The sequence below is a fragment of the Pseudoxanthomonas mexicana genome (assembly GCF_014397415.1).
Taxonomy (GTDB): Bacteria; Pseudomonadota; Gammaproteobacteria; order Xanthomonadales; family Xanthomonadaceae; genus Pseudoxanthomonas_A; species Pseudoxanthomonas_A mexicana.
Map to the genome: position 1 here is coordinate 1,010,144 of NZ_CP060731.1, position 54,395 is coordinate 1,064,538.

General features: G+C 67.8%; 58 protein-coding genes (2 of these 58 running past the window's edge). 27 read left to right on the plus strand and 31 right to left on the minus strand.

What is annotated here, in order from left to right; translation table 11 throughout:
* Positions 1-254: the 3' end of a PepSY-associated TM helix domain-containing protein gene (locus tag IAE60_RS04565; RefSeq protein WP_244966704.1), read on the plus strand. The gene continues 1,414 nt to the left of window position 1, outside the view; 254 of the gene's 1,668 nt are visible here — the last part of the coding sequence; the start codon falls outside the window, past its left edge; the stop codon is at positions 252-254.
* Positions 247-588, plus strand: coding sequence for a DUF3325 domain-containing protein (locus IAE60_RS04570; RefSeq protein WP_187574032.1), 342 nt, complete (start codon positions 247-249; stop codon positions 586-588). Before IAE60_RS04565 ends, IAE60_RS04570 begins: the two co-directional genes overlap by 8 nt.
* A 51-nt stretch (positions 589-639) precedes the next feature.
* On the opposite strand, the gene IAE60_RS04575 is transcribed toward IAE60_RS04570, so the two are convergent.
* From IAE60_RS04575 to IAE60_RS04590, 4 genes are all read right to left on the minus strand, one after another.
* Positions 640-1,416, minus strand: coding sequence for an endonuclease/exonuclease/phosphatase family protein (locus IAE60_RS04575; protein ID WP_187574033.1), 777 nt, complete (start codon positions 1,414-1,416; stop codon positions 640-642).
* Between the two features lie 21 nt (positions 1,417-1,437).
* Complete coding sequence (locus tag IAE60_RS04580) at positions 1,438-2,259, minus strand: thiol:disulfide interchange protein DsbA/DsbL (RefSeq protein ID WP_187574034.1); 822 nt, start codon at positions 2,257-2,259, stop codon at positions 1,438-1,440.
* A 97-nt stretch (positions 2,260-2,356) separates the two neighbouring features.
* Positions 2,357-3,007, minus strand: a complete 651-nt coding sequence (locus IAE60_RS04585; RefSeq protein WP_187574035.1) for a thiol:disulfide interchange protein DsbA/DsbL — start codon at positions 3,005-3,007, stop codon at positions 2,357-2,359.
* A gap of 105 nt (positions 3,008-3,112) precedes the next feature.
* Positions 3,113-3,895 carry a c-type cytochrome gene (locus IAE60_RS04590; RefSeq protein ID WP_185894839.1) on the minus strand — a complete coding sequence of 261 codons (783 nt, stop codon included), beginning with the start codon at positions 3,893-3,895 and terminating at the stop codon, positions 3,113-3,115.
* 128 nt (positions 3,896-4,023) lie between these two features.
* Here IAE60_RS04590 and yihA point away from each other — a divergent pair, with 128 nt between their 5' ends.
* Entirely contained in the window at positions 4,024-4,623 is a 600-nt protein-coding gene (gene yihA, locus IAE60_RS04595; protein WP_162108641.1) for a ribosome biogenesis GTP-binding protein YihA/YsxC, read from the plus strand.
* 3 nt (positions 4,624-4,626) lie between these two features.
* Here the strand turns inward: yihA and IAE60_RS04600 are convergent, their stop codons facing one another.
* Positions 4,627-5,343: a VIT1/CCC1 transporter family protein gene (locus tag IAE60_RS04600; RefSeq protein WP_187574036.1), complete on the minus strand. Its 717-nt coding sequence runs from the start codon at positions 5,341-5,343 to the stop codon at positions 4,627-4,629.
* A gap of 176 nt (positions 5,344-5,519) precedes the next feature.
* Between IAE60_RS04600 and IAE60_RS04605 the strand changes: the two genes are divergently transcribed.
* Complete coding sequence (locus IAE60_RS04605; protein WP_187574037.1) at positions 5,520-6,884, plus strand: glutamate--cysteine ligase; 1,365 nt, start codon at positions 5,520-5,522, stop codon at positions 6,882-6,884.
* Between the two features lie 38 nt (positions 6,885-6,922).
* Here IAE60_RS04605 and arsN2 read toward each other — a convergent pair whose 3' ends face one another.
* The 6 genes from arsN2 to IAE60_RS04635 all read right to left on the minus strand — a co-directional run bounded on the left by arsN2 (position 6,923) and on the right by IAE60_RS04635 (position 11,636).
* A complete protein-coding gene (gene arsN2, locus IAE60_RS04610) occupies positions 6,923-7,354 on the minus strand; it encodes an arsenic resistance N-acetyltransferase ArsN2 (protein ID WP_187574038.1) in 432 nt (143 codons plus the stop codon).
* A gap of 77 nt (positions 7,355-7,431) precedes the next feature.
* On the minus strand, positions 7,432-8,652 hold the full coding sequence (arsJ, locus tag IAE60_RS04615) for an organoarsenical effux MFS transporter ArsJ (RefSeq protein ID WP_187574039.1): 1,221 nt from the start codon (positions 8,650-8,652) through the stop codon (positions 7,432-7,434).
* A 4-nt stretch (positions 8,653-8,656) separates the two neighbouring features.
* Positions 8,657-9,661, minus strand: coding sequence for an ArsJ-associated glyceraldehyde-3-phosphate dehydrogenase (locus IAE60_RS04620; RefSeq protein ID WP_187574040.1), 1,005 nt, complete (start codon positions 9,659-9,661; stop codon positions 8,657-8,659).
* Between the two features lie 44 nt (positions 9,662-9,705).
* Positions 9,706-10,200, minus strand: a complete 495-nt coding sequence (locus IAE60_RS04625; RefSeq protein WP_187574041.1) for an arsenate reductase ArsC — start codon at positions 10,198-10,200, stop codon at positions 9,706-9,708.
* A gap of 42 nt (positions 10,201-10,242) precedes the next feature.
* On the minus strand, positions 10,243-11,268 hold the full coding sequence (gene arsB, locus IAE60_RS04630; protein WP_187574669.1) for an ACR3 family arsenite efflux transporter: 1,026 nt from the start codon (positions 11,266-11,268) through the stop codon (positions 10,243-10,245).
* A 32-nt stretch (positions 11,269-11,300) separates the two neighbouring features.
* The gene (locus IAE60_RS04635) at positions 11,301-11,636 is read right to left on the minus strand and encodes an ArsR/SmtB family transcription factor (RefSeq protein WP_185894848.1); all 336 of its coding nucleotides are present in this window, start codon (positions 11,634-11,636) and stop codon (positions 11,301-11,303) included.
* Positions 11,637-11,677: 41 nt separating this feature from the next.
* On the opposite strand from IAE60_RS04635, the gene arsH reads away from it, so the two are divergent.
* The 5 genes from arsH (at position 11,678) to fghA (ending at position 15,165) form a co-directional block, all read left to right on the plus strand.
* Positions 11,678-12,496 carry an arsenical resistance protein ArsH gene (arsH, locus tag IAE60_RS04640; protein ID WP_187574042.1) on the plus strand — a complete coding sequence of 273 codons (819 nt, stop codon included), beginning with the start codon at positions 11,678-11,680 and terminating at the stop codon, positions 12,494-12,496.
* 79 nt (positions 12,497-12,575) lie between these two features.
* The gene (frmR, locus tag IAE60_RS04645; protein ID WP_185894850.1) at positions 12,576-12,851 is read left to right on the plus strand and encodes a formaldehyde-responsive transcriptional repressor FrmR; all 276 of its coding nucleotides are present in this window, start codon (positions 12,576-12,578) and stop codon (positions 12,849-12,851) included.
* A gap of 14 nt (positions 12,852-12,865) precedes the next feature.
* Complete coding sequence (locus tag IAE60_RS04650) at positions 12,866-13,975, plus strand: S-(hydroxymethyl)glutathione dehydrogenase/class III alcohol dehydrogenase (protein ID WP_162108651.1); 1,110 nt, start codon at positions 12,866-12,868, stop codon at positions 13,973-13,975.
* A 1-nt stretch (position 13,976) separates the two neighbouring features.
* Positions 13,977-14,327: a DUF3658 domain-containing protein gene (locus tag IAE60_RS04655; protein ID WP_222937206.1), complete on the plus strand. Its 351-nt coding sequence runs from the start codon at positions 13,977-13,979 to the stop codon at positions 14,325-14,327.
* 1 nt (position 14,328) lies between these two features.
* The gene (gene fghA / locus IAE60_RS04660) at positions 14,329-15,165 is read left to right on the plus strand and encodes an S-formylglutathione hydrolase (RefSeq protein WP_187574044.1); all 837 of its coding nucleotides are present in this window, start codon (positions 14,329-14,331) and stop codon (positions 15,163-15,165) included.
* 58 nt (positions 15,166-15,223) lie between these two features.
* Here the strand turns inward: fghA and IAE60_RS04665 are convergent, their stop codons facing one another.
* From IAE60_RS04665 to IAE60_RS04675, 3 genes are read right to left on the minus strand one after another with little or no spacing between them, the layout of a single operon-like run.
* Positions 15,224-15,910, minus strand: a complete 687-nt coding sequence (locus IAE60_RS04665; protein ID WP_187574045.1) for an adenine nucleotide alpha hydrolase — start codon at positions 15,908-15,910, stop codon at positions 15,224-15,226.
* Positions 15,907-16,251 (minus strand): hypothetical protein, encoded by a 345-nt coding sequence (locus IAE60_RS04670; protein WP_187574046.1) that lies wholly within the window; start codon positions 16,249-16,251, stop codon positions 15,907-15,909. Before IAE60_RS04670 ends, IAE60_RS04665 begins: the two co-directional genes overlap by 4 nt.
* 55 nt (positions 16,252-16,306) lie before the next feature.
* A complete protein-coding gene (locus IAE60_RS04675; RefSeq protein WP_187574047.1) occupies positions 16,307-17,254 on the minus strand; it encodes a DegV family protein in 948 nt (315 codons plus the stop codon).
* A 266-nt stretch (positions 17,255-17,520) separates the two neighbouring features.
* Here IAE60_RS04675 and IAE60_RS04680 point away from each other — a divergent pair, with 266 nt between their 5' ends.
* A complete protein-coding gene (locus IAE60_RS04680) occupies positions 17,521-19,203 on the plus strand; it encodes a sensor domain-containing diguanylate cyclase (RefSeq protein ID WP_187574048.1) in 1,683 nt (560 codons plus the stop codon).
* 11 nt (positions 19,204-19,214) lie between these two features.
* Here the strand turns inward: IAE60_RS04680 and IAE60_RS04685 are convergent, their stop codons facing one another.
* A complete protein-coding gene (locus tag IAE60_RS04685) occupies positions 19,215-20,474 on the minus strand; it encodes an amidohydrolase family protein (protein ID WP_187574049.1) in 1,260 nt (419 codons plus the stop codon).
* Positions 20,475-20,587: 113 nt separating this feature from the next.
* Positions 20,588-22,009 (minus strand): amidohydrolase, encoded by a 1,422-nt coding sequence (locus IAE60_RS04690; protein ID WP_187574050.1) that lies wholly within the window; start codon positions 22,007-22,009, stop codon positions 20,588-20,590.
* A gap of 114 nt (positions 22,010-22,123) precedes the next feature.
* Between IAE60_RS04690 and IAE60_RS04695 the strand changes: the two genes are divergently transcribed.
* The 3 genes from IAE60_RS04695 to IAE60_RS04705 are packed head-to-tail and all read left to right on the plus strand — an operon-like array spanning position 22,124 to position 23,942.
* Positions 22,124-22,900 carry an AMP nucleosidase gene (locus tag IAE60_RS04695; protein WP_187574051.1) on the plus strand — a complete coding sequence of 259 codons (777 nt, stop codon included), beginning with the start codon at positions 22,124-22,126 and terminating at the stop codon, positions 22,898-22,900.
* The gene (locus IAE60_RS04700) at positions 22,897-23,406 is read left to right on the plus strand and encodes a DUF695 domain-containing protein (protein ID WP_187574052.1); all 510 of its coding nucleotides are present in this window, start codon (positions 22,897-22,899) and stop codon (positions 23,404-23,406) included. The genes IAE60_RS04695 and IAE60_RS04700 overlap by 4 nt, the downstream gene beginning before the upstream one ends.
* Positions 23,403-23,942 carry a DUF924 family protein gene (locus IAE60_RS04705; RefSeq protein WP_187574053.1) on the plus strand — a complete coding sequence of 180 codons (540 nt, stop codon included), beginning with the start codon at positions 23,403-23,405 and terminating at the stop codon, positions 23,940-23,942. The genes IAE60_RS04700 and IAE60_RS04705 overlap by 4 nt, the downstream gene beginning before the upstream one ends.
* Before the next feature lie 138 nt (positions 23,943-24,080).
* Here the strand turns inward: IAE60_RS04705 and grxD are convergent, their stop codons facing one another.
* On the minus strand, positions 24,081-25,010 hold the full coding sequence (gene grxD, locus IAE60_RS04710) for a Grx4 family monothiol glutaredoxin (RefSeq protein WP_187574054.1): 930 nt from the start codon (positions 25,008-25,010) through the stop codon (positions 24,081-24,083).
* A 54-nt stretch (positions 25,011-25,064) separates the two neighbouring features.
* On the opposite strand from grxD, the gene IAE60_RS04715 reads away from it, so the two are divergent.
* Positions 25,065-25,877 carry a polysaccharide deacetylase family protein gene (locus IAE60_RS04715; protein ID WP_187574055.1) on the plus strand — a complete coding sequence of 271 codons (813 nt, stop codon included), beginning with the start codon at positions 25,065-25,067 and terminating at the stop codon, positions 25,875-25,877.
* Between the two features lie 123 nt (positions 25,878-26,000).
* Here the strand turns inward: IAE60_RS04715 and IAE60_RS04720 are convergent, their stop codons facing one another.
* Both IAE60_RS04720 and IAE60_RS04725 read right to left on the minus strand, forming a co-directional pair.
* Entirely contained in the window at positions 26,001-26,648 is a 648-nt protein-coding gene (locus tag IAE60_RS04720) for an SGNH/GDSL hydrolase family protein (RefSeq protein ID WP_187574056.1), read from the minus strand.
* Positions 26,649-26,748: 100 nt separating this feature from the next.
* Entirely contained in the window at positions 26,749-28,029 is a 1,281-nt protein-coding gene (locus IAE60_RS04725; RefSeq protein ID WP_187574057.1) for a pyridoxal phosphate-dependent aminotransferase, read from the minus strand.
* 101 nt (positions 28,030-28,130) lie between these two features.
* On the opposite strand from IAE60_RS04725, the gene rsgA reads away from it, so the two are divergent.
* On the plus strand, positions 28,131-29,255 hold the full coding sequence (gene rsgA / locus IAE60_RS04730; RefSeq protein ID WP_187574058.1) for a ribosome small subunit-dependent GTPase A: 1,125 nt from the start codon (positions 28,131-28,133) through the stop codon (positions 29,253-29,255).
* Between the two features lie 188 nt (positions 29,256-29,443).
* On the opposite strand, the gene gltS is transcribed toward rsgA, so the two are convergent.
* Positions 29,444-30,646 (minus strand): sodium/glutamate symporter, encoded by a 1,203-nt coding sequence (gene gltS / locus IAE60_RS04735; protein ID WP_187574059.1) that lies wholly within the window; start codon positions 30,644-30,646, stop codon positions 29,444-29,446.
* 102 nt (positions 30,647-30,748) lie between these two features.
* Between gltS and IAE60_RS04740 the strand changes: the two genes are divergently transcribed.
* The gene (locus tag IAE60_RS04740) at positions 30,749-31,987 is read left to right on the plus strand and encodes a flavohemoglobin expression-modulating QEGLA motif protein (RefSeq protein ID WP_187574060.1); all 1,239 of its coding nucleotides are present in this window, start codon (positions 30,749-30,751) and stop codon (positions 31,985-31,987) included.
* Between the two features lie 141 nt (positions 31,988-32,128).
* On the plus strand, positions 32,129-34,426 hold the full coding sequence (locus IAE60_RS04745; protein ID WP_187574061.1) for an NADP-dependent malic enzyme: 2,298 nt from the start codon (positions 32,129-32,131) through the stop codon (positions 34,424-34,426).
* A 157-nt stretch (positions 34,427-34,583) separates the two neighbouring features.
* Here IAE60_RS04745 and IAE60_RS04750 read toward each other — a convergent pair whose 3' ends face one another.
* The 4 genes from IAE60_RS04750 to IAE60_RS04765 form a co-directional block, all read right to left on the minus strand.
* On the minus strand, positions 34,584-34,970 hold the full coding sequence (locus IAE60_RS04750; RefSeq protein WP_187574670.1) for an STAS domain-containing protein: 387 nt from the start codon (positions 34,968-34,970) through the stop codon (positions 34,584-34,586).
* Positions 34,971-35,068: 98 nt separating this feature from the next.
* Positions 35,069-35,455: an STAS domain-containing protein gene (locus IAE60_RS04755; RefSeq protein ID WP_185894871.1), complete on the minus strand. Its 387-nt coding sequence runs from the start codon at positions 35,453-35,455 to the stop codon at positions 35,069-35,071.
* Positions 35,452-35,889, minus strand: coding sequence for an ATP-binding protein (locus IAE60_RS04760; protein WP_244966658.1), 438 nt, complete (start codon positions 35,887-35,889; stop codon positions 35,452-35,454). Before IAE60_RS04760 ends, IAE60_RS04755 begins: the two co-directional genes overlap by 4 nt.
* A complete protein-coding gene (locus IAE60_RS04765; RefSeq protein ID WP_187574062.1) occupies positions 35,861-37,891 on the minus strand; it encodes a SpoIIE family protein phosphatase in 2,031 nt (676 codons plus the stop codon). Before IAE60_RS04765 ends, IAE60_RS04760 begins: the two co-directional genes overlap by 29 nt.
* A gap of 232 nt (positions 37,892-38,123) precedes the next feature.
* Between IAE60_RS04765 and aceE the strand changes: the two genes are divergently transcribed.
* The 3 genes from aceE (at position 38,124) to IAE60_RS04780 (ending at position 43,063) form a co-directional block, all read left to right on the plus strand.
* Positions 38,124-40,817: a pyruvate dehydrogenase (acetyl-transferring), homodimeric type gene (gene aceE / locus IAE60_RS04770; protein WP_187574063.1), complete on the plus strand. Its 2,694-nt coding sequence runs from the start codon at positions 38,124-38,126 to the stop codon at positions 40,815-40,817.
* 99 nt (positions 40,818-40,916) lie between these two features.
* Positions 40,917-42,404 (plus strand): anti-phage dCTP deaminase, encoded by a 1,488-nt coding sequence (locus IAE60_RS04775; protein ID WP_187574064.1) that lies wholly within the window; start codon positions 40,917-40,919, stop codon positions 42,402-42,404.
* 341 nt (positions 42,405-42,745) lie between these two features.
* Complete coding sequence (locus tag IAE60_RS04780) at positions 42,746-43,063, plus strand: DUF3817 domain-containing protein (RefSeq protein WP_187574065.1); 318 nt, start codon at positions 42,746-42,748, stop codon at positions 43,061-43,063.
* Between the two features lie 50 nt (positions 43,064-43,113).
* Here the strand turns inward: IAE60_RS04780 and IAE60_RS04785 are convergent, their stop codons facing one another.
* Positions 43,114-43,785 (minus strand): Fe2+-dependent dioxygenase, encoded by a 672-nt coding sequence (locus tag IAE60_RS04785; protein WP_187574066.1) that lies wholly within the window; start codon positions 43,783-43,785, stop codon positions 43,114-43,116.
* A gap of 162 nt (positions 43,786-43,947) precedes the next feature.
* On the opposite strand from IAE60_RS04785, the gene IAE60_RS04790 reads away from it, so the two are divergent.
* Positions 43,948-44,901 (plus strand): HPP family protein, encoded by a 954-nt coding sequence (locus IAE60_RS04790; protein ID WP_187574067.1) that lies wholly within the window; start codon positions 43,948-43,950, stop codon positions 44,899-44,901.
* Between the two features lie 33 nt (positions 44,902-44,934).
* Complete coding sequence (locus IAE60_RS04795; protein ID WP_187574068.1) at positions 44,935-45,735, plus strand: hypothetical protein; 801 nt, start codon at positions 44,935-44,937, stop codon at positions 45,733-45,735.
* 45 nt (positions 45,736-45,780) lie between these two features.
* Here IAE60_RS04795 and IAE60_RS18905 read toward each other — a convergent pair whose 3' ends face one another.
* Positions 45,781-46,836, minus strand: a complete 1,056-nt coding sequence (locus IAE60_RS18905) for an alpha/beta fold hydrolase (protein WP_187574069.1) — start codon at positions 46,834-46,836, stop codon at positions 45,781-45,783.
* A gap of 190 nt (positions 46,837-47,026) precedes the next feature.
* Here IAE60_RS18905 and mddA point away from each other — a divergent pair, with 190 nt between their 5' ends.
* Entirely contained in the window at positions 47,027-47,803 is a 777-nt protein-coding gene (gene mddA, locus IAE60_RS04805) for a methanethiol S-methyltransferase (protein ID WP_187574070.1), read from the plus strand.
* A 69-nt stretch (positions 47,804-47,872) separates the two neighbouring features.
* Here mddA and IAE60_RS04810 read toward each other — a convergent pair whose 3' ends face one another.
* Positions 47,873-48,250: a hypothetical protein gene (locus IAE60_RS04810; protein WP_187574071.1), complete on the minus strand. Its 378-nt coding sequence runs from the start codon at positions 48,248-48,250 to the stop codon at positions 47,873-47,875.
* A gap of 17 nt (positions 48,251-48,267) precedes the next feature.
* Positions 48,268-49,293, minus strand: a complete 1,026-nt coding sequence (locus tag IAE60_RS04815; protein WP_187574072.1) for a DUF2272 domain-containing protein — start codon at positions 49,291-49,293, stop codon at positions 48,268-48,270.
* A gap of 167 nt (positions 49,294-49,460) precedes the next feature.
* Here IAE60_RS04815 and IAE60_RS04820 point away from each other — a divergent pair, with 167 nt between their 5' ends.
* From IAE60_RS04820 to IAE60_RS04830, 3 genes are all read left to right on the plus strand, one after another.
* The gene (locus IAE60_RS04820; RefSeq protein ID WP_187574073.1) at positions 49,461-50,300 is read left to right on the plus strand and encodes an arylamine N-acetyltransferase family protein; all 840 of its coding nucleotides are present in this window, start codon (positions 49,461-49,463) and stop codon (positions 50,298-50,300) included.
* Between the two features lie 74 nt (positions 50,301-50,374).
* Entirely contained in the window at positions 50,375-51,343 is a 969-nt protein-coding gene (locus tag IAE60_RS04825; RefSeq protein ID WP_187574074.1) for a polysaccharide deacetylase family protein, read from the plus strand.
* 101 nt (positions 51,344-51,444) lie between these two features.
* A complete protein-coding gene (locus IAE60_RS04830; protein WP_185894882.1) occupies positions 51,445-51,675 on the plus strand; it encodes a hypothetical protein in 231 nt (76 codons plus the stop codon).
* Here IAE60_RS04830 and IAE60_RS04835 read toward each other — a convergent pair.
* A complete protein-coding gene (locus IAE60_RS04835; RefSeq protein ID WP_187574075.1) occupies positions 51,672-52,451 on the minus strand; it encodes a LytR/AlgR family response regulator transcription factor in 780 nt (259 codons plus the stop codon). The two genes, IAE60_RS04830 and IAE60_RS04835, sit on opposite strands and share 4 nt — an antisense overlap.
* Complete coding sequence (locus IAE60_RS04840) at positions 52,448-53,554, minus strand: sensor histidine kinase (protein ID WP_187574076.1); 1,107 nt, start codon at positions 53,552-53,554, stop codon at positions 52,448-52,450. The genes IAE60_RS04835 and IAE60_RS04840 overlap by 4 nt, the downstream gene beginning before the upstream one ends.
* Positions 53,555-53,755: 201 nt before the next feature.
* On the opposite strand from IAE60_RS04840, the gene IAE60_RS04845 reads away from it, so the two are divergent.
* Positions 53,756-54,154 (plus strand): hypothetical protein, encoded by a 399-nt coding sequence (locus IAE60_RS04845; protein WP_187574077.1) that lies wholly within the window; start codon positions 53,756-53,758, stop codon positions 54,152-54,154.
* Between the two features lie 13 nt (positions 54,155-54,167).
* Here the strand turns inward: IAE60_RS04845 and IAE60_RS04850 are convergent, their stop codons facing one another.
* On the minus strand, positions 54,168-54,395 hold the 3' portion of the coding sequence (locus IAE60_RS04850) for a DUF779 domain-containing protein (RefSeq protein WP_244966659.1). It continues 171 nt past the right edge of the window; 228 of the gene's 399 nt are visible here — the last part of the coding sequence; the start codon falls outside the window, past its right edge; it ends in the stop codon at positions 54,168-54,170.

Consider the following 54,395-nt stretch of genomic DNA (forward strand, 5'->3'; position numbering starts at 1 on the left):
TGGCCAATCCGGCGTGGCGCGAGCAGTGCGTGGCGATCGCCGTGCTGGCCCCGTTGGCAGCCGTGCTGAACTGGATCACCACCGGCGACCATCTGTTGCGCACGGTCGGCGAAGGGTACTGGCCGGTGGCTGGCGTGGATCTGGCGCTGCTGGCGGTCGGCGTAGCGGCCGCATTGACGGTGCGCGCGCTGAACCGTCGGGCGGTCGCCCATCCGCTGTCGTCGATGGCGGCTGCGGAGACGCGACATGCCTGAGTCCGTCACGGCCGCCCTCCTGTTGCTGGCGGCGCTGTCGGCCAGCGTCGCCGGCATGGGATGGCTCGCGCTGTCCATGCCCGTGCACGCACAGCAGGCAGGGATGGCGCCACTCTCCAGGGCAGCCACGCGCGCGCTCAGGATCGCCGGCGCTGTGGCCCTGCTGGTCGCACTGGGTTGCTGCCTGGCCGTCGATCACGCCAGCATGGCCAGCCTGGTCTGGGTAATGGGCCTGACCGTCGCCGCCGCCGGCGTGGCGATGACGCTGGCCTGGCGGCCGCATTGGCTGCGCGTCCTGGCGCCTTGGGCAGGATCGCGGGCGGCGCGCGGCTGAAGTCGGACTTCGAAGGTGCAGCCAACCGGCTGCCAGTGACGATGCGCCTGCTCAGCGCAGCGCGTTGCCGGGGACGTCGATGTCCATCGCCAGTGCCAGGTGGTCGGAATTGGCGGCGGGCATGGCGCGTGCGTTGTCGGCGCGCAGGCCCTCGCTGACCAGGATGTGGTCGATCGCCCGCTGCGGGCGCCAGCTCGGAAACGTGGGCACGCAGAACGCCGGTGGGCGCAGGCGGGTGCGCTTGTAGAGCAGGTCCATCTCCGGCGTATCCGGTACGCAGTTGAAGTCGCCCATCAGCACGGCGTGGGGATGGTCCGACAGCAGTTCGCCGATGAAGGCCAACTGCGAACGCCGCGAATTCGCGCCCAGCGAGAGATGCGCCACGGCCACTGTCAGACCTTCCGCGCCCTCGCCGAAGCGGGCCATCAGCACGCCGCGGCCGCTGATGCGGCCGGGCAGGCTGTGGTCGGTGACCTCGACCGGCTCCAGCCGGCTGAGCAGGCCGTTGGCACTGCCGGCCACCCGCGCGACATTGCGGTTGGGCTGGTGCGTCCAGTAATCGAAGCCGGCGCGCTCGGCCAGATAGTGGGTCTGGTTGGTGAAGCCCGAGCGCAGGCTGCCGGGATCCGCCTCCTGCAGGCCGACGATGTCGTGCTGGCCTGCCAGTTGCGCGATGGCGTCCAGGCTGCCGCGCTTGTTGCCCGCCGGCAGCGCATGCGACCAGCTGCGGGTCACGTAGTCGCTATAGCGGCGGGTACTGGAGCCGGCCTGGATGTTGGCGCTGAGCACGCGCAGGCGGCGCGCGGCGGCAGGAGCGGATTCGGTCATGGAAGTGGGGGCTTCCGCGCCTCAGCGCTTGGCGCGCTCCATCGCGATCAGGTGGTCGGTGATGCGCAGCACGTCGTCCCAGGTCCGGCCACCGGTCACGCGGTACTTGCCGTTCACCACAAGGGTCGGGGTGCTGGCAACGCCCGAGCGCTGCGCGAACTGCATGCCGCGGCCCATCTTGGCGTTGGTCGCGAAGCTGTTCATCAGAGCGACGAACTCCTGCGGGTCGGCGCCGTAGCCGGCGTAGAACTTGGCCAGCTGCGCGGGATCCGCCGGCGGCTTGCCTTCGCCGGGCAGCGTGCGCTGCAGGTGGATGGCGTTGAACACGGCGTCGTGGGTCTTGTCGACCAGGCCCTTGGCCTCGGCCGCATAGAAGGCCTTGGCGTAGGGTTCCCAGGCCTTGCCGAAGGCCACCGGCACATAGCTCACGCGCACGTCGGCCGGCAGCCGGGACTTCCATGCGCTCATGCGCGGTGCGAACGCACCACATGCCGGGCAGACGTAGCCGAACACTTCGACCACTTCCACCTGGCCGTTGAGGGGGGCGTAGGGCTGGCCACCGGCGATTTCCTCGTAATCGCGGCCGGCGACCGGCGCCGGACCTTCCGGCGGCAGGACCGGATTGGTGTTGGCGGCCGTTGCCGCATCCGGCACTGCGTCGGTGGACGGCGTGGCGGCATCGGCGGGCGCGGCGGCGGTATCGGCCGGCGGCGCAGCGGTGTCGGCCGGGGCCGTGGCGGCCGGCGCATCACCCGTCGGCGTGGTGTCGGTGGATGGCTTCGGCCCGCAGGCGGCCAGCACCGGCAGCAGCAGGGACAGCATCAAGGCGTGGCGGAATTTCATCGCGCGTGCTCCAACGGGTCGAGAGAAGAGGGGCGCCGGCCGGGCCGGGAATGGGACATTCTGCATGGCGTCCGCGAAGGCCGCCATGACGGGATCGTTACTTGCGGGCGCGCTCGCGGGCCACCAGCCGCTCGGCGATCTTCAGCATGTCGTCGTAGGTGCGCCCGCCGATGACGCGGTACTTGCCGTTGACGATGATCGTCGGCGTACCTTCCACGCCGGCCGCGGCCACCCAGTCGCGGGCGCGGGCCAGCTGCGCATCGACCTGCGGTCCGCGCAGGGCCGCCATGAACCGGGCGCGGTCCACGCCCTGGCTGGCGTAGAAGCCGGCGATCTCCTCGGGCGAGGCGTTCTGGATGGGCAGGGCGCCGGTCTTGTGCAGGGCGTCGAACACGGCCTGGTGCGTACGCGTCTGCACGCCCAGCTGCTGCGCGGCGAAGAAGGCGCGGGCATAGGGAATCCAGTAGCCCCCGAAGGCGGCGGGCACCGGCGTCAGCTGGACGTCGCGGGGCAGGGTCTTCTTCCACGCGGCGAGGGTGGGCTCGAAGTGCGCGCAGTGGATGCAGGTGTAACCGAACACCTCGGCGACTTCGATCTTCCCCTTGGCCGGTGCGAACGGCGTGCCTTCCGGAATCACTTCGTAATCCCGCCCTTCGACCAGCGGCGCGGGCGCCGGCGCCGCGGCCAGCGCAGTGGCCGGCAGCAGGGCCAGCAGGGTGATCAGCACGGGCAGCAGGCGGGACGCCATCGGCATTCTCCATCGCAGGAAAAAGAAACGCCGGCCATGGTGGGGCCGGCGCAATGAACAGGAGCTTGCACTTCCGACCGCGCGGGGCGGCGGAAGTTCGCGGGGTTACTTGCCGCCGGCCTTCGCCGCAGCCAGGTCGTCGGCGCGGGCGTGCAGGCCCTGCAGGTAGCTGGCGAGCGCCTGGATTTCCTGCTCGGTCAGCGGGCCGGCCACCTGGGCCATGATGTTGAAGTGGGCCGGGTCCTTCAGCGTGGTGGTGCCGGCCTTGTATTCGGTCAGGCGACGGACCGTGTAGTCCTGCATCTGGCCGCCGATGTGCGGGTAGGCCGGGCCCGGGTTGCCGGCGCCGGTCGGGCCGTGGCAGGCCATGCAGGCCGGTACGCCGCGCTTGGCGTCGCCGTTGCGGTACAGCTGCTGGCCGACTTCATAGAACTTCATGCCCTGGTACGGGCCGTCCGCCACGAGGCTGTCGTCGGCTAGGCCGGCACCGGATTTCTGGGTGGCGAAGTAGGCGCCCACGTCGCGCATGTCCTGCGCGTTGAGGGTCTGGGCGAACGGCGCCATCACCGCGGCCATGCCGGTATTGCGCTCGCCGGAGGCGAACAGCGCCAGCTGCTGGGCGATGTAGCGCTCGCTCTGGCCCGCCAGGCGCGGGTACTGCGGGTCGCTGGGGTTGCCGTCGGCGCCGTGGCAGGCCGCGCAGGCGGCCGCCTTGGTCTGTCCGGCCTTGGCATCGCCCCAGGTGGTCTTGGCCAGGTTGATGTCGAGCGGCGCGGTCTCGACCGGCGCATTGTCCGGCACCGGGACCACGGTGGTCTGTGCAAAAGCGACTGCGCCCACGGCCAACACGGCCAGTCCGGCAAGTCCCATAACGCGAGCGTGGCGCATGCTAAAGCTCCGAAACCCTTGACTGATGCGGCGCCCAAGGCCACCGCGAAACCCGCGAATTATCGTCGCGGCCGGCCGTTGCGGTCAATTCAGCCGCGGATCCGGCCCGCCCGTGCGATCCTAGCGGCATGTCGAACCCGCTCAACCCCGCCCAGTACCTGCTTTCGGCGCACACCACCCGGCAGTTGCCGGCCGATGGCGGCACCGAGGTGGCCTTCGCAGGCCGGTCCAATGCCGGCAAGTCCAGCGCCCTCAATGCGCTGACCCACCGCAACGGCCTGGCCCGGGTCTCCAAGACGCCCGGCCGCACCCAGCAGCTGGTGTTCTTCCAGGTCCAGCCCGACCGCTATCTGGTGGACCTGCCCGGATACGGCTACGCCAAGGTGCCCCAGGAGCTGCAGGCGCACTGGCAGGCCTTCATCGACCAGTATTTCCGCACCCGCGAGGCGCTTCGGGGCCTGGTGGTGGTGATGGACATCCGTCATCCGCTGAAGGATTACGACCGCCAGATGCTCGGCTACGCCGTGCAGCGCGGCCTGCCGGCCCATGCCCTGCTGACCAAGGCCGACAAATTGGGGCGCGGCCAGCAGGCGCAGGCGTTGCAGGCGGTGAAGAAGGAGCTGTTCTCCTCCTTCGGCGACACCGTCGGCGTGCAGACCTTTTCGGCCGAGTCCAAGCAGGGCGTGGAAGAGGCCCGGGCCGTGGTGGCCGGCTGGCTGGGCCTGTAGCCGCTAGATCGAGACGTGGAACAGGCGGCCCACCAGCGCGGCCGCGCCCATCGCCATCGCACCCCAGAACCCGACCCGCCACGCGCCGCGCAGGACCGGCGCGCCGCCCACGCGCGCCGCCAGGCCACCGGACAACAGCAGGCCGATGAGGGTGGCGGCGGTGGTGACCATGGCCACCTTCCCGGCCGGTGCGAGCACGGTTGTGGCGATCGGCAGCAGGGCGCCGACGGTAAAGGCGGCGGCGGACGCCAGTGCCGCCTGCACCGGACGCGCGCGCAGTTCCTCGGTGATGCCCAGCTCGTCCCGCATGTGTGCGGTCAGGGCATCGCGTGCGGTGAGTTGTTCGGCCACCTGGCGCGCCAGTGCGGGCTCCAGTCCGCGGCCGACATAGATCTGGGTCAGCTCGGCCAGCTCGCTATCCGGCATGTCGCGCAGTTCGCTCTTTTCCAGGGCGAGGGCGGCGGCTTCGGCGTCGGCCTGCGACTGCACCGAGACGTATTCGCCGGCCGCCATCGACATGGCGCCGGCGACCAGGCCGGCGACGCCGGTCAGCAGGATGGTGGACGGCGTTGCCCCGCTGGCGGCCACGCCCACCACCAGGCCGGCCACAGAGACGATGCCGTCGTTGGCGCCCAGCACGGCGGCACGCAACCATCCGACACGATCTGTGCGGTGCAGTTCGCGGTGACGTGTGACCGGAGTGCGGGGATGGCGTGGCATGCCGACAGCGTACGCCGGTCCACCCTCGTGCGTCGACCGGGCGTCATCGTCTCCATGGATGGGATACTGCGGCGTTTCCGCGGCAACGATCGCGTGCGGGCGGTCACGTTATAGTGCCGGCCTTGCGATGGGGCATGCACGCCCGGCGTCGCGTCTTCTGCTTGCGAGTCCTGCCCTTGTCCAGTCCCAGCCACGTCGCCGACACGCCCATCACCGACCGCGCCCAGCTGGTGGACTACATCGCCTCCGGCGAGAAGCCGCGTGCCGACTGGCGCATCGGCACCGAGCACGAGAAGTTCGGTTTCCGCCTGGACGACCTGTGCCCGCCGAGCTTCGACGGCGACCGCGGCATCGAGGCGCTGCTGAAGGGGCTGACCCGCTTCGGCTGGGAGGCGATCGAGGAGAAGGGGCGCGTGATCGCCCTGTCGAAGGACGGTGCCTCGGTCACGCTGGAGCCCGCCGGCCAGCTGGAACTGTCCGGCGCCGCAGTGGAAACGATCCACCAGACCTGCGTGGAAGTCGGTACGCATCTGAAGGAAGTGAAGGAGGTCGCCGACGAACTGCAGCTCGGTTTCCTCGGCATGGGCTTCCAGCCCAAGTGGCGCCGCGACGAGATGCCGTGGATGCCCAAGGGCCGCTACCAGATCATGAAGTCGTACATGCCCAAGGTCGGCCAGCTCGGCCTGGACATGATGACGCGCACCTGCACCGTGCAGGTCAACCTGGACTACGCCAGCGAAGCGGACATGGTGAAGAAGTTCCGCGTGTCGCTGGCGCTGCAGCCGGTGGCCACGGCGCTGTTCGCCGACTCGCCGTTCACCGAGGGCAGGCCGAACGGCTACCAGAGCTACCGCTCGCACATCTGGACCGATACCGACGGCGACCGCACCGGGATGCTCGACTTCGTGTTCGAGGACGGCTTCGGCTACGAGCGCTACGTCGACTACCTGCTGGACGTGCCGATGTACTTCTCCTATCGCGACGGCATCTACCACGATGCCAGTGGCAAGTCGTTCCGCAAGTTCCTGCGGGGCGAGCTGGACGTGCTGCCGGGCGCCCTGCCCACGCTGCGCGACTGGTCCGACCACATGACCACCGCCTTCCCCGAAGTGCGGATGAAGAAGTTCCTGGAAATGCGCGGCGCCGACAGCGGCCCCTGGAACCGCATCTGCGCCCTGCCTGCGTTCTGGGTGGGCCTGCTGTACGACGATGCCGCGCTCGATGCGGCCTGGGACCTGGTCAAGGATTTCTCGCTGGCCGAACGCCACGCCCTGCGCGACGGCGTGCCGAAGCATGCGCTGAAGCTGCCGTTCCGCGGTGGTACCGTGCGCGACCTCGCCCGCGAGGCGGTGAAGATCGCCCTCGGCGGCCTGCAGCGCCGCGCGCGACTCAACAGCAAGGGCGTGGACGAAGCCGGCTTCCTCGATGCGTTGGTGGAGATCGTCGAGGCGAACGAGACCCCGGCCGAGCACAAGCTCGCCCTGTTCCACGGCGCGTGGCAGGGCGACATCGACCGCGTCTTCCGCGAGTTCGCGTACTAGCCCATCCCGCCTCAAGGCACCAGGCCGCTCCGCGCTGACTACAGCGGCTTGAGCATGCAGAGGGCGCTGGCGGGGCACAGCGACCGGAACTCCGCGCTGTCGCGCACGGCATCGGGCACGGTGTCGCGCGCGACCATGGCGTAGCCCAGCCGTACGAAGAAGGCGTCCGCTGTCTGCGTCAGCAGCACGATCCCGGTGATGCCGCGCATGCGCGCCTCGGCTTCCAGGGACTGCACGAGACGTTGGCCATGGCCTTTGCCCTGGTGCAGGGGCGACACCGCCAGCGAGCGCAGCAGGCCTGTGTCGCCATGCTGTTCCAGGCCGACCACGGCCGCGATGCGACCATCCTCTTCCGCAACCCAGAAGGACACCTGCGAGGCGGCAAGGTCGGCCGTCGGCAAGGCGTGCGTTTCCAGCAGTGCGGTGATGGCGTCGATGTCGTCGGCGCGGGAAGGGCGTATCGAAGTCATGGTGTTTCCCCGGGTGTCGTACGGTGCGCAAGGGCGATGATGCCTCGAAGCCGATGCGGCAGCCGGAAGCCTGCTGCTCAGCCTCTCACGTGCATGGTAGATCGCGGAAGCGCCACCGACACCGCCGCCGCCACGGCGATCAGCGCGGCGGAGATCGCCAGGCAGGCGGCCAGGCCCCATCGCTGGAAAACCCAGCCCGACAGCACCGTGCCCAGCAGGCGTCCCATGGCGTTGGCCATGTAGTAGAAGCCGACGTCCAGCGATACACCGTCTTCGCTGGCATAGCTGACGATCAGATAGCTGTGCAGCGCAGAATTCAGCGCAAACAGTACGCCGAAGACCGTCAGCCCGACGATCAGCACCCATGCCGCCGGCACGCCGTAGACCAGCAGCGCCGCCATCGTTGCCGGCACCATGGCGAGCAGAACGGCCCACGCGCTGGCCGAGCGCCCATCAGGCAAGCGACCCGTAGCGCGCCCGGTGATGTGCGGTGCGAACGATTGCACCAGCCCGTAGCCGATGACCCACGCCGCGAGGAATCCGCCCACCTGCCAGAAATCCCAGCCCAGCGTGGAAGCCAGGAACACCGGCAGCGCCACCACGAACCAGACATCCCGCGCACCGAAGAGGAACATCCGCGCGGCCGACAGCAGGTTGATGGCACGGCTCTTTGAAAAGATCTCGCGGAACTTCGGCTTGGCCTTGGCCTTGCCCAGGTCGCGCTTGAGCAACAGCAGGCTCAACAGCCACACCAGCAGCAGTGCGCCGGCCATGATCGCCACCGCGGCCGCGAACCCCACGGTGGCCAGCAGCGCGCCGCCAAGGAAGAACCCGATGCCCTTCAGTGTATTCTTCGAGCCGGTCAATGCGGCGACCCAGCGGTAGAGCAGGCCCTGCCTGTCGCCCGGCACCAGCAGCTTGATGCTGCTCTTGGCGCTCATCTTGTTGAGGTCCTTGGCGATGCCGGACAGGGCCTGCGCGCCCATGACCCACGGGACCGTCAGCCAGGCCGCGGGCACCAGCAGCATCGACAGGGCCACGACCTGCATCGCCAGCCCGATGTTCATGGTCCGGTTGAGGCCGATCCTGGCGCCCAGCCATCCACCCACCAGATTGGTAATCACACCGAAGACTTCGTAGAACAGGAACAGCATCGCGATCTGCAACGGGCTGTAACCCAGCTGGTGGAAGTGCAGCACCACCAGCATGCGCAGCGCGCCGTCGGTCAGGGTGAAGGCCCAGTAGTTGCCGGTGATCAGCAGGTACTGGCGGACATCGGCCGACAGGCGCGCGAGCATGCCGTCAGCCCGCCTTGCCGACCAGGTGCACAAGCTCCGCGGTGCGGTTCACGTAGCCCCACTCGTTGTCGTACCAGGCGTACAGCTTCACCTGCGTGCCATTGATCACCAGGGTGGACAGCGCGTCGACGATGCTGGAGCGCGGATCGGTCCGGTAATCGATCGACACCAGTGGTCGCGTTTCGTAGCCCAGGATGCCGGCCAGCACGCCGTCGGCGGCGGTCTTCAGCAGCGCGTTCACTTCCTCCACCGTGGTTGCACGCTCCACTTCGAACACGCAGTCGGTCAGCGATGCATTGGTCAGCGGCACACGCACGGCATGGCCGTTCAGTCGCCCCTTCAACTCGGGGAAGATTTCGGCGATGGCGGTGGCCGAGCCCGTCGAGGTCGGGATCAGGCTGCTGCCGCACGCACGCGCACGGCGCAGGTCCTTGTGCGGCGCATCCACGATCACCTGCGTGTTGGTCAGGCTGTGGATCGTGGTCAGGCTGCCGTGGCGGATGCCGATGCCTTCGTGGATCACCTTCACCACCGGCGCGAAGCAGTTGGTCGTGCACGAGGCGGCGGACACGATGCGGTGCTGCGCGGGATCGAAGCGGTGATGGTTCACGCCCACCACCACGTCCAGCACGCCGGGCGACTTGACCGGCGCCGTCACCACGACGCGCTTCACGCCCTGGTCCAGGTAGGGCTGCAGCACGTCGGGTTTGCGGAATTTGCCCGAGGATTCGATCACCACGTCGCAGCCCGACCAGTCGGTCGCCACGATGTCCTTGTTGCGCGTCACTGGAATGCGTGTGCCTTCGATCACCAGCGCCTCGCCGTCGGCAGTGATCCCGCGGTCCCAGCGGCCGTGGACCGAATCGAAAGCGAGCAGGTGCGCCAGCGTGGCGGCGTCGCCGGCGGGGTCGTTGATCTGCACGAACTGCAGTTCGGGATTGTCCCAGGCCGCACGCAGGGTGAGGCGGCCCATGCGGCCGAAGCCGTTGATGCCAACGCGAATGCTCATGGAAGATTCTTGGCTGGAGAAGGAATGGAAGCGGGGTGTGGCGTTCAGGACGATCTGCCGATCTCGCGCACCCGCGTCTCCAGCGCCAGGCGATCCAGCGCCTCGGGCTTGAGCGCCAACAGCAACGTGATGCGGTGCTGCAGCAGGTGCAGCGCATGGGCGAAGGCCTGGCGTACCTGCTCCGGTGAACCGGCGACGGCGGCGGGATCTTCGACCCCCCAATGCGCGGTGACCGGATGGCCGGGCCAAACCGGGCACGCTTCGCCAGCCGCCTTGTCGCAGACGGTGATGATCAGGTCCATCGCTGGCGCGTCGGCGGCCGCGAACTCATCCCACGGTTTGCTGCGTAGTGTCGCGGTCGGCAGGCCGGCGTCCTGCAGGATCTGCAGCGCGATCGGATGCACGCGTCCGCGCGGATGGCTGCCTGCGCTATAGGCATGGAAGCGGCCCTTGCCCAGGTGGTTGGCCATGGCCTCGGCCAGGATGCTGCGGGCGGAGTTGCCGGTGCACAGGAACAGCAGGTTGTAGGGGCGGTCCATGGGCGTGTCCTGAAGGGAGGGGAGTGGGTGCGGAGGAAGGAATCAGGCGCGGCGTTCGTACCAGGGCTTCGACGCATTGACGATGCGGACCACGGACAACATGACCGGCACCTCCACCAGCACGCCGACCACCGTGGCCAGCGCCGCGCCGGAATGCACGCCGAACACGCCCACGGCCGTGGCCACGGCGAGTTCGAAGAAATTGCTGGCGCCGATCAGCGCCGACGGGCCCGCCACGCAATGGGCCACGCCCAGCCTGCGGTTCAGCCAGTAGGACACGCCGGCGTTGAAATACACCTGGATCACGATGGGCACCGCGAGGATCGCGATGACCAGCGGCTGGCCGATGATCTGGCGGCCCTGGAAACCGAACAGCAGCACCAGCGTGAGCAGCAGCGCGCCCAGCGATACCGGGCCCAACCGCTTGAGCAGCGCCTGCAGCGCGACCTCGCCGCCGCGGCGCATTATCCAGCCGCGCAGCATCGCCGCGACGATGACCGGCACCACGATGTACAGCGCCACCGACAACATCAGCGTCGCCCAAGGCACGGTGATCGACGAGATGCCCAGCAGCAGGCCGACGATGGGTGCGAAGGCCATCACCATGATCGCGTCGTTCAGCGCGACCTGGCTGAGCGTGAAGCGCGGCTCGCCATCGCAGAGGTGGCTCCATACGAACACCATCGCCGTGCACGGCGCTGCCGCCAGCAGGATCAGCCCGGCCACGTACGAATCGATCTGCGCTGCAGGCAGGTGGTCTGCGAACACATGGCGCACGAACAGCCACGCCAGCAATGCCATCGAGAACGGCTTGATCGCCCAGTTCACGAACACGGTGACGCCGATGCCCTTCCAGTGCCGCTTCACGTCGCCCATCGCGCGGAAGTCGATCTTCAGCAGCATCGGGATGATCATCAGCCAGATCAGCACCGCCACCGGCAGGTTCACCTTGGCGATTTCCGCCGCCCCCAAGGTGGCGAACGCGCCCGGCAGCAGATAGCCCGCCGCCGTGCCCACTCCGATGCAGCCCAGCACCCACCAGGTCAGGTGGCGCTCGAAACCGCCCATGCGGCGCGACAGCGGCGGCGTATCGGCTGCCGTCATGCGCAACCTTCAGGGCCGCACGGTGCGGCAGGCGCGCATTGCGCCGTGTCGCCACCGCAGCAGTTCCGGGTCAGGAATTCGATCAACCCGTTCATCGCCGCGAAGTCGGCCCGGTAGCAGACGTGCCGGCCGCGTGCCTCGCTCTGCACCAGCCCGGCGGCCACCAGTTCCTTCAGGTGGAACGACAGCGTCGCCCCCGGAAGTCCCAGTGCCTCGGCGATCTCGCCCGCCATGCGACCGGAGGGGCCGGCCTCGACCAGCAGGCGGAAGACCGCCAGGCGGGTGGTCTGGCCGAGGGCGGCCAGGGCAACGGTTGCGTTTGTTATTTCCATAATTCTAGAATAATCGAACAATCACAGCCTAACAAGCCGACATGACAGTTACATTGCTGCCGCAGCTCGCGCCCGAGGCCTTCGACATCCCGGACGCCGACAAGCTCGCCATCGCCGGTTCGGAGCATCCGCCGCGCATCCTCATTCTGTACGGCTCGCTGCGCCCGCAATCCTTCAGCCGAAAACTGGCGCTGGAGGCCGAGCGTCTGCTGCAGCAGTTCGGTGCGGAGACGCGTGTGTTCCATCCGCACGACCTGCCCATCCTGGACAGCGTGGGTGCGGACCATCCGGAGGTGCAGCGGCTGCGCGCGTGGTCGCAGTGGTCCGAGGGCCAGGTCTGGGTCAGTCCGGAACGCCACGGCACCCTGTCGGCGGTGTTCAAGAACCAGATCGACTGGCTGCCGCTGTCCGAGGGCAGCGTGCGCCCCACCCAGGGCCGCACGCTGGCGGTCATGCAGGTGTGCGGCGGCTCGCAGTCGTTCAACGTGGTCAATGCGTTGCGCGTGCTGGGCCGGTGGATGCGCATGGTCACCATCCCCAACCAGTCGTCGGTGCCGAAGGCCTGGCAGGAATTCGATGAAGCAGGCCGCATGAAACCCTCGCCCTACTACGACCGCGTGGTGGACGTGATGGAGGAACTGGTGAAGTTCACCCTGCTGGTGCGCGACCGCAGCGACTACCTGACCAGCCGCTACAGCGAACGCAAGGGCGACCTGGCGGCACGCGCCGTGACAGCCGCGTCCGGCGTGGCTGAAGAGACCGCACCGGTAGCGACTCCGCTTGCCGAAGCGCGTCAGGAAGAGGCCGCCGCCGCACCGGCCAGTCCCTGCTGCGGTCCCGCCTGCTGCGCCACCACGTAGCGATAGCCGGACGGGTGGGGCTTCATGTGCGGGGGTGAGTGACTTATACTCCCCCCCACTATCGAGGTGCGTGGCCGACATGCCCCATTCCCCCGCCGACAAGAAGAAGGCGCTTACGCGCGTGCGCCGCATCCGGGGTCAGCTGGATGCGCTCGAGCGTGCGCTGGAGGACGGCGCCGACTGCGCGCCCGTGCTGCAGCAGCTCGCCGCCGTGCGCGGTGCGGTGAACGGGCTGATGTCGGAAATCCTGGAAAGCCATCTGCGCGAGGAATTCGCGCATCCCGCCTCGACACCCGAACAGCGCGAGGCCGGCATCGATGCCGCCGTCGCGCTGGTCCGTTCCTATCTGAAATAAGCAGGAGTGCCGCCATGAAATCCCGTGCCGCCGTCGCCTTCGCCGCAGGCGAACCGCTGAAGATCGTCGAGATCGACGTCGCCCCGCCGCAGAAGGGCGAAGTGCTGGTGAAGATCACCCACACCGGCGTCTGCCACACCGATGCGTTCACGCTGTCGGGCGAGGATCCGGAGGGCCTGTTCCCCGTCGTGCTGGGCCATGAAGGTGCCGGCATCGTGGTCGAGGTGGGCGAGGGCGTCACCAGCGTGAAGCCGGGCGACCATGTGATTCCGCTGTACACCGCCGAATGTGGCGAATGCCTGTTCTGCAAGAGCGGCAAGACCAACCTGTGCACGGCGGTGCGCGCCACCCAGGGCAAGGGCGTGATGCCGGACGGCACCTCGCGCTTTTCCTACGAAGGCCAGCCGCTGTACCACTACATGGGCTGCTCGACCTTCAGCGAATACACGGTGGTCGCCGAGGTCTCGCTGGCGAAGATCAACCCCGAGGCGAATCCGGAACACGTGTGCCTGCTGGGTTGCGGCGTCACCACCGGCATCGGTGCCGTGCACAACACCGCCAAGGTGCAGGCCGGCGATTCGGTCGCCGTGTTTGGCCTGGGCGGCATCGGCCTGGCCGTGATCCAGGGCGCGCGCCAGGCGAAGGCCGGTCGCATCATCGCCATCGACACCAATCCTTCGAAGTTCGAGATGGCGCGGCAGTTCGGCGCCACCGACTGCATCAATCCCAAGGACTACGACAAGCCCATCCAGCAGGTGATCGTGGAGATGACGGGCTGGGGCGTGGACCACTCGTTCGAGTGCATCGGCAACGTCAACGTCATGCGCGCCGCCCTGGAGTGCGCGCATCGTGGCTGGGGCCAGAGCGTCATCATCGGCGTCGCCGGTGCGGGGCAGGAGATCAGCACGCGTCCGTTCCAGCTGGTGACGGGCCGCAAGTGGATGGGCACGGCGTTCGGCGGCGTGAAGGGCCGTTCGCAGCTGCCCGGCATGGTCGAGGACGCGATGAAGGGCGACATCGAACTCGCGCCGTTCGTCACCCACACCATGCCGCTGGACGAGATAAACGAAGCGTTCGACCTGATGCACGAAGGCAAGTCGATCCGGTCGGTGGTGCATTACTGAGATGACCATGTCCTTGGAAAAGTCCCCCTTTGACGCGACGCCTGACGCAGCGATGGAGGGCGGCGCCCTCGACCAGGAAGCCCGCGACGCGATTGCGCGACTGGGTGAAGACGACCTGCTGAAGATCGATCAGGCGATCCTGTCTTCGCTGGGTCGCGAGTGGAAGAAGGCGGGTTTCATCACCGCAGGCGTCATGATTGCCGCCCCGGACGAATACGAGGATCTGCCGGAGATGTTCTACGCATCCCGGATCCGGGCGCTTGCCGAGGCATCGCGCATCGAGACGAAAGGCGATGCGCGTGCATTGAAGACCTTCGAGATCCGTCTGCCGCCCGCAACGGGAGTTGCCTGACATGACGACCGAGCGCATCGAACACCGTGCCTGCTTCGGCGGCTGGCAGGACGTCTACCGCCATCGCTCCGAGGTGCTCGGCTGCGACATGACGGTGGGCGTCTACCTCCCGCCGCAGGTCGAACAGGGACCGTGCCCGGTGCTGTACTGGCTCAGCGGCCTGACCTGCACCGAACAGAACTTCATCACCAAGGCCGGGGCGCAACGCTATGCGGCCGAACACGGGATCATCCTGGTCGCACCGGATACCAGTCCGCGCGGCGAGGACGTGGCCGACGCCGAGGGGTACGACCTCGGCAAGGGTGCGGGCTTCTATGTCAACGCGACGCAGGCACCGTGGGCATCGCACTACCGCATGTACGACTACATCGTCGACGAGTTGTCTGCCTGGGTCGAGGCCGATCCGATGGCCAGCGACCGGCGTGCGATCAGCGGGCATTCGATGGGCGGGCATGGTGCATTGACCATCGCACTGAAGAACCCCGGGCGCTACCGCAGCGTGTCCGCGTTCTCGCCGATCGTCGCACCGTCGCAGGTACCGTGGGGACAGAAGGCGTTCGCGGCCTACCTGGGCGATGATCGCGAGGCCTGGAAGGCCTGGGACACGGTCGAGCTGATCAGGCAGGCACGCGAGCAGCTGCCGCTGCTCGTCGATCAAGGCGATGCGGACGAGTTCCTGCAGGGCCAGCTGAAGCCGGAACGGCTGCAGGCTGCCGCTGCCGAGGCGGGCCACCCGCTGACCCTGCGCATGCAGCCGGGCTACGACCACAGCTACTACTTCATCGCCAGCTTCATCGGCGACCACATCGCGCACCACGCCGCGGCATTGAAGGCGTAGGGCGGGCTCCGGCCCGCCGATTACCCGCCCGCATGCGCGACGGTGGGCCGAGGCCCCCCTACGTCGCAGCCGCGAGTTCGTAGTCGGTGAAGGCGAAGCGACCCTCGCGCAGCTCGGTGTCGCCTTGCACGAGCGTCATGGGCGTATCGAACATCGGTCCAGCCGATACGCAGGTATGGAACTCGCCGTTCTCGCCGCAGGCATCGACGTGGGCAGGCAGCTCGCCGAGCAGTGTCCGGTCGAAGTCGCGACCTGCGAATCCGGCATCCAGTTGCTGCGTATCGACACAACACAGCTGCGCGCGCAGTCCCCCGTCGATCATCTCGTGTGCCAGAGAGGCGGTGTCGCGGCCGAACAGCGGCGTGACGACGTCCCAGCCCACGCGGGCCAGGTTCGCCACGCGCCAGGCGCGGATGTCTTCGAGGAAGAGATCGCCGAACGCCATCGTGCGCAGTCCCGGCCAACGGTCCCTGGCTCGGGCGATGGCATCGGCCATGGCGTGTTCGTAGTCGGTGTTCGAGCACTGCGCGGGAATCATCGCTTCCAGCAGCGGCAGGCCGGTCGCGCGTGCCTGCGCATGCAGCACGCTGCGGCGGATGCCTTGCATCGACACGCGGTCGTACTCGCGCGTGACGGTGGTCAGCAGGCCGACGACATCGACATCACCGCGTTGCCGCAGGAGGTGCAGCGTCCAGGCGGCGTCCTTGCCACCGCTCCAGGCCAGCAGGACGGGCGTGCGGCTCAAGCCGCGGCGACGTCGCGCAATTCCCAGGCGCCGCCGGCGAGCAGGCGCAGGCGATGCTTCAGGACATGACCGGGAATGGAAGAGCGGGCGACCAGCAGGATGCTGAGGTCGTCCTGCTGGCCGGCGACCGCGGCATCCGGGTCCACGGCGCCGAGGCCGGGATCGACGTCATCCGGATCGTCCTGGCGTGCCCGCCAGCGTTCGAACAGGCTGCTGGTACGCAGCGCGTGCTGCAGCTGCGCGGCGAATTCGTCCGCGCCGTGGGCATCGAAACTGAAAGCCGGATCGGCGCCGCGTGCGCGTGCGGGATCGGGAAGACTGATGTAGTAGCGGACCGCCATGGCGCCCCCGGTTCAAGCCAGGGGCATAGCGTAGCCCTGCCGCGTTAGGCGGTCGTTATGTCGCCTTGAACGGTGCGGGCGGCGCGGCGAAGGCGGCCACGACGGCGCCCTTGCCCACGTTGACCATGCCGGTGAGGCTCATGACGCTTTCGAACACCTCCACCTTGTTGTTCTCGCAGATGTCGCGCAGGCGCTGGTAGCCGGGCAGGGCGCGCATTTCCGACAGTTCGCCGCCGTAGCTCAGGCAGACGGTGGGCGTCATCAGGCCGGCCATCACCCGGTTGCCGGTGAACTTGAACATCTGTTCCACCGCGTTCTCGAAACCCTTGATCTTGGCCGCCGGTTCGGTGTTGCCGGCGTGGCCGTACAGCACCGGCTTGATGTCCAGCGCGCTGCCCAGCGCGGCGCTCAGCAGGCCCACGCTGCGGTCGCCCTTGGTGCGGGCGCGGTTGCGCAGGTAGTACAGGTCGCGCGGGATCATGTAGCCGTGCGTGTTCTGCGCCAGTTCTTCCAGCCGCACGCGGATCTGCTGCACGCTGGCACCGGCGTCGCGCATGCGCACGGCTTCCACCGCGGTGATGCCCTGCGCGGCGAACAGGTTCTGGGTGTCGATCACGCGCAGCGCGAACGGCGAGTTGTGGCCCGCGGCCTGCCGCACCGGCTTGTAATCGTTGAGGATCGCGAAGCTGGCCTGCATCGCGTTGTCGTGGATCGGCGAACGCGTCTTGGTGATCGTCATGCAGAACACGTGGTCGTAATCGATCACCAGCCGGCCCAGGAACAGGTCGCGGATCTGGTTCACGGTGAACGGCGTGGTCTCGGCCTCGTGGCCGCGCTCGGCCACGTGCGCATGCAGGAAGCTCAGCGTGGCCTGCTCGTCGCGATGGTCGGCCAGCACGGCTTCGCCGATGCGCACCGTGATGGGCAGGATGACGATGTTGTTCCGTTCCAGGTACTCCAGCGGCAGATCGCACGCAGAGTCGACGACTATCCCAATGCGCATCTCAGCCCCTCCCGGCATCCGTCGCATTTGTGCTTATCTCCGCAAAACTAGCGGACAACGGTGGGCAAGTCGTCGCGTAAACGCATGAAGTGTGATTTGCGTCACTTTTTCGGGGTGGGCGCGCAAAGCTGGAAACCTAGCCTCCATCCCGTTCCAGAGCAGGCTTGCGCCCCACTATTCATGTGACGAATGTCACAAATACGATGCGCGCCGGCTTGTCCAGGGCCCGGCCGCGCCGGACACTCGCAACGAACGCATGGGACAACATGAAACAGGGGCGGTGGATACTGCTGCTGCTTCTGGCCCTGCTGATGGCGGAGGGTGTGCGGGGGGAAAACATCGCGCGCATCGACCGCATCCAGCCGCAAGCGCTGGAACAGCAGGCGGGACAGCGCGCCGGATTGTTCTCGGAACGCCGCTTCGAAAGCGGTGGCGCGTCCATGCGCGTGATCGGCAACGGGGCGTGGCGCATCACGCCACGTCCGGGCGTACGCGAACCGCTGCTGGTGTTCTACCACCCGTATACGGCGCGGATCAGCGTGCAGGAGCCGCCGGGCGCCACCGTGCGACGCCAGGACATCTTCAGCCCCCATCTTGACCCGCGCTACAGCCGGCGGGCGCTGGTGTTCCCGCTGAGCGGCGACGGACCGGTCCATGTGAAGGTGGAGGGCGCGCGCTATCCCCTGCGCGTGGCCGTGGAGCCGGGGCCGGCCTACGCGGCGGCCGACCTGTGGCATGTGCGTCTGGTACTGCCGGCGATCGGCGTGGTGCTGGGCGTATCGCTGGCGGTGCTGCTGTTCTGGGCCATGCTGCGCGACCGCGTCTACCTGCTGTACGCGGGCGCGATGCTGTTCCAGCTGCTGTATGCCTTGTGCTCGTACGGCGAGGCCTACGCATGGCCGGGACTCTCGATGCTGGCGCGGTTCGGTGCCCAGGGCATCTGGGCCGTCGGGACGCTGGCCACCATTCTGCTGGTGTACCTGTGGCTGGACTACGCCGGCCTGCGCAAGGTGACGCCGCGGCTGGCGGCCGCCGTGCGTGTCGTCGGCGCCTATGGCTGCGGCCTGACGCTGGTGCTGCTGGTCTCCCCCTGGCCGGCCGACAAGGCGTGGTTTCCGGACATCGCCAACGCCCTGTTCCTGCTCACCAATGCGATCGCGCTGGTGACGCTGGTGGTGGCCTGGCGCCGCGGCCAGCGGCACGCCGCCTACGTCCTGATCGCCTGGGTGCCGCTGCTCGCCTTCACCATGGCGCGCGCGCTGCGCTTCAGCGTGGGCGAACGCGCCGAGCCGTGGCTGGAGTACGGCCTGCCGTGGGTGCAGGCGTTCACCGCGGTGGTGCTGGCGCTGGGCCTGGCCGACCGCATGCTGACCTTCCGGCGCGAACGCGACCGCGCCAAGGCCCATGCCGAGCGCGACGGCCTGACCGGCGTACTGAACCGCGGCGGCATCGAACACCGGCTCGACTGGGCGCTGATCGAGCGCGAGCGCGAACGCATGCCGGTGTCGCTGCTGTTCATCGATCTGGACAACTTCAAGCAGATCAACGACCGCCACGGCCATGCGCTTGGCGACGCCTGCCTACGCGCGGTGACGCGCGCGGTGAGCGAGCAGTTCCAGTACGGCGACCAGCTGGGTCGGTTGGGTGGCGAGGAGTTCGTTCTGGTGCTTTCCGGCGTCGAACTGCCGGCCGCACTGCGCATCGCCGAGCAGGTGGGCGCGCGCATCCGGCGGGATTGCGCCAACGTGGAAGGCGTGGCGGTCGCCGTCACCGCCAGCATCGGCGCCGCACAGGCGCGCGACCGGGATTCGGTGGCGTCCCTGATCGCGCGCGCGGACCAGGCCATGTATGCGGCCAAGCGTGCCGGCGGCGACCGCGTGATGGCGGAAGACGCCCCGGAGCGCGTCCCGGAAAACACGAAGGCGCCCGAAGGCGCCTCCGTGGACTGAACCGAGGCGGGCTACTTCGAATAAGCGCGTGGCAGCGGGCCCGCCTGCTGCAGGTAGCGGTCGCGCAGCTCGGTCTGGCGCGAGCGCATCGGCATCGCGCGGCCGCCCAGCCACACCTGCTGCGCCGTGTGAGCCACATCCAGCGGATCGCCGCTCCACAACACCAGATCGGCCAGCTTGCCCGGCGCGATGGTGCCCACGCGGTCGCCCACGCCGAAGGTCTCCGCCGGCACGCGGGTCAGTCCGGCCAGGCCGTCTTCCCAGGGCAGGCCGTTGGCCACCGCATTGCCCGCCAGCTGGCGGATCTTGCGTGCGTTGTGCGAGGCATCGCCAGCCTGCGAGAAGCCGACGCCCACGCCGGCCGCATCCAGCCGCGCCGCGTTTTCCAGCGTGGCGCCGATCTGGTCGAAGTCCGCCGGCAGGTCCGCCAGCGCGTCGACGAACACCGGCACCTTCGCCTGCGCCAGCTGCGGTGCCAGCTTCCAGGCCTCCGCGCCGCCGGCGATGGCGATGCGCACGTTCTCGCGCTGCGCCCACCGCAGCAGCTGGCGGATGTCGGCGGCACGGTTCACCGCCACCACGATGCGGCCATTGCCGGCCAGGTAGCGCGCCAGCGTGGCACGCCCGGCCGGCGTCAGCAGCGCATGCGGCGAATCCACCGGCACCCGGCCGCGCGCCTCGGCCACCATCTGGTCCAGCAGCATCCACTGCGCCGCGCGCGATTTTCCGCTCAGCTCGGACGCGCCGCCGCCCAGCCGTACGAACAGCGCGCGCGGGCCGACCGGGTCGGCGCTGCCGTCCAGCCGCATCACGCCGCCCTGGCCGGCGATGAAGGAGCCGCCGGTCGCTGCGGCCAGCAGGGTGAAGCCGATGCCTTCCACGCGCGCCACCGGGATCACCACCGACGCCGGGTTGTAGGCCAGCGTCACGTCGAACTCCGGACGCATGGGCTGGTCTTCCAGCGTCACCGCCGCATCCACCGTCGACGATTCACCGGAGACCTCCTCGATGCCGATCTCGGTGATGCCGCCGAAGAAGGCCGGGGTCAGCGGACGGCCGTCGGCTTCGACCACCGTCGCGGCGGCGGGTGCGGCCAGTGCGGTACCGACCGCCTGCACCACGCCATTGCGCACCAGCACGTCCGCGTTCTTCAACGTGCCCTGCGTCCCGGCGGTGTGCACGGTGGCGTTGCGGATCAGGACGTCCTGCGCGAGGGCTGCGAAGGACGTGGACGCCAGTGCAGCCGCCAGCGCCAACTTTTTCACCGTCATCCCGGCGAAAGCCGGGACCCAGCGACTTGCGTGGGAATGCGAGGCAGTGACGGGAAAAGGCACTGGGTCCCGGCTTTCGCCGGGATGACGGGGGGAGAGATTGTGGATGCGCTTCATGGCATCACCTCCTGCCCCAGCATGAAGTCCGACACCGGTTGCCGGCTACGGTCTTTGCGGTCGTACAGGCGAGCCCCGTCGATGTAGACCTGCTCGGCCTTGGCGTACACGCTGAAGGGGTTCTGGTTCCACACCACCACGTCGGCCATCTTGCCGGCCTCCAGCGTGCCGGTGCGCTCGGCGATGCCCAGCGACTTGGCCGCGTTGCCGGTCACCCAGCGGATCGCGCGCTCGGGCGGGATGTCGCCCATGCCGGCGCGGCGCGCGTTCGCCATCACCTTGGCCGCTTCCTGGTTGAGGCGCTGGATGCCCTCGTCCGAATCCGAATGCACGATGGCGCAGCTGTTCGCCGGGCGGTCCACCAGCGCGATGTTCTCCTGGATGCCGTCGAACGCCTCCATCTTGAAGCCCCACCAGTCGGCCCACAGCGCGCCGCACACGCCTTCCTGCGCCAGCCGGTCGGCCAGCTTGTAGGCCTCCACGCCGTGGTGGAATGCGGCCACCTTGAAGCCGAACTCCTTCGCCAGGTCGAGCATCGTCGCCATCTCGTCGGCGCGGTAGCAGTGGATGTGCACCAGGATCTCGCCGTTGATCGCACCCGCCAGCGTGTCCAGCTTCAAATCGCGCTTGCCGCCGCTGTCGCCGCCGCTGTCCGCCTTGTCGTCGCCGGATGCGCGCTCCCACCAGCGCTTCTTCTTCGGCTGCTGCGGCTTGGGCGCGTTCTTCTTCAGGTATTCGCTGGCATCGATGAAGGCTGCGCGGTAACCCGCCACATTGCCCATGCGCGTGGCCGGGCCGCTCTTGCCGCCGTACACCCGCTTGGGGTTCTCGCCGCAGGCCATCTTCAGACCCCAGGGCGCACCGGGAAACTTCATGCCCTGGTAGGTGGTGGACGGCACGTTCTTCAGCGTCACGCCACGGCCGCCGACCAGGTTGGCCGAGCCGGGCAGGATCTGCAGCGAGGTCACGCCGCCCGCCAGTGCGGTGTGGAAGCCCGGATCCTGTGCCCAGATGGAATGCTCGGCCCAGACATTTGCCGTCACCGGCGCGGTCATCTCGTTGCCGTCGCTGTGCGCCTTCACGCCCGGGCTGGGATACACGCCCAGGTGCGAGTGCACGTCGATCAGGCCGGGCGTCACCCACTTGCCGGTCGCGTCGACGCGGGTGGCGCCTTCGGGCGCGGACAGGCCCCGGCCGACCGCCGCGACCTTGCCGTCGGCCAGTAGCACGTCGGCGCCATCGAGGCGTTCACCGGTGCCGGTCAGCACCGTCGCGTTGGCCAGCAGCACCGGCGCCGCCGCGATGGCGCGGTAGGTGCTGGGGTACGGGTCCTGGGTGAAGCGGGAGGCGGGCGTGGCGGCCATCGCGCCCCCGCCCAGCGCAGCCAGTATCAGCCCGGCCAGCAAGGTCGTTCGCATCGTGCATTCCCCTGGAAGAGACCCGAAACCTAACCGGCGGCGCCGCGGCTTGCCAAGTGCAGGCGTCGCAGTCGTGCCAGAATCGCCCCACAACAACAAGAAAAAGAGGCTTCCATGAAGGACAAGAGCGAGATCGTCGACAACTGGCTGCCGCGCTACACCGGCGTGCCGCTGGACCAGTTCGGCGAGCATATCCTGCTGACCAATTTCGGCGGCTACCTCAACGTGTTCTCGCAGCTGACCGGCGCGCCCATCGTCGGCCTGGACCGGCCGATGGCCAGCGCCACCGCCGACGGCATCACCATGATCAACTTCGGCATGGGCAGCCCCAATGCCGCCACGATGATGGACCTGCTCAGCGCGATCTGTCCCAAGGCGGTGCTGTTCCTGGGCAAGTGCGGTGGATTGAAGCGGAAGAACCAATTGGGCGATCTGATCCTGCCGATCGCCGCGATCCGTGGCGAAGGCACCAGCGAGGACTATCTGCCGCCCCAGGTGCCGGCGCTGCCCGCGTTCGCGCTGCAGCGCGCGGTGTCGACGATGATCCGGGACCTGGGCCACGACTACTGGACCGGCACGGTGTACACCACCAACCGCCGCGTGTGGGAGCACGACACGGCATTCAAGGAACGCCTGCGCGCGATGCGCTGCATGGCCATCGACATGGAAACGGCCACCATCTTCGCCGCGGGCTTCGCCAACCGCATCCCCTGCGGCGCGCTGCTGCTGGTCAGCGACCAGCCGATGATCCCGGAAGGCGTGAAGACCGAAGCCAGCGACGCCAAGGTCAGCTCCTCGTTCGTCGAGAACCACATCACCATCGGCATCGAAGCGCTCAGGCTGATCCGCCGCAACGGGAAGTCGGTGCGGCATCTGCGGTTTGACGAATGACCATGCTGAAGTCGATGCTCCTTGCCGCGCTTTTAGCGGTCAGTCCGATCGCCGAACAGGATCAACGCACCTGGGCGATCGCAGTGGCGAAGCATCAGGCGCTGGACCGCTCAGTCGTCTACCGATATGTCCAGAAGTTCGAGCCAGGTTTCGATAAAAGGGCTTTCCCCACGCGCATTGATATCCTTTGGGACTACGATTCGTCATTCGGAATGCCGTCCGACGACGAGCGTGATCGCATGGATGTCGCAGAGAATACGTTTGTTCCAGGTGTGGAGCGCGACGGATCTGCCGCGCTGGTCTATGTCGAAACAGCTGAGGGTCGTAGGCAATGGAGTTCTTATGTTCGCTCGGAAGATGAGTTCATGCGGCGACTCAACGATGCCCTGAGTTCCAGTGAGGCGCTGCCCATTCATGTCGAATCGATGAGCGATCCGGACTGGGCGCTGCATGCAGAGTTCCTTGACGGACTCAAGCCCCAAGAGCAGGAGGAATCTTCCAAATGAACGAATCCAACGACGTCATCAGCTTCTGGAAGAGCGCGGGCTACGAGAAGTGGTTCTCGCGCGATGACGCCTTCGACGCAGAGTTCGACCAGCGCTTCCGCGGGCTGCACTTCCGCGCGGCGCGGCGGGAACTGGAAGGGTGGATGGGCGACGCCGAAGGCGCGCTGGCGCTGATCCTGTTGTTGGACCAGTTTCCGCGCAACTGCTTCCGGCAGAGCGCGCATTCGTACGCCACCGACGGGCTGGCGCGGCACTACGCCGCGCGGGCCATCGAGGCGGGATTCGACGCGCAGGTCGATCCGGCGCTGAAGATCTTCTTCTACATGCCGTACGAGCATTCCGAAGCTTTGGACGACCAGCAGCGTTCGCTGGACCTGTTCCGTGCCACCGGTGATGAGAACTACATCAAGTACGCGCAGTTGCACTACGACCTGATCGCCCGCTTCGGCCGGTTCCCCCATCGCAATGAGGCGATGGGCCGCGTCTCCACGCAGGAAGAGCGCGATTACCTGGCCAGCGGCGGGTTCAGCGGCTAGCGTGTCACGCTATACGTGGGAGCGACGTCAGTCGCGATTGCGGAAGAAGTTTCCGGTCGCGACTGACGTCGCTCCCACGATCCTGTAACGAAAAAGGCGGGCCGGAGCCCGCCTTTTCTGTGTCTGCGAAGACGCGACTCAGTACTTGCTGATCGTGCCGTCCACGTCATCGGCCCAGGCATTGATGCCGCCGGTGACGTTGTGGACGTTGGTGAAGCCGAGTGCGCGGAACTCTTCCGCGGCCTGCTGGCTGCGGCCGCCGCTGCGGCACAGGAAGGCCAGGGCCGTGTCCTTCGGCAGCGCTTCCAGTTCGGCACGGCCGTTGCCGTCGAAGGTCTTGAACGGCAGCTTCACCGAGGCGATGGCGCGTTCGTCGGCCGGACGCACGTCGACCAGCAGCACTTCGCTGGCACGGACCTTCGCGTCGGCATCCGTCGGCGACAGCGCCTGCACCGGTTTGGGCGCGTTGGGGTTGTCGATCGCCAGGCCCTTGCCGCGGATGTCGTCCACCCAGTCGATGGTGATGCCGTCGGCGCGGCGCGCGCTGGCCAGGTCGAACTGCACGCGCACGCCATTGGATTCGGCGGCGATGGCGTTGGCGTCGAACTGCGCCAGCTGGAAGTTCGGCTGGAACTGCGCGTTGATCGACAGCGCCAGCGCGGTACCCGGGCCGGCGTCGGCCACGGCGTTCTGCAGCATCTCGGCGGCGGCCGGGGTGATGGTGATCGCCGGCGGCGTGCGGTCCGGCGCCTCCAGGCCCAGCAGCGTGGCCAGTTCACCGGAGTTGGTCATCTGCTCGATGATGTCGCTGCCGCCGACCAGTTCGCCGTCGATGTACAGCTGCGGGATGGTCGGCCAGTCGCCATAGACCTTGATGCCCTCGCGGATCTCCTGGTCGGCCAGCACGTTGACGTGCGCGTAGTCCACGCCCAGCGCCGACAGCGCGCCCACCGCCTTGGCCGAGAAGCCGCACTGCGGCATGGTCGGCTGGCCCTTCATGAACAGCACCACGCGGTTGGACTGCAGGAGGGATTCGATGCGCGAGCGCAGGGCGGGGTCGAGGGACATGGACGGGTACCGGTCAGCGGGAGGGGAATTCTACGCCCCATGGCATCATGGGGCATGAGCACGACAGGAACACTGCATCGTCCGCCGCGCCGTCCCGGCCTGATATTGGGCCTGTTGGTGCTGTCGCAAGTGGGCGTGGCCTGCCTGTGGTGGCGGTTCGGCTGGCAGGTCGGCCTGCCGGTGATGGTGGCCACCCATCTGATGGTGGTGGCGGCCACGCTGCATCCGCGCGCCACCCTGTTCTGCCCGGCCCTGGCGCGGTTGCCGACGACCGAGCGGGTAGTCTGGCTGACCATCGACGACGGGCCCTCCGACGACACCGATGCGATGCTGGAACTGCTGGATCGCCACCGGGCGCGGGCCACGTTCTTCCTGGTGGGCGAGCGGGCGCGGGCGCATCCGGCGCGGGTCCAGGCCATTCGCGACCGCGGCCATGGCATCGGCAACCACAGCGCCGATCACCCCGATACGCGCTTCTGGCGGCTGGGGCCGGCCGCCATGGAAGACCAGATCGGCCGCACCCAGTCCATCCTCACCGCGATCACCGGGCAGACACCGCGCTGGTACCGCAGCGTGGTGGGCATGACCAACCCGTTCGTGGGACTGTCGCTGAAACGGCACGGCCTGGCGCGCGTGGCCTGGAGTGCGCGCGGCTTCGACGGCGTGAACTGCCGGCCCGACCAGGTGCTGGCGCGCATCACCCGCGACATCGCGCCAGGCGCCATCGTGCTGCTGCATGAAGGGGCGGCGCACGGGCACAACGTGGCTATCCTCGAGCAGCTGCTGACGTGGCTGGATGCGGAGGGCTATCGCACGGTGGTGCCGGAGCCCGAAGGCCTGCGCGTGCCCTCGGTCGCGGTGGCGTGATCCTTCTCCCTCCGGGAGAAGGTGGCGCGTAGCGCCGGATGAGGGTGTGGCGATATCGGGAGGGTTGACCGCCGATGACTCCGTCGCACCCTCACTCCAACCCTCTCCCGGGGGAAGAGGGGCTTAGGCGAGCAACCGGTGCGCCACCGGGAATGCCAGCCGCGTCCATTCGGTGTACATCGCGGCGGACGGATGCAGGCCGTCGTCCGCCACCATCGCCGGCTCGGCGCCACGTGCACGACTGACCGGGGTAATGTCGACGAAGGCCACGCCGCGTTGCTTGCAGGCCTCGCGCGCCGCGAGGTTGTAGGCATCCAGCTCGCGCGCGATCTGTGCGACATCGCGGCCGGACTTCGCGCCGAACGGAGTCACACCCCAGTCGGGAATCGACAGCACCAGCACGCGGTCGGGCCGGTTGCCGGCGAAGCCGATGGCCCGCCACAGCAGCGCGGCGAACTGCGTGCGGTATTCCTCCACCTCGCGGCCGCGGTACTGGTTGTTCACGCCGATCAACAGGCTGACGAAGTCGTGCTGACCCAGTGGCTCGGCGGCGGTGATCGCGGCATCCAGCTCGTCGGTGGTCCAGCCGGTGGTGGCGATGATGCGCGGGTCGCCGAGCAGCACGCCTTCCTGCCGCAGCAGGCGCGCCAGCTGCATGGGCCAGCGGCCCGCCTCGTCCACGGCTTCGCCGATGGTGTAGGAGTCGCCCAGTGCGAGGTAGCGCAGTTCGGTGGTGAGGGCACTGATGTGGGGAGTGGCGATGGTCGTCATGGAACCTGCCTGTGGGAGCGACGTGAGTCGCGATGGACGACGAGGAGATTCGTTCGCGACTTACGTCGCTCCCACAACAACCCCACAACGGCACTGCGGCTTACGCCGCCGCCGGCCGCGACGTGCCCTTGATCGGCACCACCTTGGTGGCGGCCTCCGCGCGGCGCGACAGGGCGCGGTCGATGCGGGCGAAGACTTCGCGCATCGTGGCCGCTTCCGGCAGCAGGGTGACGCGGAAGTGGTGGCGGTAGGGCACGTTGAAGCTGGAGCCCGGCACGACCAGCACGCCCTCGGTTTCCATCAGTTCCAGCGCGAACGTGTGGTCGTCGAAGCCCTTGGCGGCATCGCCGACCACCGCCGGAAATGCATACAGTGCGCCGGCCGGGTTCACCAGCGCCAGGTGCGGGCTGGCCTCGCAGGCCTCGATCACCGCGCGGCGGGTTTCGTACAGGCGGCCACCCGGCGCGCACAGCGCGCTGATGGTGTCCGGGCCGTTGACCGCCGCTTCGATGGCGTACTGGCCCGGCACGTTGGCGCACAGGCGCAGCGCGCTGAGCAGGTCCATCGCATGCAGGAAATCGCGCACCACGTCGCCGTGGCCGGACACCACGCCCCAGCCCACGCGCCAGCCGCAGGCGCGGTGCACCTTGCTCAGGCCGCTGAAGGTGATGCACGGCACGTCGCCTGCGAGCGGGGCGACCGGCACGAAGCTGGCGCCGTCGTACAGCACCTGGTCGTAGATCTCGTCGACCATCAGCAGCAGGCGGTGCTTGGCCGCGATGGCGACGATGCGCTCCAGCAGCTCGCGCGGGTACGTCGCGCCGGTGGGATTGTTGGGGTTGATCAGCACGATGGCGCGGGTGCGCGAACTGACCAGCTGCTCGATCTCGACCGGATCGGGCAGGAAATCGTTGTCCGGATCGCAGCGGTAGTACACCGGGCGGCCGTCGTTGAGGATGGTGGCCGCCGACCACAGCGGGTAGTCGGGCGAGGGCACCAGCACTTCGTCGCCCGGATTCAGCAGCGCGCGCAGCGACAGGTCGATCAGTTCCGACACGCCGTTGCCGACGAATACGCGGTCCGGGTGCGCATCCGGCGTGCCGCGCTGGGCGTACGCCGCGGCGATCGCATCGCGCGCCGAGGGCAGGCCCTGCTGGTGCGTGTACGGATCGGTGCGGCCCATGTCGTCGGCGATCGCGCGCTGCAGGTGTTCCGGCGCACGGAAACCGAACGCGCCCGGGTTGCCGATGTTGAGCTTGATCAGCTTCTGCCCTTGGGCCTCCAGTTCCCGGGCTCGCCGCGCCAGTTCGCCCCGGATTTCATAGCGGACTTCGGACAGGCGTTCGCGCGTGGCGAGCGGTTTGACGGGCGGGGTGGGCATGGCGGGACCGCAGAAGGGCGAATGAGCTGGGGAGGGCCAGCTTAGCGGATATTCGGCCCGTCCGGCCCCGCCGGCTTCAGGGGCCGTCTAGAATGCGCGCCATGCCCGAAACCCCCGTCCCCAGTGTGCCCGACGTCACCCTGCTGAGATCGATCGGCTGGCCTTATGCGGGGAAACCGGAGGACAGCGCGTGGCGGGCCGTCATGGAGGCCCACCCTGGCGCCACCCCGGCACGCGTGATCGAGCAGCACCGCTCGGGCTATGTCGTGGCGGACGCCCCCGGCGTGGGCGTGAAGGCCGAATCGCTTCCCGAATGGCAGCGCCCCCGGTTCCCTGCCCATGAACGCCCGGCCGTCGGCGACTGGGTGCTGCTGGAGGATGCCACCTCCAAGCGCCCGCGCATCGTGGCGCTGCTGCCGCGCCATACCGGCATCAAGCGCGGCGCGGCCGGCGAGCATTACCACCAGCAGGTGATCGCCGCGAACATCGATACGGTGTTCATCGTCTGCGGCCTGGATGCCGACTTCAATCCGCGCCGCATCGAGCGCTACCTGCTGCTGGTCGGTGGTGGCGGTGCGCAGCCGGTCGTCGTGCTGACCAAGGCCGACCGCACCGAGTACGCCGACGACGCGGTCGAGGTACTGGCCGACCTCACCGCGCAGGGCGTGCCGGTGTTCACCGTCAACGCCAAGGATCCGGAGAGCGTCGCGCAGCTGGCACCGTGGCTGGAGCCGGGCCACACCGTGGTGCTGGTGGGATCGTCGGGCGCGGGCAAGTCCACCCTGACCAACACCCTGCTCGGCGACGAGCGGATGAAGACCGGCGAAGTGCGCGAAAGCGACTCGCGCGGTCGCCACACCACCACGTTCCGCGCCCTCATCCCGTTGCCGGCCGGCGCCTGCCTGATCGACACGCCCGGCATGCGCGAACTCAAGCCCACCGGCGAGGAAGACCTGGCCGACGGCGGCTTCGCCGACATCGAGGCGCTGGCCGAGCAGTGCAGGTTCCGCGACTGTTCGCATGACCGCGAGCCGGGCTGCGCGGTGCGCGCGGCGATCGAGCGCGAAGAGTTGGACGAAGGCCGCTTCCTCAACTACCTCAAGCTGCGTGATGAAGTGGCCGCGGCGGCCGACAAGCTCGCTTCGCGGCTGGCCGACAAGGCCAACGCCAAGGTGCAGAACAAGGCGCTGAACAAGCGGCTGACCGATAAGTACGGCAAGCGCTGAGGGTCTTTCGGGGCCGTCATCCCGGCGGCATTCAACAGCCGAATGGCTGGTCAAGCCGGGACCCAGCGCCTTGCTGCGAATCTACCGTCATCCAAACACCAGAGTCACTGGGTCCCGGCCTGCGCCGGGATGACGGCGGATAGATCTCGACGGTCGATCACCTTTAGATCATCAGCTTCAGGAATCGATCAATCCCAGAGGTTTATGAAGCCGGTGATGATCAGCGCATTGGTGAAGTCGATGAAGAACGCACCCACCAACGGCGCCACCAGGAACGCGCGCGGCGCCATGCCGTAGCGTTCCACCAGGGTGCGCATCACCGCCATCGCGTTGGCCGTGGTGCCCAACATGAAGCCGATGAAGCCGCCGCCCATCACCGCCGCGTCGTAGTCGCGCCCCATCACACGGAACACCACGCCGCAGAACAGCGCCACCAGCGCCACCTGCAGGGTCAGGTTCACCAGCAGCGGTGCCGCCAGGCCGGCCAGTTCCCACAGTTTGAGGTTCATCAGCGCCACCGCCAGGAACAGCGACAGGCAGACGTTGCCGATCAGGTCGGTGGTCGCCACCGGCAGGCGGATCCAGCCGGTGCGATCGTCGATCCAGCGGATCAGCGCGCCCACCATCATCGCGCCGACGTAGGCGGGCAGGGTCAGGCCCGCCGCGCTCAGCCCGGCGCTGACGCCGGCGCCCAGCCACATGGCCACCAGGATCACCACGATGCTCTTCAGCGCGTTGGATTCGCGGGTGGCGAAGTCCGGCGTATCGCGCGCGCCCAGCGGTTCGGCCGCCGATTCGTCCGGCACGCCAAGTCGCACGCCGCCATACAGCTTGTGACGCCGGATCAGCACGGTCGCCACGGGACCGCCGAGCAGGCCGCCGCACAGGATGCCGGCCATCGCCGAGGCCACGGCGATCGATTCCGCCCCGGTCACCCCGGCCTGCTCGAACAGCGGCGCGAACGCCAGGCCGGTCGCCGGCCCGCCGGTCAGCGTGGTCGAGCCGGCCAGCACGCCGAACAGCGGATGCAGGCCGAACCCCAACGCCACCGCCATGCCCAGCAGGTTCTGCACGATCGCAAACGCAGACGCCAGCAGCAGGAACACCAGCACCTGGCGCCCGCTGAGCTTCAACAGCGCCACGCTGGCGTTGACGCCGATGGTGGTGAAGAAGGCGATCATCAGCGGCGCCTGCAGGCTGGTGTCCAGGGTGAACAGGGTGACCTCGCGGCTGCGCGCCACCAGCACGGCCAGCGCCACCACCAGGCCGCCGATCACCGGCGCCGGCAGGTTGTAGCGGTTGAACAGCGGGACCACGTGGCACAGCGCATAACCGAGGAAGAGGGCCAGGCCGGCGAAGGCCAACGTCTGCACCGCATCGAGTTCCAGCATGCCGCCCCCGCACCGATGGAAGAGCGTCGAGCATAGTCCAGGCGTGGACGCTTGTGCCGTCCACCGCATGCGCTGGGCTACAGTGTGCGCCAGGGAGGATCCATGCAGCCCGACATCGCCCATCACGCCGCGCTCGACGAGCGCCTGGTCAAGGCCGTGCGCGGCATCAGGCTGCTCAGCCTGGCCAGTTGGCCGGCCGACGCCCAGACCCGCTTCCTGGCGGGCGTGGCGCGCGGCCAGCCGGCATTGCCGGCGATCGAATACCCGCGCCTGGACTTCGGCGATGCGCGCCGGGAACTGGCCGCCATCGCGGCCGCTGCGGACCCCGCCCATCCGCTGGGATGCTACCTGCGCGACTCGGTGCACAGCTGGGACATCGCCGCGCGGTTGCTGGAGTCGCTGGGGACGCCGACCGTGACCACGCATTCGGTGGCGCTGTTCGGCACGCCGGAGGAATGCCTGCCCGGCGACGGTCCGACCACGCGCGAAGCGGCCGGGCACTTCATCGCCATCGCCAATGACCTGGACCACGAACTGCTGGCGCCGGAGGAGCACATCCCGGTATCGGCCACCGCCCTGCAGTTGCAGCTGCAGGCCGACCTGGACGAGTTCTTCGACGGCCGCGTCATCACCGTCGAGCTGGACCCCACGCTGATCGCGAAAGCGGCGGCCGGCGCCACCCGCATCCGCCTGCGCCACGGCGCCGCCTTCAGCGATTACGACCGCCGACAGCTGCTGCAGCACGAGGCTCTGGTGCATTCGCTAACCGCGTTGAATGGGCGCGAGCAGACGGTGCTGCCCAGCCTGGCGCTGGCCTCGCCCCGGGTGACCGCCACCCAGGAAGGACTGGCGACCTTCGCCGAACAGATCACCGGCAGCATCGACATCGAGCGCATGAAGCGCATCAGCCTGCGCATCGAAGCGGTGGCCATGGCCCTGGCCGGCGCCGACTTCATCCAGGTCTTCGACTATTTCCGCGATGCCGGGCAGAGCCAGGCGGAAAGCTTTTCCTCGGCGCAGCAGGTGTTCCGCGGCGTGCCCACCACTGGCGGATCGGCGTTCACCAAGGACACGGTGTACCTGCGCGGCCTGATCGGCGTGCATACCTTCTTCCGCCGCTCGCTGCAGCAGGACCGGCTGCGCCTGTGCCGGCGGCTATTCGCCGGCAAGATGACACTGGACGACGTCGCCGCCTTCGAGCCCCTGTTCGAGGACGGCGTGCTGGCCCCGCCGCGCTGGCTGCCGCGCTGGGTCAGCCGCGCCAACGGGCTGGCCGGCGTGCTGGCGTTCTCGCTGTTCGCCAACCGCATCCGGCTGGACAGGCTGTCGGCCGACGGCTGATCACCCGCCGCCGCTCGACCGTCGCAGGCGATGCACGGTGACGTCGTACGTGATGCAGTGCCGCATCCGCGAAAACCGGCCCCGGCGGCGACCGGTTAGAATTGCCGCTCCCCCGCCTTCACCACAGGCACCGTTTCCGCAATGACGAACGACGATTTCAAGCAGGCCGCGCTGGAGTACCACCGGCTGTCCCCACCCGGCAAGATCAAGGTCGCGCCGACCAAGCCGATGCTGACCCAGCGCGACCTGGCGCTGGCCTATTCGCCGGGCGTGGCCTATGCCTGCGAGGCGATCGTCGAGAATCCCACCAGTGCCAGCGAGCTCACCGCGCGCGGCAACCTGGTGGCCGTGGTCACCAACGGCACCGCGGTGCTGGGCCTGGGCAACATCGGCCCGCTGGCCGGCAAGCCGGTGATGGAAGGCAAGGGCGTGCTGTTCCAGAAGTTCGCCGGCATCGACGTGTTCGACATCGAGATCGACGAGACCGACCCGGACAAGCTGGTCGACATCATCGCCTCGCTCGAACCCACCTTCGGCGGCATCAACCTGGAGGACATCAAGGCGCCGGAGTGCTTCATCGTCGAGCGCAAGCTGCGCGAACGGATGAACATCCCGGTCTTCCACGACGACCAGCACGGCACCGCGATCATCGTCGGCGCGGCGGTGGTCAATGCGCTGGAGGTGGTGGGCAAGAAGATCGGCGACGTGAAGCTGGCCACCAGCGGCGCCGGCGCGGCCGGCATCGCCTGCCTGGACATGCTGGTGGCGCTGGGCCTGAAGCCGGAGAACATCCTGGCCTTCGACCGCGACGGCGTGATCTACACCGGCCGCCCGAACCTGGATCCGGACAAGGCGCGCTACGCGCGCGATACCGACAAGCGCTCGCTGGCGGAGATCGTCGCAGGTGCGGACATCTTCCTGGGCCTGTCGGCCGGCGGCATCCTGAAGCCGGAGATGGTCGCCACGATGGCGGACAAGCCGGTCATCCTGGCGCTGGCCAATCCGAATCCCGAGATCTCGCCGGCCGATGCCAAGGCCGTGCGTCCGGACGCCATCATCGGCACCGGCCGCAGCGACTACCCGAACCAGGTCAACAACGCGCTCTGCTTCCCGTACATCTTCCGCGGCGCGCTGGACGTGGGTGCCACCGTCATCAACGAGGCGATGAAGGTCGCCTGCGTGCATGCCATCGCCAACCTGGCGCGCCGCGAAGCGTCCGACCTGGGCAGCGCCTACGGCGACGACGTGCCCTGCTTCGGTCCCGAATACCTCATCCCGCGCCCGTTCGACCCGCGCCTGCTGGTGGAAGTGGCCGCCGCGGTCGCGCAGGCCGCCATGGATTCCGGCGTGGCGCTGCGTCCGATCGCCGACATGTGGGCCTACCGCGAGAAGCTGGGCCAGTTCGTCTACCGCACCAGCCTGATGATGAAGCCGGTGTACGACCGTGCGCGCGCCGACAAGAAACGCGTGGTGTACGCCGAAGGCGAGGAAGAGACCGTGCTGCGCGCCGTGCAGACGGTGATCGACGAAGGCCTGGCCTTCCCGATCCTGATCGGCCGCCCCGAGGTGATCGACGCGCGCATCCAGCGCCTGGGCCTGCGCATGCGCGCGGGCGTGGATTTCGAGCTGACCAACCAGAACGACGATCCGCGCTTCAACGACTACTGGCAGCACTACCATGCGCTGACCGCGCGCCGCGGCGTGACCCCGGCGGCGGCGAAGAACCTGATGCGTTCGCGGCCCACGCTGATCGCTTCGGTGATGGTGGCGCGCGGCGAGGCGGATGCGCTGATCACCGGCATCGTCGGGCGCTTCCACAAGAAGCTGGGCTACGTGCGCAGCATGATCCCGCTGGATCCGGGCGTGCAGTCCACCTCGGCCATGACCGGCGTGATCAACAACCAGGGTGCGTACTTCTTCCTGGACACGCACGTGCAGGACGATCCCACCGCCGAACAGATCGCCGAGGCCACGCTGCAGGCGGCCTACCGGCTGAAGTTGTTCGGCATCGAACCGCGCATCGCGCTGCTGTCGCACTCCAACTTCGGCAGCCACGAAACCCCGGGCTCGCTGAAGATGCGCAAGGTGCGCGAGCTGCTGCTCAAGCGCAAGCCGGACCTCAACGTGGACGGCGAGATGCAGGGCGACACCGCCTGGGACGAAGTGCTGCGCAACCGGATCATGCCGGGCAGCACCCTGAGCGGGCGCGCCAACCTGTTCGTGCTGCCCAACCTGGACGCGGCCAACATCGCCTACAACATGGTGCGCGTGGTCACCGATGGCGTTGCCATCGGCCCCATCCTGATGGGCATCTCCAAGCCGGTGCACATCCTGACCACCAGCGCCACGCCGCGCCGGGTGATCAACATGACCGCCATCGCCGCCGTCGACGCGCAGATCCGCCAGCAGCGCGAGGCCGAGCGCAGCGGGCCGGGTTGATCGGGCCGAGAGTCCTGGAGACAAAAAGCCCCGCATGCGGGGCTTTTTTCTATTGGGGATCGCTGTAGGAGCGACGTCAGTCGCGACCGCATGAATCACGTGTCCAAGGTGTCTGATGGCATGCGGTCGCGACTGACGTCGCTCCTACAGAATGCGATCAGGGCTCTTCCTCGCCATCGAGAATGCGCCGTTGCAGCGCATCCAGGTAGGCGTCGGCATCGGCGGTGGACTCGAAGATCTCGTCCATCGGCACGGCCTGCACGATCTCGATCACTTTGCGGATCTGTTCCTGCGGGTGCACCACCAGCAGACGGCCTTCGTGCGGGGCCAGCGCCTTGCGCGCCTTCAGGATGCTGCGCACGCCGGCGCTGCTGATGTAGTCCAGGTGCGCCAGATCCAGCACCAGCGCCTGCGGGCGCGCCGCCAGCATCGGGGCCAGCGCCTCGTCCAGCTGCGTGTGGCTCAGCGTGTCCAGGCGGCCCCCCAGCATCACGTACTGGTTGCCGTTCACCGGTGGGTAGACCTCAATCTCCAATGTCATCAGGCATCTCGGTGCAGCGGATGTACCGGGTGCGGTGGCCCGGGGAGGAGGGGTGGAGGTCGGATCGTAATGTAAAAGTGAGACGAGGCGGCCGGCGTTCGTCAGTCCTCGTCCTCGCCGGCCTCCAGCACCCGGCGCTGCATCAGGTCCAGGTAGGCGTCGGCTTCGGCGGTGGACGAGAAGATCTCGTTCAACGGCACCGCCTTGACCATGTCCAGCACCTTCTGGATCTGCGGCTGCGGGTTGACCAGCAGCACCTTGCCGCCGTGCGGGGCCAGCGTCTTGCGCGCCTTGAAGATGGAGCGGATGCCCGCGCTGCTGATGTAGTCCAGCCCCGACAGGTCCAGCACCAGCGAATGCAGCTGGCGCGTGAGCAGGGGCGCCAGCGCTTCGTCCAGGTCCTCGTAGGTGTGGGTGTCCAGTCGTCCCTCCACCGCGACGCGCTGGCTGCCCTTGCCGGGCGGCAGGATCTCGATGCGCAGGCTCATGGTCCGGTCTCCTCGGTGGGGATGCGCAGGGTCAGGCGCACCACGTTGTAGTTGCCGACGCGCTGGTAGGTCGCCTGTTCCGACACCTGCCGTACCAGGTGCAGGCCCAGTCCTCCGGTGGGACGGTCCAGGATGTCGGCATCCAGATCCGGGGGCGGCTGTTCAAGCGGATTGAAAGGCGCGCCGCTTTCGCGGAACTCCAGCGTCAGCAGGTGCTCGCGGATGGCGATGTCCACGCACAGCTCGTGCTCCTCAGCTTCCACGCGCGCCAGGTCGCCGTGTTCGATGGCATTGCTCGCCAGCTCTTCGACGATCAGGCGCACGTCGCCCTGGATGGCCGGGCTGACGCCGTTGTTGGCCAGGACGGCCTCGAGTGATGCGTTGAGGTCGTCCACGCGGGCATGCTCACGGGGAATGAACAGTCGCATCTGCATGTGCGGTCTCCTGTGATGGCGGAGCTTCGGCGGAAGCGGGGGCGCTGTCCAGCCGGCGACGGAGGGCGAGCGCGGTGATGTCGTCGGACTGCGGTGCGGTACCGGTAAATGCGTGAACCTGTGCGATCAGCCCCTCGCATTGTTCCCGCGCCGTCGCGCCGGGCTGCAGCGCATCGGGAATGCGCTCGGCGCCGAAGGCCTGGTCGTCGGCGTCGAAGGCCTCGGTGATGCCATCGGTCCAGGCCAGCAGGGTGGCGCCCGAGGGCACGGTGCCGGACCACAGCGGGAACGCGTCGCCCACCTCGAATCCCAGCGGCGGCCCGGGCTGGACGGGCAGCGTCTCGATGCGTCCGTCCGCATGCAGCAGCAAGGGCGCGTCGTGGCCCGCGCTGGCCAGCACGCAGGCGCCCGTGCGCACGTCCACGCGTCCGCACAGCACGGTGGCGAACATGCAGGCGTCGTTGCCCTGCACCAGCCGGCGCGAGGCCTCGGCCAGCACGCGCTCGGGCGACTCGTGCGTGCTGGCCGCCACTTCCAGCACCGTGACCGTGCGTGCCATGAACAGCGCTGCCGGCACGCCCTTGTCGGACACATCGCCGATGGCGAACCACAGGCAGTCCGGATCGGTCTGGATGAAGCAGTAGAAATCGCCACCCACCGCCTTGGCCGGCTCCAGCCGCGCATAGGCTTCCAGGTGCGCGTGTTCGCGGTCGATGGCCAGGCCCGGCGGCAGCATGGCCTGCTGGATCTCGCGCGCGATCGAGAGTTCGCTCTCCAGCTTCTGGCGTGCGGCGGTCATGTCCGCGATCTCGCGCAGCTGGCGCTGGATCGAACCGCGCGCATGTTCCAGCGTGCGCGCCATCTGTCCCACCTCGTCGCGCCGCGCCACATAGGGCACCGGCATGTCGTACTCGCCGCGTCCCAGCCGCGCGGCGGCCGAGGACAGGCCCTCAACCGGCTGGCTGACATGGCGCGCCAGCTTGCGCACCACCAGCATGCAGACCAGCGCCAGCAGTGCACCAACGGCGGCCAGCTGCCACAGTGCGTCGGTCAGGCGCGCCATGACCAGCTCGTAGGACTGCGCCACCAGCAGGGTCCAGCCGCTGTCGCCGACCGGTTCCACCACGGTGAAGCGGCGTTCCAGGCTGACGGCGTCGGTATGCGCGTACTGCAGTGGCCGGCGCAGGCGCACCGCGCGGGCGGCTTCGCCCAGGTCGTGGCGGCCGGCGCGGGCGATGTAGTCGTCCAGCGTCTCCAGCCGCTCCACGCCCACCTCGGGATTGAGCGCCAGCGTGCCGGCCGGCGCCACCAGCGAGACCCGCCAGCCCGGCAGGTGCGCCAGCGCGTCGACCATCCCGGTCAGGTTGGCCAGCGGCAGGTCCAGGCTGACCATGCCGCGCGTGCGCGCGCCTCGGCCCGGATCGCGCAGCGGCATGTTGTAGGTGACCATCCACACGCCGCCGGCGGTCTGGTTGAGGTAGGGCTCGGACCACCAGCCGCCGGGCGAGGCGACGGTGCGCTGGTACCAGCCCTGCGCGCGGAACGGATAGCCGTCGGCGATGAAATCGCGGTCGCGGCCATTGGCGGCCACGTAGCGGGCGAACGGCAGGTCGCCGCGCGTGCGCGGCTCCAGGATCAGCAGGCCGCCGGCGCAACCGGGGGTGGCCTTCACCATAGCGCGCAGGGTGGCCATCAGTTCGTCGGGCGACAGCTGCGCGCCACCCACCAGGTCGGACATGCCCTGGGTGGTGATGGTCACCACATGCAGCGCGCCGTCCAGCCGCTGCGCGGCTTCCTGCGTGGTGGCATGGGTGTCGCGGCGCGCGTCGTCCAGGATCAGCCGGCGCGCGAACCACGCCGTCCCCAGCACCAGCAACAGCAGCAGCGCCACGTTCACCAGGCCGGCCCACAGCGCAATGCGTGTGCGCAGGCTGCTGCGCCAGTGCGCGGCACCGGCGGCTTCCTTCTGCGGCACGACATCGTTGGGCACTGCGTTGCGCATGCCGACCCTGATCGCTGCCTTCCCCTGGACGGCGATCATACGCCGGCGCGGCATGCTGCATCGCAATAGCGGAAAGGTCTGATTTTGGTGTGGTCTCTGTCCCGGGACAGGCACGCCATGTCTTTCCATACGCCTGCGTAGCCGGGTTGGGCGCAGGGTGCGTGCGTTACACTTCAAGGCTCTACAAGAACGGCAACGCCACGCCCCCACGCGCGGCGCAACAGGAGTGGGAATGAACTGGTTGAACGACATGTTGCAGAGCGATCCGGATCCGCAGGAGACCCGCGAATGGATCGATTCCATGCAGGCGGTGATCGAGAAGAACGGCGCCCTGCGTGCTCACCAGTTGCTCGAAGGCATGGTGGAAGTCACCCGTCGCGCCGGCGCCTACCTGCCGTTCTCGCCGACCACCGAATACGTCAACACCATCGCGCCGCAGAACGAGGCCAAGAGCCCCGGCGACGCCGCGCTGGAATGGCGCATCCGTTCGATCATCCGCTGGAATGCGATGGCCACCGTGGTGCGCGCCAACCGCAAACCCGGCGACCTCGGCGGCCACATCGCCAGCTTCGCCTCCGGCGCCACGCTCTATGACGTGGGCTTCAACCACTTCTGGCGCGCGCCCAGCGACAGCCATCCGGGCGACCTGCTGTTCATCCAGGGCCACAGCGCGCCGGGTATCTATGCGCGTTCGTTCCTGGAAGGCCGTATCAGCGAGCAGCAGCTCGACAACTTCCGCATGGAAGTCGACGGCCAGGGCATCTCGTCCTATCCGCACCCGTGGCTGATGCCGGACTACTGGCAGACGCCGACCGTGTCGATGGGCCTGGGCCCGCTGGCGGCGATCTACCAGGCGCAGTTCATGAAGTACCTGGAGCACCGCGGCCTGATCGAGAAGTCCGACCGCAAGGTGTGGTGCTTCATCGGCGACGGCGAGAGCGACGAACCGGAAACCCTCGGCGCGATCGCGCTGGCCGGCCGCGAAGGCCTGGACAACCTGATCTTCGTGGTCAACTGCAACCTGCAGCGCCTGGATGGTCCGGTGCGCGGCAATGGCAAGATCATCCAGGAACTGGAAGGCGTGTTCCGCGGCGGCGGCTGGAACGTCATCAAGCTGCTGTGGGGCAGCTACTGGGATCCGCTCCTCGCGCGCGACACCAGCGGCGTGCTGAAGAAGCTGATGATGGAAACCGTCGACGGCGAGTACCAGAACTGCAAGGCGTTCGGCGGCAAGTACACGCGCGACAACTTCTTCGGCAAGTATCCGGAGACGGCGGCCATGGTCGCCAACCTGTCCGACGACGACATCTGGCGCCTCAATCGCGGCGGCCACGATCCGCACAAGGTCTATGCGGCCTACCACGAGGCGGTGAACACGAAGGGCATGCCCACCGTGATCCTGGCCAAGACGGTGAAGGGCTACGGCATGGGTTCGGCGGGCGAATCGCTCAACCCGACCCACCAGACCAAGAAGCTGGACGACGAAGCCATCCGCACGTTCCGCGACCGCTTCAACATCCCGGTCACCGACAAGCAGCTGGAAGAAGCGGCGCAGGTGCCGTTCTACCACCCGGGCGAGAACTCGCCGGAAGTGCAGTACCTGAAGGAACGCCGCGCCGCGCTGGGCGGCTATCTGCCGCAGCGCCGCCGCAAGGCCAGCCAGTCGTTCGAGACGCCCAAGCTGGAGGCCTTCGACCGTCTGCTGAAGAGCACCGGCGACCGCGAGATCTCCACCACCATGGCGTTCGTGCAGGGCCTGAACATCGCGCTTCGCGACAAGCAGGTGGGTCCGCGCCTGGTGCCGATCGTCGCCGACGAGGCGCGCACCTTCGGCATGGAAGGCATGTTCCGCCAGATCGGCATCTATGCGCCGTTCGGCCAGAAGTACAAGCCGGTCGATGCCGATCAGCTGATGTACTACCGCGAGGACCAATCCGGCCAGGTGCTGCAGCAGGGCATCAGCGAGCCGGGCGCGATGTCTTCGTGGATGGCGGCGGGCACCAGCTATTCGGTCAGCAACGTGCCGATGCTGCCGTTCTACATCTACTACTCGATGTTCGGCTTCCAGCGCATCGGCGACATCGCCTGGCAGGCGGCGGACATGCGCACGCGCGGCTTCCTGCTGGGCGGCACCGCGGGCCGCACCACGCTCAATGGCGAGGGCCTGCAGCACGAGGACGGCTTCAGCCACGTGGTGGCCGGCGGCATCCCCAACGTGCGCAGCTACGATCCGACCTTCGGTTTCGAAGTGGCGGTGGTCCTGCAGCACGGCATGCAGAAGATGCTGCAGGAGCAGGTGGACGAGTACTACTACGTCACCCTGATGAACGAGAACTACACCCACCCGGACATGCCGGAAGGTGCGGCCGAGGGCATCATCAAGGGTATGTACCTGCTCACCGACGCCGGCAAGCCGAAGAAGGGCGAGTTGCGTGTGCAGCTGCTGGGCAGTGGCACCATCCTGCGCGAGGCGATCGCGGCGGCCGAGCTGCTGGACAAGGATTTCGGTGTGACCGCCGACATCTGGTCCTGCCCCAGCTTCAACGAGCTGCGCCGCGACGGTTTCGACGCCGAGCGCTGGAACCGCCTGAATCCGGAAGCGAAGTCGCCGCGCAAGGCCTACGTGACCGAGTTGCTGGAAGGTCGCCAGGGCCCGGCCATCGCCGCGACCGACTACGTGCGGGCGTACGCGGACCAGATCCGTGCGTTCGTGCCGATGGCGTACACGGTGCTGGGCACGGACGGCTTCGGCCGCAGCGACACCCGCGCCAATCTGCGCCGCCACTTCGAAGTGGACCGCTACTACATCGCCCACGCCGCCATCGCCGCGCTGGCGAAGGAAGGCAAGATGACCGCCAAGGACGTATCCCGCGCGATCAAGCAGTACAAGATCGATGTGGAGAAGGCGAACCCGGTTGGGGTTTGATCTTTGAGTGGCGCGATTCGAAAGGCGGCCCTCGGGCCGCCTTTTTTCTTTGGCTGAAAAGTGCTAAGAATTCAAGCCTAATTACAACGGATTGTAGGCATGGACGAGCTGTTCATTGGCGTAGTGGCCCCTGTGGGCGTCGACTATGCGGTTGGCCTAGATCTCCTCGACTCTGAGCTGCAGTTGCTGGGCATTGGTAGCGTCAGAATTAAGCTCAGTTCACTTATCGGGCAGGTCCCTGGCGTCCCCTTGGTTCCGAGTTCGATGGAGGACGATCGAATTTGGAGGCTAATGAAGGCCGGAAATGAAGCGAGAGTCCGTTTGTCGGATGGAGCTGCATTGGCAAAGCTGGCTGTTCTCTCGGTCCAGGAGAACAGAGAGAAAATCACCGGTGACGCGACAAAGCCTGCCAAGCGCACGGTCTATATATTTCAGACTCTGAAGACTCCGGAGGAGATCGCGTTTCTTCGTAGGACGTACGGGGACGCCTTCATATTGATTTCCTTCTATGAGCCTAGAGAAGAGCGCGTAACGTCCCTTGCGCACAAGATTGCGTCCTCAAAGCAATCCTCAGATATGGATGGCGAGAGGAGTTCGGCAGAGGCCATTGTGAAGGCTGATGAGAAGGACGGAGAGAAGCAGGGTCAACGCACTGGTGATTCGTTCTCGGAAGGAGACTTCTTTGTCAGTACGTCGAATAGGGAACAGGCAGCATCAGCCATAAAGAGATTCGTGCAAATCTTGTTTGGTCATCCATTTCATACTCCAACGGTGGATGAATATGGGATGTTCTTGGCTTGGGGTGTATCGCTTAGGTCGGCAGATCTCTCGAGACAAGTCGGTGCCGCGTTCTGCGATAAGGAAGGAAACCTGATCGCAGTGGGCTGCAACGACGTGCCGAAGGCTGGCGGTGGCCAGTACTGGCCGGGCGCGGGTGATGCGCGAGATTTCCAGCGGGGATACGACAGTAGTGCTTTGGAGAAGAAGCGGATTGTTGGAGAGATTGTTGAGCGATTGAAGGGACGAGGCTGGTTAACGGATGCTGTGAAAGATCTTCCGGTCGATAGGCGTTTGATCGATCTTCTCGGTCCTGGTGAAGATCCGATCTTGTCGGGTGCGGGAATAAACAACCTGCTAGAGCATGGCCGGATCGTTCACGCGGAGATGGCTGCTATCGCCGATGCAGCGAGGAGGGGGCTCTCACTGCAAGATTCGACACTGTATACGACCACCTTTCCGTGTCATGTATGCGCGAGACACGTCGTTGCGGCTGGAGCAAAGAGAGTGGTTTACGTTGAGCCGTACCCGAAGAGTCGCGCAAAAGATCTGCACGATGACTCCATTGTCGTTGATAGCCATGAGCTCATCGTCGGAAAAGTCACCTTCCAGTCGTTTGGTGGCATAGCGCCCCGAAAGTATGGCGCAATGTTCAGGATGGTTGATAGGAAGCGTAAAGATGGCATGGCGGTGACTGCGGCGCCGACGTCGGAGAAGATCAAGGTTCGGGCAATGCCTGCTCACTACATAGTGGAAGAGACGCTGGCAGCCAAGGCGCTTAGCGACGCTCTTGCCAATTTGAAAGAATGAGCAGAAGATTCGTCCGATTGCCGCCAGAGGGATGCACATATGAAGCTAGGTGACCCTAATCTTGACAGGCAACTAAGAGCTGGTGTTGATAGGTATGAGCAGCTCCCATCATGGGTGAAAGAAGCATCTTTCGACCGTGCGGAATCTTGCAGGTCGCAGTCAGATCAGCTTTCGAGCCCGCGTCGTGTAGATCCTGTGCAAGAAGAAGCGTAGTTGAATCTACCGTCCGTGCGGGCAAAGCAGGCATTTGCTTGCTATACAGGTGCTTTTGATTTTGAAGTCTGGCCAGCGAGCATCGCCGCCGCCATCGCGTCGCGGCATTCCCTCACTGGAGTAGCTGCATGTCCCGACCCCTTGCGCCCGCCGGCCGTCTGTTCGCTGTCGCCGCCTTCATCGAAGGCTTCACCTGGGCCGGTCTGCTGATCGGCATGTGGCTCAAGTACGGTCCGGTGGGCAACGAGTTGGGCGTGAAGATCTTCGGCCCGCTGCATGGCGGCGCCTTCCTGTTCTACGTGGTGGTCACCGTGCTGTCGGCGCTGCGCCTGCGCTGGCCGTGGTGGGCCACGCTGCTGGCGGTCATCGCCGCGGTGCCGCCGCTGGTGACCGTGCCGCTGGAGATGGGGTTCCGCCGGATGGGATTGCTCAGCGCCCGCGTCTGACATCCGCAGGACGGCGGGCCGGGGCCCGCCCTACGCAGGATGGCGTTGTCCTAGGGCTCGGCGTTGCGGCGCAGGAGATTGGAATAGCACTTGTTCACCAGCTCCAGCGAACGCTCCACCCCTTCCTTGCCCACCAGCAGCTCGCGCGCCGTGGACAGATCGTGCAGTAGCTCGCGCATGCCCGGATCGCGCACCAGGCTCTGCACCCAACCCACCACCGCCAGCCGCTCCCCGCTTTCCACCGGCCGCACCCGGTGCAACTGCCCGGTCGAATAGCAGATCGCCGACCGCGCGGGCAGCTTGAACGACACCTCGCTGCCGGCGACCTCGAACGCAAGCTCCCCGCCCTCGTACGTGTCCGGCTCGCTCAGGAACAGCGTGAACGACACATCGCTGCGCACATGGTGCGGCGCCCCCATCACCGCCGAGTCCACGTGCGACCCATAGGCCATGCCCGGCCCGTAACGGCTCACCAGCATCGCCGCCAGCCGCCGCGGCTGGGCGGCACTCATGAACGCATCGTGGCGCCCCAGCGCCTGCATCACCAGGTTGGTGATGTCCTTCATCACCGGATGATCCCAGGGGATCTGCTGGTTCTGCTTCTTCGCGTGCAGCAGTTCCCCCGCCGTCGCCTTGCCATCGGCGAACGGCACCGCCGCCAGCTTCTGCTTGATCAGCACAAGCTCCTCGGGCGTGATCAGATCGGGAAGCGTCAGAATCATCAGCCTGGTCCCCTGTTGCATTCGGCCCGTGCCCCCACGGCCTGCCCCGAGTGTAGGCCCCGCCGCCGCCGGGGGAAACCCGGCCCACCGGGGCCGATCCGCGCCCCCCGGACCCCGCGCGGATTCGCATAGACTGCGGCGCCCATCCTCGCCCTGCTGCCCATGAGCCCCCACTCCCGCTTCACCGAGTTGCGCCTGCTGCTGGGCATCGAGCGCAATACCACCCGCCATGGCGAGAAGTGGATATCGGGCATCGGCGCGCTGCTGGGCATCCTGGCGGTGTACGGGCTGACGCGGTGGACGTTCCCCACCGAGGCCGCGTCCGCCGTCGGCGGCGCGCTGATGGTCACCTCGATGGGCGCGTCCGCCGTGCTGCTGTTCGCCGTGCCCCAGGGCGCGCTGTCGCAACCGTGGGCCGTGGTGGGCGGGCACCTGCTGTCCGCCTTCATCGGCGTGAGCTGCCAGAAACTGTTCCCCGGCCACGCCTGGACCGCCGCCGTCGCCGTGGGCCTGGCCGTGCTGGGCATGTACTACCTGCGCTGCATCCACCCGCCAGGCGGTGCCACCGCGCTGGCTGCGGTGATCGGCGGCCCGGACGTGCACGCGCTGGGCTACGGCTACCTGCTGATGCCCGTGCTGATCAACGTCGCGGCCATCCTGTCCATGGCCATCGCCTTCAACGCCCTGTTTCCGTGGCGCCGCTACCCCGCCCACCTGCACCGCCGCCGCCAGGCCTCGCGCATCACCCAGCCCGCGCAGCGCCAGTTCGAACTGACCCAGGAAGACTTCTCCGCGGCGATGGAGCAGCTCAACTCCTACGTCGACATCACCACCGAGAACCTCACCGAACTGCTGGAACTCGCCAAGCAGCACGCCGAACGCAACATCACCCACCCCGACGCGATCCTCCGCGGCCGCTTCTACAGCAACGGCAAGCTCGGCCGCCTGTGGAGCGTGCGCCACGTGCTGGAAGGCGAGGGTGCGGCATTGGCGTATCGCGTGGTCGCCGGTGAGCACACGGGCAGCACCGGCACGGCCACGCCCGACGAGCTCCGGCAGTGGGCGCGCTTCGAAGTGGTGCTGCAGGACAATGGGCGGTGGGTGAAGGCGGACTAGTCCGTCGTGCGATAGGTCAAAAGGGGAGGGGCGATGAACTACAGGGTGATGTGTGCGATAGCACTGTTCGCTGGACTATCTGCGTGCTGCGCCGAGGAAGACATCGGTCGACCGGTGGACCTTTCCGATCTGGAAGAGATCCGCGTGGACTACACCTACATGGGGTGGCAGTTCTTCGAGGAGCAGTTCACGATCACGCCCGCAAAGGAACCGGATGCCTTTCTGCTGCGTGGCAGGTATGAAACCGCACAGGGTGACGTGGTCGACGTCGAGGCGCCGGTTTCACGTCAGAGCGTAGCAGCGGTCATACACGAGGCAGGGTCACCGAAGTGGTCGCGGGAGCGTGGCATTCAGGCGCTGGCGCAGGACGTAGATCAGCGAGCGTTGCGCACGTTCGAACCCGTCGTACGCGTCCCGGCCTCGCTGTGCACCGACGAGGAGCTGCAATACCTGGCGAGGCGACACTTACGCCGTACGGCGCTGGTAGAGCTTATCGACGACCATTATGGGCACGGGATCAGCTGGACGGACGACTATCCTTACGCGCTGGTGCAGATTCGGCGGCGTGGCAAGCCCGCGTTCGTGGTGTCGTCCCGCTCCCAGAAAGCGCTCATGCTGCCTTGGGATCCAGGAGTGCCGAAAGATTCACCTCCGGAAGCACATCAAAACTGGTCCCTGCCTTTTAGTCGGTCGATACGGGCACTGCTACCACCAGGTTCGCGCAGCTATCGGCGACTCGCCGAGTTACCCGAGATGGAGCGTCGCCTCAATTGGGACGCCATGCACAAGGCGGAACGCGAGTGCGACGCCATACGTTCGCATTCAAAATCGTGATCCTCTCTGTCCGCGCAATGAGTGGCCACTGCAAGTGGATCGGTCTCAGTCTGGTCGCGCCGATCCCCGCAACAACGCCATCGCCTGCGTCCGCGACTGCACGCCGAGTTTCCCGTAGATGCGGGTAAGGGTGTTGCGCACGGTCTTGTCGCTGATGAAGAGCGACGCCGCGATCTGCGCGTTCGTCTGCCCGGACACCAGTGCGGCGACGATGTCGCGCTCGCGCTGCGTCAGTGCGGCCAGATGCTCTTCGCCGCGCGCGCTGCCGCCGAGGAAGGCCAGCACCTCTTCGCGGAAGCGCTGCCATGCGGGCTCATGCTCCAGCAGCACGTGGTTGCGCGAGTCGAGCTCGACGAAGCGCGCACCGGGAATGCCTGCCGCCAGCAGGCGGCCTTCCTCCAGCGGCACCACGCTGTCCTGCCGTGCATGCAACACCAGGGTGGGTGCCGCGACCTGATCGAGCAGGGCAGTGACGTTGATGCGCGCGCGGGCTTCCAGCAGGGTGCCCGCCGCCTCCGCGGTGGTCGTCATGCGCGCGAGTTCGTTGAACCAGTGGACCTGGGCCTCGGTGGCCTCCGGAATGAAGCGCGAGGTGAACACCTGGCGGAACACCGGGTTCTGGTCGGTCCAGCCGACCCGCGCGATGTCGATGATGGCCCGGTACAGGCGCGCCGCTTCCTCGTTGCCCCGCTCGTACGGACCGCGCGCATAGGCGCCGTAGAGCAGCAGCTTCGACACCCGCTGCGGGTGTTTCACCGCGTAGGCGATGCAGGCGGCCGCGCCCTGCGAGACGCCCATCAGGGCGAAGGGTTCGCGCAGGTCAGCCGCGTCGATGACGGCTTCCAGGTCGCCCAGCCAATGGTCCAGGGTGAGCCCACGCGCGTCGCCGCCGGTCATGCCGCAGCCGCGTTCATCGTAGCGGAGCAGGCGGTAGTGCTGGCCGCAGAACCGGTACCAGTGGCGCCAGATCGGGCTTTCCAGGTCGTATTCCAGGTGGCTCAGCCAGTTGGCCGCCTTGACCAGCACCGGCCCACTGCCGAGCGAGGCCCAGGCAAGGCGCGCGCCGTCGCCGGTGGTCAGGTAGCGGATCGCCTGTTGCATGCCGCCGTCCCGTAGGGGAACCGGTCCGCAGTGTAGCCGGGACATTGTTCCCCTGCGGTGCGTGCGCGGGGCCACACGTCGGGACATTGTTCCCCTGCCGTGGCCGGCGCGGACGGGCGACGCTGGCGCCTCCCCATCCCGCGCAGGCAGCGGTTCCCCGGCCCTGCCGCGCACGCATCGCGAGGTTCCGATGAAACGCACCCTGATCCTGCTCTACGGCGTGGTCTGCTATGCCGTGTTCTTCGCCACGTTCCTGTACGCCATCGGCTTCATCGGCAACCTGTGGGTGCCGAAGGGCATGGACTCGGCGCCGACCGCGCCCTTCGCCACCGCACTGCTGATCGACCTGGGCCTGCTGGCCCTGTTCGCCGTGCAGCACAGCGTGATGGCGCGCCCTGCGTTCAAGCGCGCGTGGACGCGGCTGATTCCTAAATCCGCGGAACGCAGCACCTACACGCTGTTCTCCAGTCTCGCGCTGATCCTGCTGTTCTGGCTGTGGAGTCCGCTGGGCGGCACGGTGTGGGAGGTGCGGGACCCGACCGCGCGGGCCGTCCTGTACGCCATCTATGCGTTCGGCTGGGCGCTGCTGCTGTACACCACGTTCCTGCTCAACCACTTCGACCTGTTCGGCCTGCGCCAGGTCTGGCTGCAGTTCCGTGGCCGGCCCTACACGCACCTGCCTTTCCGCACGCCGACCGTCTACCGCTGGCTCCGCCACCCGCTGTACCTGGCCTGGCTGCTGACGTTCTGGGCCACGCCGACCATGACCCTGACGCACCTGCTGTTCGCGGTGATGACGACGGTCTACATCCTGCTCGCGATCCGCTGGGAAGAGCGCGACTTGGTCGCCGCGCTGCCGGAGTACGAAGACTATCGCCGGCGCGTGCCGATGCTGGTGCCGGGAATCCTCCGTCGACGTCGGACGGAGGCGTCGGGCCGCACGGCGCGCACCGCCGTTACCCGATAGGGAGACGCGTGTTGGATGCGGTGACGGAAGCACCGGGCGGGCGCGGGCACGGCCCGTAGCCCATCCCGCTTATGGCGCGCGGTGCAGCCCGTGCCCGGCGTGCTCGCATACCACGAGGGTGTGGGGTTCGGAGACCGTTCCGGTCGCCCGCACGCGGTCGCCGGCCTTCAGCGCCTGTACGTCTTGCGGCGGCGGTGCCTTGCACAGGTTCCAGCGCGCAGGCAGGTGCACGTCGACATTGCCGCTCGGTGTGGCCAGCGTGATCACGGCACTGCCGTCATAGGTCCAGGGCGTGGTGTCGACGGTGGCGACCTGGCCTTGCACCGTGGCCTGCTGGCCCGGGACCCAGGCGGGGGCGGCGGGCGTGGTGGTACAGGCGGCCAGCGCCAGGCACGCGGCCAGCGTGGCGGTCAGGCGGACGGTCGATGCGGTGCGGTGTGGCTTCATCGGGGAACTCCGGGGGCTCAGGGGTTCGCGGCGGGTTCGGTGGCCTGGGGTCCGGCAGCGGGGCATCGCGGCACGCCCGAGCCGACCACGCAGTTCACGCAGCATTCCTGCTTCTCCGGCGACGCCTCGGGCGCGTCCTGTGCGGGTGGCAGATAGCCCGGGAGTTTCGCAAGTTCTGCCGGCGACTTGAGGCGCAGGATCGCCGCCCAGTCCTGGCGGTTCATGTTGCAGGCCGCTGCGTTGTCGGGCGCGCACAGCGTGCCGTCGCCGATCCGCAGCGGCAGGCCGCCCCAGAACTCGCCATTGCGGTTCAACGGCAGCATCCGCATCGTCACCGCCTGTTGCACGTTGCCGCCGATCGCGTACGCGGTGCTGTCGTTGCCGGGATTCACCGCCACCACGATGTCGCAGTGCATGTCCAGTCCGGTGCCGTTGCGCAGCAGCGGCAGCAGGCCTTCATGGCCGAACAGGCGGCCGTACTGGCGCACGTAGCAGATCAGGTCGCCGACCGCCGGCTTGGCCCGGGCCACGTCGATGACATCGAAGGCGTTGGTCGACGGGTCCTGATAGGCCGCCTGCACGTAGCGGAAGTGGCGGCTGGAACCGCGGAAGCCCGGCACCCGCGCTTCGCGCATCACCCAGGAAATGAAGGCGGCCGACCACGGCGTGTCCACCACGAAGCCGCGGCAGGCTTCGGCCTGCGGACCGGTCGCAGAGGCGTACAGGCAGTCGGTCGCACCGCGGCGATGGCCGATGGCGCCCAGCAGGCCGCTGTCGCGCCAGTAACGCGCCACGCGTTGCCAGGCCCGGTCTTCGCCGATCGACAACAGCGACGATTCGGCCTCCATCATCGGCGCGTTCGCCAGCCGGCCTTCGCGGTCGATGAAGGGGCGATACCACATCAGGTGCTCACGGCAGGCGACGGCGGCGATGCGGGTGGCGACGTCGGACGGCGTCTGCTGCGCCAGCTGCGGGCAGGGGTCGGCCGCATGCGCGGCCATCGAAATCAGCAGCAGGAGGGGCAGCAACAGCCATGCACGCATCGGATGATCCTTGGGGTCGGTGGTCCTTACTTACGCATCATGCCGCATGTGCAGGACAGCGTTTCCTCACGCGGCATGAAGGTATGGAAAAGGTCTGCTGGCATGGGCGCTTGACCTCAACCGCGCTCGAGGTCGCAGGCTGGCGTCCTGCCCTCCGAGGAGCTCCCATGTCCGCCACCCTCACCGATGTCGCGCTGTACCTGCGCAGGCTGGGCCACGACCAGCCGCCGGCTCCCACCCTGGCCACGCTGCGCGCCCTGCAGGCGCGCCACACCGCCGTCTTCCCGTTCGAGACCCTGTCCACCCTGCTGCGGTTGCCCGTGCCGGTGGAACTGCCATCGATAGAGCGCAAGTTGTTGCACGACGGCCGCGGCGGCTATTGCTACGAACTCAACCGACTGTTCCTGGCGCTGCTGCACACGCTGGGTTTCGACGCACGGGCGATCGCCGCCCGCGTGCTGATGGGCGAAGCCGAGGACGCCGTGCCCGCACGCACCCACCTGCTGATGCTGGCGACGGTGGACGGCGAACGCCACATCGTCGATGTCGGCTTTGGGGGCATGGTGCCGACCGCGCCGCTGCGCCTGGACACCGAGGCGGTGCAGTCCACGCCGCACGAGCCGTACCGCATCACGCGCCACGGCGACCAGTACACCCTGCAGGCGCAGGTGGCCGGGCAATGGCGCCGACTGTATGCGTTCGATCTGCAGCCGCAGGCCGAGATCGACCAGGTGGTCGGCAACTGGTACGTCAGTACGCATCCGGACTCGCCGTTCATGGGCCAGCTGCGCGTGGCGCGCACCGGCCCGGGATGGCGCAGGACACTGGGCAGCGGCGGGGTCGCGCTGCATCGCACCGGCCTTGCCAGCGAGCGCTGGCCACTGGCGGATGCGGACGCGGTGATCGCGGAACTGCAGCAGGGCTTCGGCATCCGCGTGCCGGCGCATCCCGGCCTGCATGCCGCCATCGAGGCATGGCTGGGCAGCGGTGCGTCGTCCAGCGCGTGAGCTGCGCGGGTTCCGCCGGTGACCGGATCGGGATGCGCGGGTAAGCTCGACGCCTTCCCTCCCGAGCCCGCCGCATGCGCTTTCCGATGACCGCCTGGCTGCTGGTGCTGCTCGCCTTCGGCGCGCACGCCGCCGAGCCCGACCGCAGCATCGCCATCACGATCGACGACCTGCCCTGGCAGCGCATGGACAAGACCCCGGCGGCAGACCTGCCGTTGCGCCATGCGCAGCTGATGGCGCAGCTGAAGCAGGCCGGCGTGCCGGTGGTGGGCTTCGTCAATGAAGGCAAGCTGGAGATCGACGGGCAGGTGCAGCCGGCGCGGGTGGCGATGCTGCGCGACTGGCGGGAGGCGGGCTACGAACTGGGCAACCACACCCATGGCCACCTCGACCTGCATGCGGTCGGGCTGCCTGCGTTCCAGCAGGACATCCTGGATGGCGAGCGCACGCTGCGGCCGCTGCTGGCCGAGCGTGGCCAGGTGCCTCGCTGGTTCCGCCATCCCTACCTGCGTGCCGGCCGCACGCCGGAAGAGCGCGCCGCGCTGTCGGCCTTCCTCGACCAGCAGGGCTACCGCATCGCGCCGGTCACCGTCGACAATGGCGAATGGGTCTGGGCCTTCGCCTACGCGAACGTGCTCGACGGTCAGCCCGACACGCCAGAGCGCGCGGCCACACTGGAGCGACTGAAGCGCGGCTACCTTCCCTACATGCTGAACAAGGTCGACTACTACGAACGGCAGTCGCAGGCCCTGCTGGGCTACGCGCTGCCGCAGGTCTGGCTGCTGCATGCGAACGAATTGAACGCCGTCGCCTATGCCGACCTGGTGGCCGGTGTGCAGCGCCGCGGCTACCGGGTGGTGACGCTGGACGAGGCGATGCGCGACCCGGCCTATGCGCGCGGCGAGGACGGCTACAACGGCCGCTACGGTCCCAGCTGGCTGCACCGCTGGGCGATGGCCGAGAAGAAGCCGAAGGACTTCTACGCCGGTGAACCCGAGGTGCCGGGCTGGGTGCTGCAGCTCGCGGGCGTGGCATCGGAATAGCTGGCCCGCGTGCCCGGCTTTCCGCGTTGGCCGGAATGGACCAGGGCGGACCGGAACGCAGGCCAGGCAGGGCGAACCTCCTTCCCGCCGGGGATCCGTGCATGCAGAAGAAAGTGGATCTGTCGACCTGCCAGGGACATCTGGTCGAAGTGGTGATCGAGCGGCCCGACGACCGGCAGCCGTGGTCGCTGGCGGTGCGCGTGCGCGCCCCGCAGGGCGGCGCCTGGAGCGAGGCGTGGCGCGACGGGCGGCGCGACTACTTCACCTGCCACGACGCACTGGCCGCCGGCAAGGCGCAGGCGGCGCGCATGATCGCTGGCAAGGCGGGCTAGTCCCCGCGTCCCAGCGTCGCCAGCCGCAGGAAGGCTTCGTGCTGGTAGCGGCTCATGCGCAGCTGCTGCCCCGTGTCCATGGTGACGACGTGGTAGCCGTTGAACCAGGGGTGGATCTCGCGCACGCGGCGCACGTTGATGATCGCCGAGCGATGCACGCGCGCGAAGTGGCGCGGGTCCAGGCGCGCGGCGAGCGCAGTCATGGTCTCGCGCAGTTCGTGCACGCGGTTGGCCAGGTGCAGACGTACGCTGTTGCCGCTGGCCTTGATCCACACGATATCGTCCACCTCGACCAGCACCACCCGTTCGTCCTCGCGGACCGGTATGCGCTCCAGATAGTCCTCCCGCCGTTGCAGCGAGGCCAGGGCCTGCATGATCCGCGTCGTCATGTCCGCATCTGCGCCGGGGGCGGTGGCCAACCGCTGTTTGGCGCGCCGCAGCGTCTCGGCGAAGCGTTCGCGGCTGAACGGTTTCACCAGGTAGTCCACCGCGTTGGCGTCGAACGCGCGCACGGCGAACTGCTCGTAGGCGGTGACGAAGATGGTTGCGGGCATGCGTGGCGCGCCGATCGTCGCCACCACGTCCAGGCCGGTGATCGCGGGCATCTGGATGTCCAGGAACACCAGGTCCGGCGACAGGTCGCGGATCGCCGCCACCGCGGACACGCCGTCTCCGCATTCGCCGGCCACGGCGATGTCCGGATCCTCGCGCAGCAGCCGCACCACCGCGTGGCGTGCGATCGGTTCGTCGTCCACCACCAGCGCGGAGACCTTCATGCGGGCACGTGCTCCGGCAGCAGCTCCTCGTCCAGCTCATGGAACGGCAGGCGCAGCCGGCACGCGACGCCGCGCGGGACCATCATGTCCAGCCGCAGGCTGGCCCGGTCGCCGTAAAGCTCGCGCATGCGCAACCGTGTGTTCGACAGGCCGATGCCGTGTCCGCCCGCGTGCCCGCTCTCGTCCAGCGTGCTGTTGTGGTTGCGGACGTCGATGCACAGCATGCCGTCCTCGCGACGGCAGTCGATCTCGACGCAGTCGTCGCCGACGTGCTGGCCGATGCCGTACCGGATCGCGTTCTCCACGATCGGCTGCAGCACCAGGCTGGGCACGGCCGCGTCCAGCACGTCGGGCGCGACATGGATGCGCGTGGTCAGGCGGTCACGAAAGCGTCGCCGCTGGATGCCCAGGTACAGCTCCAGCAGTTCCAGTTCGCGGCGCAGTGGGATCTCCTGGCCGTCGTAGTCCTCCAGGAAGGCGCGCAGCAGTTCGCTCAGGCGCAGCAGCATGTCTTCCGCCGACAGCGTGTCCTCGTCCAGCAGGGTGACGATGGCGTGCAGCGTGTTGAACAGGAAGTGCGGCTGCAGCTGCGTCTTCAGCACCTGCAGGCGCGACTGCGCCAGTTCGGTGGCCAGTCGGGTCGCCTCCAGTTCGCGCCGTGACTTCTCGGCCTGGAAGTGCAGCAGCTGCTGCACGGCGAGCAGCGACCAGTACGCTAGCAGGCCGGTGGCGAAGTGTTTGCTGACGAACTGCCACAGCTGCTCGCCGAAGCCGGTGGGCTCGAACAGCGACGACACCAGCGCGCCGATCACCATCGCCAGCAAAGTGACCCCGATGCTGTAGCCGATGTGCCGCAGCAGCGCGTGGAAGGGCAGGGGAAACGGGAGCGGGTGGCGCTCGCCCAGCCGGAACACCAGCGGCGCCAGCCCGGCCCAGGTCAGCCACTGCACGCCGGACCAGCGCAGATAGGTGAGCGGCGGCCATACGCGGGCATTGACGGCGTCGTTGACGCAGCCCTGCATGGCGAATACCACGACCACCAGCGACCACAGGCCCAGGTAACGGGACAGCCGGACTTCCAGCGAGCCAAGGCGGATCTTCATGCGCAACTCCCGATCGGCGACCGCATGCTAGGGCCCTGCCGGCGCCGCGGGAAGGCGCGAAGGTCACGCCCTACGATTCGCCCCGGCGGCACGACGATTCGTCACGGATCCGTTGCCGCATCCCTCCGGTGGGCCTGTGATGCGGCACGCCCCGCGTGCGCTCCGTGCCGCGGTGGCGCCCTTCCTGCCGGAGATCACGCCATGTCCCGCCTGTCTGTCTTCGCCCTGTTGGCGACCGTCGTCGCCCTTCCCGCCGCCTACGCACGGGAACGCACCCACTACCTGTACCTGGTCAACCGTGCGCACGATGCCATCGTGTCGGTCACCGCCTCCCCGGTCGATGCCGAGGAGGGGCGCGAACTGCTGGCCGGCGCGCGGCTGGCCGGCGGCGGTGAAGCCGTCACCGTCCAGCTTGACAGCGACGCCTGCGTGCACGACCTGCACATCGCCTTCGCCAACGGCCGCCGCGCCCTCTACCCGGCGTTCGACCTGTGCCGCCAGCGCGGACTGCGCGTCATGCCACTGCCGGCCCGAAGCAGGGAAGCCGCGCTGGCCGGTGGCGCAGCGCGTGCGCAGGGCGAAACTGCAGGTTCCGACTGATCACACGCGTTGATCACACGCGCCCGGCCGCGCTCAGCGCCGCGAATTCCTCGTCGGTGAACAGCCGCGACCGCACCAGGAAGCGCACGCCTTCGCCGTTCTCCAGCGAGAACATGCCGCCACGCCCGGGCACCACGTCGATGATCAGCTGGGTGTGCTTCCAGTACGCGAACTGTGGCCCGCTGATGTAGAAGTCGGCGCCACCGATCTCGCCCAGGCGCACGTCGCGATCGCCGACGAT

Coding starts and splice junctions, on each gene's coding strand:
- IAE60_RS04590 (WP_185894839.1), bottom strand. CDS start 3,895: ATGCGCCACGCTCGCGTTATGGGACTTGCCGGACTGGCCGTGTTGGCC.
- IAE60_RS04760 (WP_244966658.1), bottom strand. CDS start 35,889: ATGCAGATGCGACTGTTCATTCCCCGTGAGCATGCCCGCGTGGACGAC.
- IAE60_RS04845 (WP_187574077.1), top strand. CDS start 53,756: ATGTCCCGCCTGTCTGTCTTCGCCCTGTTGGCGACCGTCGTCGCCCTT.
- IAE60_RS04670 (WP_187574046.1), bottom strand. CDS start 16,251: ATGGCGGTCCGCTACTACATCAGTCTTCCCGATCCCGCACGCGCACGC.
- IAE60_RS04620 (WP_187574040.1), bottom strand. CDS start 9,661: ATGAGCATTCGCGTTGGCATCAACGGCTTCGGCCGCATGGGCCGCCTC.
- IAE60_RS04755 (WP_185894871.1), bottom strand. CDS start 35,455: ATGAGCCTGCGCATCGAGATCCTGCCGCCCGGCAAGGGCAGCCAGCGC.
- IAE60_RS04835 (WP_187574075.1), bottom strand. CDS start 52,451: ATGAAGGTCTCCGCGCTGGTGGTGGACGACGAACCGATCGCACGCCAC.
- IAE60_RS04680 (WP_187574048.1), top strand. CDS start 17,521: ATGAAACAGGGGCGGTGGATACTGCTGCTGCTTCTGGCCCTGCTGATG.
- IAE60_RS04685 (WP_187574049.1), bottom strand. CDS start 20,474: ATGACGGTGAAAAAGTTGGCGCTGGCGGCTGCACTGGCGTCCACGTCC.
- rsgA (WP_187574058.1), top strand. CDS start 28,131: ATGCCCGAAACCCCCGTCCCCAGTGTGCCCGACGTCACCCTGCTGAGA.
- IAE60_RS04815 (WP_187574072.1), bottom strand. CDS start 49,293: ATGCGTGCATGGCTGTTGCTGCCCCTCCTGCTGCTGATTTCGATGGCC.
- IAE60_RS04775 (WP_187574064.1), top strand. CDS start 40,917: ATGGACGAGCTGTTCATTGGCGTAGTGGCCCCTGTGGGCGTCGACTAT.
- IAE60_RS04580 (WP_187574034.1), bottom strand. CDS start 2,259: ATGAAATTCCGCCACGCCTTGATGCTGTCCCTGCTGCTGCCGGTGCTG.
- IAE60_RS04745 (WP_187574061.1), top strand. CDS start 32,129: ATGACGAACGACGATTTCAAGCAGGCCGCGCTGGAGTACCACCGGCTG.
- gltS (WP_187574059.1), bottom strand. CDS start 30,646: ATGCTGGAACTCGATGCGGTGCAGACGTTGGCCTTCGCCGGCCTGGCC.
- arsN2 (WP_187574038.1), bottom strand. CDS start 7,354: ATGACTTCGATACGCCCTTCCCGCGCCGACGACATCGACGCCATCACC.
- IAE60_RS04635 (WP_185894848.1), bottom strand. CDS start 11,636: ATGGAAATAACAAACGCAACCGTTGCCCTGGCCGCCCTCGGCCAGACC.
- IAE60_RS04690 (WP_187574050.1), bottom strand. CDS start 22,009: ATGCGAACGACCTTGCTGGCCGGGCTGATACTGGCTGCGCTGGGCGGG.
- IAE60_RS04650 (WP_162108651.1), top strand. CDS start 12,866: ATGAAATCCCGTGCCGCCGTCGCCTTCGCCGCAGGCGAACCGCTGAAG.
- IAE60_RS04675 (WP_187574047.1), bottom strand. CDS start 17,254: ATGCGCATTGGGATAGTCGTCGACTCTGCGTGCGATCTGCCGCTGGAG.
- IAE60_RS04765 (WP_187574062.1), bottom strand. CDS start 37,891: ATGCGCAACGCAGTGCCCAACGATGTCGTGCCGCAGAAGGAAGCCGCC.
- IAE60_RS04780 (WP_187574065.1), top strand. CDS start 42,746: ATGTCCCGACCCCTTGCGCCCGCCGGCCGTCTGTTCGCTGTCGCCGCC.
- IAE60_RS18905 (WP_187574069.1), bottom strand. CDS start 46,836: ATGCAACAGGCGATCCGCTACCTGACCACCGGCGACGGCGCGCGCCTT.
- IAE60_RS04705 (WP_187574053.1), top strand. CDS start 23,403: ATGAACGAATCCAACGACGTCATCAGCTTCTGGAAGAGCGCGGGCTAC.
- IAE60_RS04570 (WP_187574032.1), top strand. CDS start 247: ATGCCTGAGTCCGTCACGGCCGCCCTCCTGTTGCTGGCGGCGCTGTCG.
- IAE60_RS04655 (WP_222937206.1), top strand. CDS start 13,977: ATGACCATGTCCTTGGAAAAGTCCCCCTTTGACGCGACGCCTGACGCA.
- IAE60_RS04820 (WP_187574073.1), top strand. CDS start 49,461: ATGTCCGCCACCCTCACCGATGTCGCGCTGTACCTGCGCAGGCTGGGC.
- IAE60_RS04715 (WP_187574055.1), top strand. CDS start 25,065: ATGAGCACGACAGGAACACTGCATCGTCCGCCGCGCCGTCCCGGCCTG.
- frmR (WP_185894850.1), top strand. CDS start 12,576: ATGCCCCATTCCCCCGCCGACAAGAAGAAGGCGCTTACGCGCGTGCGC.
- IAE60_RS04700 (WP_187574052.1), top strand. CDS start 22,897: ATGACCATGCTGAAGTCGATGCTCCTTGCCGCGCTTTTAGCGGTCAGT.
- arsJ (WP_187574039.1), bottom strand. CDS start 8,652: ATGCTCGCGCGCCTGTCGGCCGATGTCCGCCAGTACCTGCTGATCACC.
- grxD (WP_187574054.1), bottom strand. CDS start 25,010: ATGTCCCTCGACCCCGCCCTGCGCTCGCGCATCGAATCCCTCCTGCAG.
- yihA (WP_162108641.1), top strand. CDS start 4,024: ATGTCGAACCCGCTCAACCCCGCCCAGTACCTGCTTTCGGCGCACACC.
- IAE60_RS04840 (WP_187574076.1), bottom strand. CDS start 53,554: ATGAAGATCCGCCTTGGCTCGCTGGAAGTCCGGCTGTCCCGTTACCTG.
- IAE60_RS04720 (WP_187574056.1), bottom strand. CDS start 26,648: ATGACGACCATCGCCACTCCCCACATCAGTGCCCTCACCACCGAACTG.
- IAE60_RS04810 (WP_187574071.1), bottom strand. CDS start 48,250: ATGAAGCCACACCGCACCGCATCGACCGTCCGCCTGACCGCCACGCTG.
- IAE60_RS04740 (WP_187574060.1), top strand. CDS start 30,749: ATGCAGCCCGACATCGCCCATCACGCCGCGCTCGACGAGCGCCTGGTC.
- aceE (WP_187574063.1), top strand. CDS start 38,124: ATGAACTGGTTGAACGACATGTTGCAGAGCGATCCGGATCCGCAGGAG.
- IAE60_RS04625 (WP_187574041.1), bottom strand. CDS start 10,200: ATGGACCGCCCCTACAACCTGCTGTTCCTGTGCACCGGCAACTCCGCC.
- IAE60_RS04830 (WP_185894882.1), top strand. CDS start 51,445: ATGCAGAAGAAAGTGGATCTGTCGACCTGCCAGGGACATCTGGTCGAA.
- IAE60_RS04825 (WP_187574074.1), top strand. CDS start 50,375: ATGCGCTTTCCGATGACCGCCTGGCTGCTGGTGCTGCTCGCCTTCGGC.
- IAE60_RS04790 (WP_187574067.1), top strand. CDS start 43,948: ATGAGCCCCCACTCCCGCTTCACCGAGTTGCGCCTGCTGCTGGGCATC.
- fghA (WP_187574044.1), top strand. CDS start 14,329: ATGACGACCGAGCGCATCGAACACCGTGCCTGCTTCGGCGGCTGGCAG.
- IAE60_RS04575 (WP_187574033.1), bottom strand. CDS start 1,416: ATGACCGAATCCGCTCCTGCCGCCGCGCGCCGCCTGCGCGTGCTCAGC.
- IAE60_RS04600 (WP_187574036.1), bottom strand. CDS start 5,343: ATGCCACGCCATCCCCGCACTCCGGTCACACGTCACCGCGAACTGCAC.
- IAE60_RS04795 (WP_187574068.1), top strand. CDS start 44,935: ATGAACTACAGGGTGATGTGTGCGATAGCACTGTTCGCTGGACTATCT.
- IAE60_RS04585 (WP_187574035.1), bottom strand. CDS start 3,007: ATGGCGTCCCGCCTGCTGCCCGTGCTGATCACCCTGCTGGCCCTGCTG.
- IAE60_RS04725 (WP_187574057.1), bottom strand. CDS start 28,029: ATGCCCACCCCGCCCGTCAAACCGCTCGCCACGCGCGAACGCCTGTCC.
- IAE60_RS04785 (WP_187574066.1), bottom strand. CDS start 43,785: ATGATTCTGACGCTTCCCGATCTGATCACGCCCGAGGAGCTTGTGCTG.
- IAE60_RS04695 (WP_187574051.1), top strand. CDS start 22,124: ATGAAGGACAAGAGCGAGATCGTCGACAACTGGCTGCCGCGCTACACC.
- arsH (WP_187574042.1), top strand. CDS start 11,678: ATGACAGTTACATTGCTGCCGCAGCTCGCGCCCGAGGCCTTCGACATC.
- mddA (WP_187574070.1), top strand. CDS start 47,027: ATGAAACGCACCCTGATCCTGCTCTACGGCGTGGTCTGCTATGCCGTG.
- arsB (WP_187574669.1), bottom strand. CDS start 11,268: ATGGGCGGTTTCGAGCGCCACCTGACCTGGTGGGTGCTGGGCTGCATC.